The following is a 43,925-nucleotide window of genomic DNA, read 5'->3' as shown; positions in this document are numbered from 1 at the left end:
CCCTAAAGTCTTTGAGAGTTTCCCATCCATGAAATCATCCACTGACTTCCGCCATTCATGATTTGGCTCATAACTTGGCTCGAACTTTGGAATAAGATCAAGGACCACTAGGGCGTTTACTATTCCATGTTCTAAGACCTGCCCCCAGTAGAAAGCCAAGCCGAACCGGGCATACACCTCTTTTACATGATTGTTTGGATCTTCTGTGGCTGTCTCTTTGTCCAACGTAGAATGCTCTTCAGTTCCGCTGAGTGGTGCTTATTTTGTTAAGCCCCAGTCTTTTTCTAGCCTAGCTAGCATCCGGCTCACGGCTTGTTTTTTTATGTCCTCTTGGCTGATTTGCGCTCCATCATCTCTTTGAACCACTAGGGTTCTTACGGGCATGGCTTTAGCTTTTTCTTCTTCCGTTAGGTTTTCCTCAATAAACCCCCAAAGTGAAGACTTTTTTACCTCGGACATTGTTTGTGATCTGTCGATAACTTTTCGTGTTTCTTTAATTAACTCAGCCTTATATTCGGATGATTTCTTTCGTCTTTCGATAAAGTAGTGAACCCACGGCGCTATTAATGAGGCGATAGTTCCGGAGATCAGGCCAAAGAGTGCCGCTATGGTGGCGGACCAGAAGTCGAAGGGGATGGATAAAAGTGAGGTGCTTGGTTCGGTGTCCACTGTTCGTCCTTGCTATTGGCCAGTTTGCCTTGCCCTGCTGTTAAAGTGCCGGGCAGTCAGCATGTTTTTGAAATTTTCAAGTCATCAATTTGTTTGGGTCTTGTCGCCTAACCAGGCCGTAATGTCGTCCAATTCTTCCGCCGAGATGCCATGCTCGACCGGATAGTGCCTCTCTGTGACATTCGTAAGTCCACAGTCGGTCAGAAACGCATTCAGCTTGCCGGCGGCGCGCACCGGGATCAGGGGGTCGTGCTCGCCGTGACCGATGAACACCGCCGGGTCGCGGCCGTCGGTGGGTTTGGCGATCTGCTCGGGGGCGGGCAGCCAGGTGGAGAGCAGGATCGCGGCCAGCGGCGGGCGCGGCAGGGTCAGGGCCAGCCGGGTGGCGAGCACGCCGCCCTGCGAGAAGCCGCCGAGGATGTAGGGGTCGTCGCCGACCTCGTCCTGTATCTGTTGCTGCAGGTCGGCGGTGATGCCGGCGAGGCTGTCGCGGTCGACGTCGATGCTGCCATTGTCGGCGATCAGGTCGAACCAGCTGGGCATGGGCATGCCGCCGTTGAGCGAGACCGGCGCGACCGGCGCATCGGGGCGGTGCACGGCCCAGTGGTGGTCGGTCAGCGCCACGCGCTCGGTGATCAGGTCGCTGATCGGGGCGAGGTCGTCGCCGTCGGCGCCAAGGCCGTGAAAGAGGATCAGGTGCAGCGGTCGGGTCATCGTCCGTGGTCCTTTCTGGAAACGGGTGGCTTGCCAAAGGGCACCTCTCTGCGCCTCGCCTTGTATTTGCAGGCCTTGACGACCCGCAGAGCCGTTGGCGAACCGTGCAGAGGTTCCCTATAGTCTCGCACGGCAAACCCCTTGAATCAGGAGCACCCATGGCGGGCGAATTCGACCACCGTGCCGACCGGCGCGACTACCTCCACGGCGAACTGCATCGCCGCGACCTGGCCACCGATCCGGTCGAGCAGCTGGCCGGCTGGCTGATCGCCGCGCGCGAGGCGGACAACTTCGACCCCACCGCGATGTGCGTCTCCACCGTCGACGCCGATGGCTGGCCGTCGGCGCGCTACGTGCTCTTGAAGCACTTCGATGCCCGTGGCCTGTGCTTCTACACCGATACCCGCAGCCGCAAAGGCCGGGAACTCGACGCCAACCCGCGTGCCGCGATCACCTTCTTCTGGCCGGAAATCGACCGGCAGGTACGCGTGGCAGGCTTGGTCGAGCGACTATCGGACGAGGAAAACGAGGCCTACTTCCGCCAACGCCCGCGCGGTTCGCGGCTGGCGGCGATCACCTCCACCCAGAGCGCGGCGATCGAATCCCGCGAGGCACTGGTGGCGCGCTTCGAGGAGATGGCCGAGCGCTACCCGGAAGGCGAGGTGCCGCGTAATCCCGCCTGGGGCGGCTACCGCGTGGTGCCGCGCGAGTGGGAGTTCTGGCAGGGCCGTGCTTCGCGGTTGCACGATCGCTTCGCCTATGTGCGTGACGGCGACGGCTGGAAGATCGACCGGCTGATGCCATGACGGATGCCGCACTTCAACGCGTCCAGATGGAACCCGCCTGGCGCGAGGCGCTCGCCCCGGTACTGCTCGATACGCCCATGCAGCAGCTGCGTGAGCGACTGGTCGAGCAGGGCAAGAACGGCACCGTCATCCACCCGAAACCGGATGAGTGGTTCCGCGCCTTCAACCACACCCCGCTCGACGACGTGCGCGTGGTCATTCTCGGGCAGGACCCCTATCCCACGCCGGGTCATGCCAACGGGCTGTGCTTTTCCGTGCGCCCGGACGTGCGGCCGATCCCGAAGTCGTTGGGCAATATCTTCAAGGAACTGGCCGCGGATCTCGGCATCCAGAACAGCAACGGCGATCTCACCCACTGGGCCGACCAGGGCGTGCTGCTGCTGAATGCCGTGCTGACCGTCGCCTCGGGCCAGCCGGCCTCGCACCAGGGCATGGGCTGGGAGGCGCTGACCGACCGGGCCATCCGCGTGCTCGCCGAGCAGCCGCGCCCGATCGTGTTCGTCTTCTGGGGCGCGCAGGCACAGAAAAAGGCCGCGCACGTGCATCGCCCCGAGCATCTCGTCATCAAGAGCCCCCACCCCTCGCCGCTGTCCGCCTACCGCGGCTTTTTCGGCTCCAAGCCCTTCTCGCGCATCAATGCCTTCCTCGAAGCCCACAACCTGGCGCCGATCGACTGGCGGACCGGGGTCGAGTCTCGCTCGGAGTCGCGCGCCAACTGACCCAGGCCAAAGTGGCCCCACTGTGGGAGCGACCCTCGGTCGCGAATCGCGCGGCACGCGCGAGTCCCGATCTCGGTGTGGTGCCGGGGTTAGAGTCGGGCGGCCGCTGCTGCGGCCTTCGCGGGCGGGGTCCGCTCCCACAGTGGGGCTCTGGTGTGAACGGGCCTCGTCCGCTATCGCGCCGGCGGAGTGGATACCGGCCTGGGGCGGAAGCTAACTCGTCGAGGTGGTGTCGTTCGTTCAGACGGCCGGCTGCGGCAGTTGCCCGTCGACGCGGAAGGTGTCGGCGGGAAAGCGTTCGATGCGTCCGCCGGTCAGATGGAGGAAGGTGACAAGTTCGCCGGTCACCTCGCATAGCCACCCTTCCGATTCGGTCGGCGATCGTGAGGTCAGGGCCGGCGGTTCGAACAGGCCGACATTGATGTCGCCGCGTGGATCGCGGGCGGAGGGGAATTCGAAGCCCAGTATCCCGGCCTCGCGCATGGCTCGGCCGAGTTGCTGGGTGGAGGTGTAGTCGGCCGGATCGGTCAGCACGGGCCGTTTGCGATCGCAAGGTGGGCGGTGCAGCCGCAGCCCGCTATCCGTGCCGTACCTTGCGCGAAACAGGGTGTGACGGCTGCGAAGCGCGGACGAGGGCGGCGTCTGCATGCCGGACCAGAACACCAGCCGATAGTAGGCGGCTTCCGCCAGCGCGGTGTCGGTGGCCAGCGATCCGTAGAGCAGGGACGGCTCGAATCGGCCGCCGAAGCGCGACCCGTGTCTCAGCGGTGGATAGCGGAAGGGCGTGAGCAGCAGGTAGTGCAGACCCTCGCTGCCGGGGCGTGGCGGGGGCTTGGTCGCATCGAGCATTTCCTCGAGCACGCTCTGCTCCTCGAGGGTGTCGACCAGCCCGGTCGTCGCCACTTGCTCCTGGCTCTCGACGATGCGAGTCAGCACGCCGCCGATCGGCTCGATTCGCTCGGCGAGTTCGCACTCCTGCCACAGGTCCGGCACGCCTCAGACCTTGCCGCGTATCGCGTCCAGGTAGTCGCAGACATGCACCAGCCCGGCCACGGAGAGCATCTGCTCCGCCGGGATGCCGCCGGTGTGCCGGTTGGGCGTGTGCATCCAGTGCTTCATCTGCTCCTCGTTGCCGTCCATCAGCGCATACAGGCTTCGGTAGCAGCGGACGAGCAGCAGTGCCAGCTGGCCGTTCTGGCTTTCCGGGTCCACGCCCGAGCGAGTGATGGTCGAGCGGTTCTTGCCGACAATCCGGCCGATCAGGGCCTGGCTCAGGCCGAGCCCGCGCCCGGCGTTGAACAGGGCCTTGGCCAGGACCATGGCCTTGTCTTTCGAGGCGTTGTTGGGGGCGACGGCGAGGGTCATGTCACGACTCCTGTGTTGCGTATCTCAACGATAGGTCCAAAAGTGTGCATATGCAACAACAGCGCATGGCGTGTTGCAGGCGCGCGGCGTTCAAGCGAAGCCCCTTGTGGGAGCGACCCCTGGTCGCGAATCGCGCGAGACGCGCGAGTTCCAGGTTGGGTAGTGTGCAACGTCCGGATCGGGGCGGCCGCTAGGGCGGCCTTCGCGAGCTAGGCTCGCTCCCACAATGGGGTGTCGTGGGAGCGCCTTCAGGCGCGATGGGATCGGGTGCCGCCTCGGTATTTCGCGGCTCAAGCCGCTCCTACAGCAATCCCCGCTCGGCCATCGAGATGCAGGGTCGTCCTACCACCACGTGATCGAGCAGGCGCACGTCGATGAGATTCAGGGCATCGCGCAGCCGTTCGGTGATGCGCCGGTCGGCGGCACTGGGTTCGGCGACGCCGGAGGGATGGTTGTGGGCAAGGATCACCGCCGCGGCGTTGTGGCGCATCACGGCGCGCACCACCTCGCGCGGGTGGACGGCAGCCTGGTCGATGGTGCCAAAGAACAGCCGCTCGAAGCCGAGCACGCGGTGGCGGTTGTCGAGATACAGCGCGCCGAAGACCTCCTGCGTCTCGCCGTCGAGCTCGGCCTGCAGGAAGCGAAAGACCGCCTGCGGACTGCCGATGTCCGGCCCGACGCGCAGTTCCTCGGCGAAGTGCCGCCGGGCGAGTTCCAGCACGGCCTGCAATTGGCAGAACTTGGCGTCCCCCAGTCCGCGGGCGCGGCCGAAATCCTGCCGCGAGGCGCTGAGCAATGCGCTGATTGAGCCGAAGTGCGACAAGAGGTCGCGCGCCAGATCGACCGCGGAGCGACCGGCGACGCCGGTGCGCAGGAAGATCGCCAGCAGTTCGGCATCGGAGAGGCTCGCCGGCCCTCGGGCCAGCAGGCGTTCACGGGGCCGCTCGGTGGTCGGCCAGTCGGTGATGGGCATGTAATTCCCTCCCTGGAATCGTCATGACAGTTAGGTTGTGGATTACTCCGGTGGACGAGCCCCCAGCAGGATGCCCTGTGCGCGCCATTCGGCCAATTGCTCGTCGGCAAAGCCGAGCAGCTCGTCGACCGGGCGGCCGAAGCCTTCGGCCAGTTGGGCGATGGTCGCGTGGCCGGTCTGGCCGTCGGCCTCGGCCAGTGCCAGGAACAGCTGCGCGCTGCCGGGCGTGAGGGCAAGGGCGAACGGCGCGCCGTTGGCATCGCGGTGCAACAGCAGGTGATGCATGCCGGCCGGCGGGATCTCGGGTGTCGCGGCGGCCTCCAGTGCCGCCGCGATGCGGTCGACCGGGTAGGCGGTCACCATCAGGCGGGCCAGCGAGGAGACCACCGGCTGGCCGGCAAGTAGGTCGCCGTCTGGGTCGAGATCGTCGGGCGCCGGGTCGGCGTCCTCGGCCATCAGATCGAAGCGCGCCAGCTCGTAGGCGGCCAGCTCGCGCTGCCAGTCGGCCAGCGTGGGGTTCTCTTGCAGGAAAGCGAGGAATTCGGCCGGCAGGTCGCGCAGGATCGGCGAGTGGGCCGGGTGGTCGCGGAAGAACGGCCGGGTCAGTGCCTGCCAGGCGTCAGCGTCGAGGCTGGCGCGCAGCGCCGGGAAGGCGTTTTCCAGCGTGCCGTCGATGTTGTTGAAGAACAGCTTCGCGTACCAGGCCATCCGCTCGGGCTTGCTGCCCGGCGGTGGCGGGTTGGCCTCTGGGTCGCGCACGTAGCGGGTGAAGGCCTCTTGGGTGGCGCGGAAGTCCTGGTTTGGATTGCCGGCCATCTCAGGCGGCCCGGCTGCCCAGCGCCCGCTCGCCGGCGCGGCGGATCTGGGCGACCTCGTCCATCAGCTCGTCGAGTGGCGGGATGTCGAAGTCGCGCTCCAGCAGTGTCGGCACCGGGCCGACGTGGCGGTAGGTGTGCTCGAGCAGATCCCAGACCGGGGCGCTGACCGGCGCGCCGTGGCTGTCGATAATCAGGTCCGGCTCGACCTGGTGGTGCCCGGCGACGTGCAGGTAGCGCACGCGTTCGGCCGGCATGGCGTCGATGAAGGCGGTCGGGTCGTAACCGTGGTTGACGCTGTTGACGAACACGTTGTTCACGTCGAGCAGCAGGTCGCAGCCCGAGCGCTCGAGGATCTCGAGGATGAACGTCTGCTCGTCCATGGTGGATGCCACCGGCGAGTAGTAGGAGACGTTCTCCAGTACCAGCCGGCGGCCGAGGCGTTGCTGCACGGTGTCGATGCGCGCAACGACGTGTTCGATCGCCCCTTCGGTGAAGGGGATCGGCATCAGGTCGTAGAGGTGCGCGTTGTCGGAGCAGAACGACAGGTGCTCGCTGTAGAGCGCCGGCTGGTACTCGTCGAGGAACGCGCCAACGTCATCGACGAAATCTAGATCCAGCGGCGCCGGGCCGCCGATCGAGAGCGACAGGCCGTGCGTGTAGAGCGGGTAGCCCTCGAGCAGGGCCTTGAAGCGTTCCTTGACCGGCCCGCCGAAGCGCAGCCAGTTTTCGGGCGCGACCTCGAGAAAATCGACGTCGGGGCGTTGCTCCTCGATCTCGCGCATGAGCGGGCCACGGCGCAGGCCGATACCGACGGGGACGTGTTGCCTGACGCTGGGGCTGGCGGAATGGGGGCTCATGGCAGGCCTCCCGGAGCGCTGAATGGCCGACGGCGTGGGGCCGCCGGCCGGGGGTGTTTGTGGGCCGACGGCAAGCTGCCGGCGGCCTTCACGCGGGGCGCCGACCCTAGTGGATCGGTGCCGTCAGGGTGCGGTTCAGGACTTGTCCTTGTCGCCGTCCTTGTCGTCGTCGGCCTTCTCCTCGTCCATGCTGCTGCCACACTGGCCGGCACCGCAGGCCATTTCGGCCGTCTGGAAGGTCCCCGCATGGGTGGACTCGGAGGCGAACGGGTTGCCGTTGCCCGCTGCCATGGCCGAGGAACCGGCGATGGCGGTGGCCAGGGCGGTCGAGCCGATCAGCAGGTGCTTCTTCGATTGCGCTTTCATCTCGTCAGAACCTCTCGTTAGGGGATTCACGCGGGTGAGCCGCGTTGAGTTTCGACAGCCATCGAGGCTGCCGGTTTCCTGATGATGCCCAAGGGTAGTCGGCAATACCAGAGTTAACTGCTGGGATTTGTTAGCCCAGTCAGCTAGTTGGTCAGTTCGTGCGCGTCAGGTCGCGCCGTGGCTGATCGATCCCGTCGGTGCAGACGTCGAGCGTCGGCTCCTGGATGCAGCGCTCGGCGGCGCGCAGGCGCTGGTCGAGGTACTGCGGGTAGAAGTCCGGCACGGTCACGCCCTTGAGTTCGTCGACCACCTGGCGGCCGTCGGGGGCGAAGTAGATTACCTCCGGCACCAGTTGCACGCCCTGCAGCCGGGCGAACTCGACCGGCGTGTACGACGTGCCCTGCCATTCGATCTCCGGCTCGGCGGAGTCGATTTCCACCCGACGGATGATCAGTCGACCCTCGTAGTCGGGGTCGGCGGCCATGGTCTGCAGAAACTCCTCGTCGACCGTCCGGCAATAGGAGCAATAGGTGGCATGGAAGAACATCAGCATGGGGATCTGCTGTTCTTGCATATGGTCGAGGTCCGCCCGAACGTTCTCCAGATCGCTCATCAGGGGCACGTCATCGCGCGCACTGCTGGCGACCGGTTCCTCGGCCTGCCCGGGCGGGGTTGCCATGCCCATCAACAGCAGGCTGGCCAGGGGTGCCAGTGCGGCGAGGGTCAATCGATGACGCAGACGGAGTGGGGTGATTGCAGGCAAGGTTTCTCTCCCGAATGGGGTGGCTGCCGGGCTGGCCCGGAGTCTGGCCAGTGCGGTGGCCGGATTGTATTCGGTTTGGACTATGTCGGGGTCGCCGGGTTCCTCGGGGAAGGCCCGCGCCTCGTGTCCCGATGCGGCATCCGGGTTACCATGATGACTGTTTCGCGACGGTCCGGCCCGGGGCTTGGGCCGTCCGGTTGCCAGAATGAGGATGACAGATGAGCAAGGCATTTTCCGAGGGCCGCGTACTGCGGATCGCCACCCGAGCCAGCCTGTTGGCGCTGTGGCAGGCGGAGTTCGTCGCCGCGGAGCTGAAAAAGCGCACTCCGGGCCTCGAGGTCGAGCTGGTCAAGATGACCACCCGGGGCGATCAGCTGCTCGACAGCCCGCTGTCGAAGATCGGCGGCAAGGCGCTGTTCGTCAAGGAACTTGAGGTCGCGATGCTAGAGGATCGGGCCGACATCGCGGTGCACTCGATGAAGGACGTGCCGATGCAGTTTCCGGATGGTTTGGAGCTGATCGCCATCCTCGAGGGTGATGACCCGCACGATGCCTTCGTCTCCAACAGCTACGGCAACCTCGACCAAATGCCGGCAGGCGCCGTGGTGGGCACCTCCAGCCTGCGCCGCGAGACGCAGGTGCGCGAGCGCTTCCCGGATCTCGAGGTCAAGACCCTGCGTGGCAATATCCACACCCGCCTGCGCAAGCTCGACGACGGCGAGTACGACGCCATCATCCTGGCCGCCTCGGGCCTCAAGCGCGCCGAACTGGCTGATCGCATCACCCACCAGTTGTCGGCCGAGGAATCCCTGCCCGCCATGGGCCAGGGGGCCCTCGGCATCGAGGCGCGCAGCGACGATGCCGCGGTGCACGCGTTGATCGATCCGCTGGTCGATCGCGACACCACCACCCGCGTGACTGCCGAGCGGGCCTTCAACACCCGTCTCAACGGCGGCTGCCAGGTGCCGATCGGCGGGCATGCCCTGCTGGTCGAGGACGATCAACTCTGGCTGCGTGGAATGGTCGGCCGCCCGGATGGCACGGCGACCCTGCGTGACGAGATTCGCGGGCCGCGTGATCAGGCCGAGGCGCTGGGCATCGAGCTGGCCGAGCGGGTGCTGCGCAACGGCGCCGACAAGATCCTCGCCGAGGTGGGCATCGAGACCGAGGCGCCCGGTCAGGGCTGATTCCGTGGTCGACCGTCACCTGCCGCCGATTAGCGAGGTCGTGCTGACGCGACCGGCCGGCAGCAATGCCGGCCTGCGCGAGGCGCTGGTGGCGGCCCGGCCCGCCGGGATGGTCGAGCCGACCCTGATCACACAGCCGTTGCTGGCCATCCAGCCGCTGCCCGATGGCGGCGAACTGCCCGGCGCGTTGGCCGCGATGACACCCACGGACCTGGTGGTCTTCGTCAGTCCACGAGCGGTGGAGGCGGCCCGGGCCGTTTGCCCGCTGGGCGACTGGCCGGCGCGCGAGTTCGCTGCGGTGGGCGCGGCCACCGGTGGGGCGCTGGCGGAGGCCGGGCGCCCCGCCGCCTTTCTGCCCGATGCCTCCGAGGACAGCGAGGGGCTGCTCGAGTCCCTGCGCGATGTGCCCGTGACCGGCCGGCGCGTGTGGATCATCCGGGGCGAGACCGGGCGTGAACTGCTGGCCGATGCCCTGGCTGCCCGGGGCGCCGAGCCGCGTTTCGTCGCCGTCTACCGGCGCGAATGCCCCGACCCGCACCCGCGGCCGCCCGCCCCGGCGGGACCCACCTGCCTATGGATCATCACTGCCCCGCAGGCCCTCGATTGTTTCGCCCGGCTGACCAGCGAGACGGATGCGAGCCAGTTCGGGCTGCTAGACTCCAACTTGCTGGTCATCAATGAGCGCGCGCGTGACCGGGCGCGGGCAGCGGGAATCCGCGGGCCGATTAGCCTGGCCGGCGGGCCGGGCGCCGACACACTGGCCCGCGCGGCGTGGCAGGTGATCGCCGACCGGCAATCACCGTCGCCATAGGGCACTGACCCGGCGGCGCGCACGACCGCTTTTATCCGATCGCATCCATACTGGGGATGAGCATGGACAAGAAAGACAACGACAAGCAGGCCGAGGAGACCAAGGCCGGGGCATCTGCCCAGACGGGCCAGTCCTCGGACTCCTCCGTCGCATCGACATCGACCGACAAGGCCCAGGCCGATCAGGCCCAAGCTCAAAACAGCCCCGCTGACAAGAGCCAGGCCAATAAGGGCGGTGCGCACAAGCCGGCCGCGAAGGCCGGGCAAAAGAGCGGTGGGAAGCCCGGCGGACAGCCCGGCACCTCGGCCTATGCGAACAAGAAGGCGTCGACGGCAAGCGGCGCCTCGGGCGCGAAGGCGGCTGACGGCAAACCATCGGGCGACCCGGATACCAAATCCGCCGGGTCGAGTCCTGCCAGTTCGACTGCCCAAGCTTCGTCCGGCCAGACTTCTTCCACCCAGGCTTCGTCCGGTCAGGGGGCGTCCTCCAAGGGTCCCAAGGATCGCAAGGATCCCAAGGATCGCAAGGGTCCGAACGCCCAAGGCGGCGGTGACCAGAATGCCGGTGCGAAGGCGGCCCCGGCCGCGCGTGCCCGCCCACCGCGCCGGTCGGCCACACCCTGGTTGGTCATCGGCATACTGATCCTGTTCGCCCTGGCCGCCGTGGGTGGCTGGCAGTTGTGGCAACTCCAGCAGGCCCAGCAGCAGGGCCTGCAATCGCAGGCCGACGAGCGCGAGACATTGGGCCAGGACTTGGCTCAGGAAATTGAGCGTCTCGACGAGCAACTGGGCTCGACGCGCTCGAACGTTTCGGCGCTGGAAGATCGCGGCGAGGCGATCCGTCAAGAGGTCGAGTCTGGCCTGCAGGCCCAGCAGGACGAACTGGCCGAACGGCAGGATAATCTCGATGCGCGCATTGCCAGCATCGACGACCGGCTGGCGCGCGGCGAGATTGCCTGGAAGACCGCGGAGATCGGCTTTTTGCTGACGCGCGCCCAGGAACGCCTGACGATTGCGCGAGATCCCGACGGGGCGATGCTTGCCCTGCGGTTGGCCGATCAGCGGGTCGCCGCCCTGTCTCGCCCGCACTGGTTGCCGCTGCGCTCGGCGATCAGCGACGCGATTGCCGAAATCGAGGCGGCCGCTGAGGGTGACCGCGTCGGCCAGGCGCTGGCGTTGCGGCGCCTGACCGACCGGGTCGAGGACTGGCCGTTGACCGACGAGGCCGGTGAGACGATGGCCACCGCCGAGCCGGGGGTAGAGCCCTCGAGCACGGCATCGCTGCCGGAAGATGCGGCCTGGTACGAGAAGGCCTGGGTGGCGACCACCGGCTGGGTCGCTCGACAGGTCACCGTGACCCGTTCGGACACGCCCACGCGGTTGCGCGAACGGGTGGCCACGGATCGCGAGATGCGCCTGTGGCTGACCGCCGTGCGTGAGTCTCTGCTCTCGCGGGACCATGACGCGCTTTCCACCACGCTCGACGAGGCACGTGGCTGGCTCGAATCGCACTACGCGACCGAGGCGGACGGCCCGGCCAAGGCCCTCAAGGCGCTCGAGCGCACACAAGAACGTTTCGCCAGTCGCGCATTCCCGTCGATCGACGCGGTGCTCGACGCCTGGGAGCGGGCCAACGCCCGCGAAAAGGCGCGCGCCGAGTCGACCGACGTGCCCGCTGAGACCGGCAAGGAGGACCCGTCATGAAGCGTCTGATCGTCTGGATCGTCGTGCTGGCGGCCGCGGTGGTCGCGGCCATCTATTTCCTGCCGGGGGCCGGCGTGGCGATGCTCGAGTTCGCCGGCTGGCGGATCGAGACCACCGCGGTCGGCCTGGTATTCATGGTGCTGATCGCGCTGATTGCGCTGCAATTGCTCTGGCGCCTGATCGCCGGGGTGGTGCATCTGCCGGCGCGCTTTAGCCATCGCTCGGCCGAGCAGCGACGTCGAGCGGCCGACGAAAAGCTCCTGCGTGCCTGGGCCGAGCGTCAGCGTCGTCAGACCGAGCTGGCGCAGCGCTACGCCCTGGCCGGGGTGGAGGACGGCAGCCTGCCGCCCATGCACTTCCAGGTGGCGATCGACGCCCTGCTGGATGGCCTCGATCCGTCACGCCAGGGCGCAGCCCCACGGGGCCGGAACGAGACCCGCGAGGAGATCGGGAATCTGTTCGAGACGGTTGGGCGCCGCTTTCCCAAGTTCGCCGAGTTCCTGCGGCTGCATATCGTCCAGCGGCTGATCGCGCTGAGGGAGATCGAGTGGGCGCAGGCCATGGTCGAGCCGTTGATCGAGACCCATCCGCGCGACGAGGTCATTCTGCTGATCCGGGCGCAATTGCTGGAATTGGCCGGTGATTTCGACGCGTTGGGGCGGCTGTTGCCGACCTTGCGTCGCATCAAGGACAAGCGCCTGACCGCCGATGAGCTGTTGCGCATCGAACGGGTGGTGCTGCTCGGCCGGATCGAGGCCGCCTCGCGGGTGCGTGATCTCGATGTCCTGTCGCGGTTGTGGTCCGAGGCCGGGCGCAACGTGGTCGACAGCTCGGCCGTGACGATTGCCTATGCCGAGGCACTGGCCCGTGGTGGCGCGGAAGCCGGCGCCGCCCGCGTGCTGGAAAAGCGCCTCGGCCGCTCGCTGGAGGCCCAAACGCTGCATGCCTGGGCCGAATTGCGCCACGAGGACCCGGCTGACGCGCGCAAGCGCCTGCTCAAGCTGGTGCCGGACGACTGGAGCGAGCCGGCCAATGCCCCCAACGTGGGGCGCGCCCGCGAGCGTGCCGCGTTCGCCTACGCCATGGCGCGCCTTGCGCTGGCCGAGTCCGATCCCACTGCGGCGCAGCTGTGGGTGGGTGGCCTGGGCCCGCTCGACCAGGACTTGCGGTATCTGGCCGTCGCGGCGCGCGTCCATGCCCGCTTGCGGGACAGCAGCGAGGCGGCCCTGCTGTATGAGCGTGCCTTGACACGGGCGGGCCTGGAGATGAGTGCGGCCCCGCAACCGGTGAAGCCTTTCACGGCCGACGATGGCCGCTGATCGAGCCAACCGTGCCGGCCTGAGCGATCTAAGACGCTTTCTCGAGCAGCTCGAGCGCCAGGGCGAGCTGGTGCGGGTGACCGAGCCGGTCGACCCCGACCAGGAGATGACGGTGCTGGCCGACCGCGTGCTGCGTGCGCGCGGACCGGCCCTGTTGATCGAGAACCCGGTCGGCTTCGATACCCCGGTGCTGCTCAACTTGTTCGGCACCCCCGAGCGCGTGGCCCAGGGCATGGGCGGGCAGACGCTCGCCGATCTGCGCGAGATCGGCCGGCTGCTCGCCTTCCTCAAGGAACCCGACCCGCCGGCCGGCCTCAAGGAGGCGTGGCGCAGCCTGCCGATCTTCAAGAAGGTGCTCGACATGGCCCCGCGCCGGGTCAAGAAGGCGCCGGTTCAGGAGGTGGTGCTCGAGGGCGATGACGTCGATCTGGCGCAATGGCCGATCCAGACCTGCTGGCCGGAGGATGCCGCCCCGCTGATCACCTGGGGCCTGACCACCACGCGTGGCCGACCGCGCAAGGGCGGGGGCATGGCGTCCGATCCCGAGGATGCCGCTGCCTCCGGGCGTGAACGCCTGAACATGGGCATCTATCGCCAGCAGGTGATCGGGCGCAACCGGGTGATCATGCGCTGGCTGGCGCATCGCGGCGGGGCGCTCGACTTTGCCCACTGGCAGGAGACGCATCCCGGCGAGCCGTTTCCCATCGCGGTGACGCTGGGCGCCGACCCCGCCACCATCCTGGGGGCGGTCACGCCCGTGCCGGATACCCTCTCCGAATACGCCTTTGCCGGCCTGCTGCGCGGCGAGCGCACCCGGCTGGTCGAGTGCCTGTCGCACGATCTGCTGGTGCCGGCGAACGCCGAGATGGTCATGGAGGGGTTCATTCACCCCGACGACATGGCGGTCGAGGGCCCGTACGGCGATCACACCGGTTATTACAACGAGACCGAATCCTTCCCGGTGATGACCATCGAGCGCATCACCCACCGCAAGAACCCCATCTATCACAGCACCCACACCGGCCGACCGCCGGACGAGCCTGCCATCCTCGGTGTGGCGCTCAATGAGGTGTTCGTGCCGCTGATCCAGAAGCCGTTCCCCGAGATCGTCGACTTCTACCTGCCGCCGGAGGGTTGCTCCTACCGCATGGCGGTAGTGTCGATGAAAAAGCAGTACCCGGGCCACGCCAAGCGCGTGATGATGGGCGTGTGGAGCTTCCTGCGCCAGTTCATGTACACCAAGTTCGTCATCGTGGTGGACGACGACGTCGACCCGCGTTCCTGGGAGGACGTGATCTGGGCCATGACCACGCGCATGGACCCGGTGCGCGACACGCACCTGGTGGAGAACACCCCGATCGACTACCTCGACTTTGCCTCGCCCGTCTCCGGGTTGGGCGGCAAGATGGGGCTGGATGCGACCAGCAAGTGGCCGGGGGAGACCGATCGCGAGTGGGGGCGGCCGATCCGTGCCGACCGCCAGGCGCAGGAGGCGATGGCGTCGGTCTTCGAGACGGTCATGGCCCGGGCCGAGGCCGCGCGCGACCGGTAGGGAATCTAAGCCAGCCCGGGCCGAGCGTGCGCGGGTCTTTATCCCTCGGCTTTCCCTGTCGAGAGCACGCTGCGATTGCGGCCCTGTTCCTTGGCCTGGTAGAGCGCATCGTCGGCGCGCGTGAACACCGTTTCCAATTCCTCCCCCGGGGCGAATTCGGCCAGTCCGCACGAGGCGGTGACGCCGATTTCCTTGCCGCGGTAGCGCAGCTTGGTGCGCGCCAGTTTCTCGCGGATGCGTTCGACCACCTTGAGGGCGTCCGGTCCCGAGGCCGCCGGCAACAACATGATGAATTCCTCGCCGCCAAAGCGCGCGATCAAGTCGACGTCGCGGATCAGGTTCATGAACGTCTTGGCGACGATGATCAGCGTCTTGTCGCCCGCCTGGTGACCCAGCTGATCGTTGATTTCCTTGAAGTGATCGAGATCCCAGATCGCCAGCGTCAGGGGTGACTGGTCGCGGCGCATGCGCGCCAGTTCCAGACGGACGCGGTGATCGAAGGCCAGCCGGTTGGGCAGCCCGGTGAGATTGTCGCGGAACAGTTTCGCCTCGCTCTGCTTGAGTTGCTCTTCGAGCATGCGGGTCTGGTCCTCGAGCTGCGCCAATCGACCACGCAACTGCTCGTTGTCGATTTCGACGTCTTCCTGACGGCGTTCCTCACCTTGCTGGAATGTTTGCACCTGCTGGCGGATGCGACTGATCCGCTCGCGCACCACGAGCTTGAGCCCATCGAGGTCGTCGGCGGATTCCATGTGCGCGTGGATGTCGTCGACCTGCTGGCGCAAGGAGGTGTCGAGTTTGAGCCGGGCTTCGCGCTGGACGACCAGGTCGTCGCTCTGCGACAGACTGAATTGGTCGATGTCGGCCAGTGCCTCGGTGACCTGCTCGAGAAAGCGGGTGAGCTCGCCCTTCTCCTTCTCGACCGTCTGGCGCATGTCGTTGATCAACGTGGCGCTGCGGTCGATCAGGATGCTGGGCAGGGTGCGGTCGTTGGGGTCGTCAATGGCGGCGATCAGTCGGGCGCGCCGGCCTTCCAGTGCATCGACGAAGGCGATGCGATCGAGCAGCAGGGGCAGGACTTCGCGGACATGCGAGGCCGAGCCGTTGTGCGTGCCATGGCTGGCCGGGGCGGCTTCCGGCCCCGGTGTTTCGTCGGGCTGGCTGGCCTCGAGTTTGCGTATCTGCCGCGCCAGGTCTTCCAGGTCGCCCTTGAGCTGGCCAACATCGAAGGCATGCTCGTCCTGCTTGCGGGCCTTGTCGCGAATGCCGGCGGCGGCGTCGGCCAGTTCCGGGTAGGCCTTGTCGACGGCAAATAGCACCCGCGAGAGGGTGAGCTTGAGCAGGCCACCCAGTTCCTGGTCGTGGTCCTCCAGTCGACCGAGCTCGCCGAGCAGCTGTTCGTACCGCTCCCGGTAGTCGTCGTTCTCCTTCGACGAGGTGGTCGCTGCCTCTGCCATCGTTGCCATCTCTCCGTCGGTGCTCTGCTGACGATTCAGGCGTCAAGCCTAGCGAGATTTCCGTGGGGATGGTAGCGCGATGCTCATCGCCACCGGGATATGGTCCGAGCCGCCGATCGGGCGGGCCTCGGTGCCGCGGATGTCGAGTGACTGGCTTACGACGATGTGATCGATCGATCGCTGCGGGTGCCAGCGCGGGTAGGTCAGCGGTGGGCGTTTGGGCAGCTTCAGGCCGTTCTCAATGCACCACTGCTGCATGCCGGGATCGTCGGGTTCGCAGTTGAAATCGGCCATCACCACCACGTAGCCCGGCACGTCGGCCAGTTCGCCCAGCTGGTCGAACTGCATCTGGCGGGCGCGCCGACTCAGGGCGAGATGGGTGTCGATCACGCGTAGCGGGTGGCCGTCCCAGAGGAAGTCCGCGACCAGCGCCCCGCGGCCGGGCATACGACCGGGCAGCGGGCACTGGTGGATTTCCCGTGGCTGGATGCGGCTGATCAGCCCGAGGGCGTGCTTGCCGAATTGGCCCAGATCGCGGTTGACGCGCACCGCCCAGTGCGAGAGTTCGGCCAGTTCGGCCAGGTGCTCGGCCTGATTGAGAAAGTGGCTGCGGATCGAGCCCGCATCCGCCTCCTGCAGGCCGATGATGTCGAAGTGCGACAGGGTCGGGGCGATGGCTGCCAGGCTGCGGGCGCGGTCGGCGCTCGGCAGCAGGTGTTTCCAGCCGCCGGTGAGGTAGTCGCGGTAACGGTGGGTGGCGATGCCCACCTGGATGTTGTGCGACAACAGCCTCAGCGGTTGGTGGCCCCGCACGGCGGTGAAATCGTCGGGCCCGCCGGTGGCCGTGCTGCAGCTCAGGCAGCGTTGGCTGGCTGGCCCGCGCGTCATCCGCCCACCAGGGCCTCGCCGAGCCGGCGGGTGAGCTGCTCGTTCTCGCGGTAGTCCACGGGCACGTCGATCACGCAGACGGCGTTGCTGGCCATCGCATCCTTGAGGATCGGCAGCAGCCCATCGCCCGACTCGACGCGGTAGCCCTTCGCGCCGAAGCTCTCGGCCAACTGGACGAAATCCGGGTTGCCGAAGTGCACGCCGGTCGATCGGCCGAAACCACGCCGCTGCTTCATGTCGATCAGGCCATAGCCGCCGTCGTTCCAGATCAGCACGATGATCGGCGTGTTGCAGCGCACCGCCGTCTCCAGTTCCTGCACGTTCATCAGGAAACCCGCATCGCCGGTGGCCGCGACGATGTGGCGCTCCGGGTAGAGCAGCTTGGCGGCAATCGCGCCGGGCAGGGCGATGCCCATGCTGGCAAAGCCGTTGGAGATGATGCAGCTGTTGGGCCGCTCGGAGCGGTACATGCGTGCCAGCCACATCTTGTGGGCGCCGACGTCGGAAATGACGATGTCGCGGCTGGACAGGGCGGTGCGCAGGTCCCAGATCAGTTTTTGCGGCTTGACCGGCAGGCAGTCGTCGTCGGCGTGACGATTCATGTCCTCGATCAATGCTTCGCGCAGATCGCGGAAGGCCGGCCCCTCGTGCGGCGTGGTCAGATCACCGAGGCGACGCATCGCCGTGTTGATGTCGCCGACGATGCTGGTGGCCACCGGATAGTGGGCATCGACCTCGGCGGCCTCGGTATCGACATGGATGATCTTGCGGTCGCGGGTGGGGTGCCACAGCTGCGGGTGGTACTCGACCAGGTCGTAGCCGATGCAGACGATCACGTCGGCTTGGTCGAAGCCGACATTGACGTAGTCCTTCGACTGCAGGCCCACAGATCCCAGCGCCATCGGGTGGCGGAACGGGATCACGCCCTTGGCCATGAAGGTGTTGGCGACCGGGACGTTAAGTCGCTCGGCCAGTTCGGCAAGCGCCTCGCTGGCCGCGGCGCGGACCACGCCGTGGCCGGCAAGGATGATCGGATGGCGAGCACCACTCAACAGGCCCGCTGCCTGCTCGAGGCTGGACTCGCGCGGCTCGCTCACCCCATACGAGGTCACCGGCAGCGGGACGTCGTAGCCCGATTCGACCGGCATGGCCGCGACGTCCTCGGGCAGTTCGATGAAGCTCGCCCCACCCTTGCCCGCCTCGGCAAACTTGGCGGCACGACGAATGGTCTCGGGAATCGCCGAGGGGGTGACGATCCGCGAGGCATAGCGGGTGATCGGCTCGAAGATCCGCACCAGGTCGAGCACCTGGTGCGATTCCTTGTGCAGCCGGTCGATGCCCGCCTGTCCGGCGATCGCGATCAGCGGGGCGTGGTCCATGTTGGCGTCGGCCACGCCGGTGACCAGATTCGTCGCGCCGGGGCCAAGGGTCGAGAAGCACACCCCGGGCTTGCCGGTCAGCCGGCCAACGATGTCGGCCATGAACGCCGCCCCCTGCTCGTGACGCGTGACGATCAGCTTGATCGGCGACTCGTTGAGCGCGTCGACGAAGTCGAGGTTTTCCTCGCCCGGGATGCCGAAGACGTACTCGACGCCCTCGTTTTCCAGGCAGCGCAGCAGCAGTTGGGCGCCGGAGGTCACGGGGCGATCAGTCGCGCTCGTCACGGATCTGTTCGATCAGGGCGTCAACGACCTCGAGCATTTCGACACTGCCGCCGGCCAGCCGGCCGGTGACGAGAAAACGGCCGTCGACCAGCAGCGACGGGACGCCGCGTACGCCGGCATCCTCGGCGATCTGCCCGGTCTGGCGGATGGCGTTCTGGGTGCCGAAGCCGTTGTAGGCCTCGAGAAATGCGTCGCGGTCGACACCCTGCTCGGCATAGAAGTCGGCGATCGACTCGGCATCCGTCAGGCGGGTGCCCTCTTCGTGAATGGCGTGGAACACGGCAGCGTGGGTGTCATCCGCCACGCCCAGCTGGTCGGCCGCATTGAAGGCGCGGGTCAGCGGGATCCAGTGCTCGCCCAGAGCCAGTGCGCGGCGTTCGAAGACCACGTCCTGGTCCAGTTCCTCGAGCCACGGATCGAGTTCGTCTTCCATGTAGTAGCAGTGCGGGCAGCCGTACCAGAAGAACTCCTGGACCAGCACCTTGCCCTCCGGTGAGCTGACATCGGTCTGCACCTCGCGATAGCCGGATTCTGCGGCCAGCGCGGGGGCGGCCAGGACCAGGGCGGTGGTGGCGAGCAGCGTGGTGAGGAAAGACTTGAGGCGATTGACGAGCATGGAGTGTCTCCGTGATTCGGTCATGAAGGGGCGTTCGGTACCGGATCGGGGCCGAGCAGGCCGGTGCCCCGGAACGAAGTATGGGGCAAGCCCGCTGCCCTTGCAGCCGGCCGCCCCATGCGTGCTCATTCGGTCTGGGCGGATCAGAGTTCGCCGTAGGAGTGCAGCCCCGAGAGGAACATGTTCACCCCGAGGAAGGCGAAGCTCGTGATGAACAGGCCGCCGATGCTCCACCAGGCCATGACCGGGCCGCGCCAGCCCTTGGTCAGGCGCATGTGCAGCCAAGCGGCGTAGTTCAGCCAGACGATCAGGGCCCAGGTCTCCTTCGGGTCCCAGCTCCAGTAACCGCCCCAGGCCTCGGCCGCCCACATGGCACCGAGGATGGTAGCGATGGTGAAGAAGGCGAAGCCCAGCGCGATGGCCTTGTACTGGATGTCGTCCATCACCGTCAGTGACGGCAGGCGGTCGTTGGGTCCGTCACCGCCCATCTTGTCCTTGATGATGTAGGCCACGCCCACCATCGCGGCGATCGCGAAGGTGCCGTAGCCGATGAAGTTCGCCGGTACGTGGATCTTCATCCACCAACTGTTCAGCGCCGGGACCAGCGGGGCGATCGCCTCGGCATCACGGGTGAACTGGTACCAGAGCAGAAAGCCCAGCGCGACGCCGACGATCAGCATCACGAAACCGCCCAGGCTGCGGTTGTTGTAGCGCTTCTCGTAGTAGAGATACAGCAGCGCGGTGAACACGGCAAAGACGATGAAGACCTCGTAGAGGTTGCTCACCGGGATGTGGCCGTAGTCTAGGTTGATCAGGTAGCCCTCGCGCCAGCGGGAGAAAAAGCCGATGAAGCCCATCGCCACCCCGCTCCAGACCAGGGAGCTGCCCACCTTGAGGCCGTACGCCGAACGCGCCAGCGTGCTGATGAAGTAGGTAGGGATGGAGAGGAAGAACAGCGCCACCATCCACATGGTGGCCGCCTGGCTGGAGAGCAGAAACTTGAACAGGAAGGTCGATTCCTGGAACTCGCCCAATGCGGCACGGCCTACCGCGCCGTCGGCGCCGAGGATGTTGTAACGCCACAGGGCGAACAGCGAGACCGCGGCGACCACGGCGGTGAGCCAGCGGGTCGCCGGCCAGATCCAGCCCAGGAAGCCCAGGCCGAGCGCAGCCCCGAACAGCGTACCGGTGGCGTAAAAATCGAGCGCAGCGCTGTACTGGGCGTAGCCGATGCCGGCGCCAATCAGCATGGCGACGGCCCAGAGGGCGTCGATCAGGCCGAAGCTCCGCCGCTGGGGGAGTTCGGAGCCGGGTTGATACCCGTTGATCATCTGTTCGTTGGGCACGGACATGGGCGATTTCTCCTGCGCGGATTGTATTGCCGTCATTATGCCGGCCGACCGGAACTCTCCGGGTCGGACGGTGGGTTTTTCTGCTCATTTGACCCGGTTTGCCGTTGAAGTTCATTGCTGAACTGGGCAAACGCCTGGTCGAAATCGATGTTCTTGCGGGCATCCGTGCCGGCGACCACCACGCGGTGGCGCGCTGACTCCCCATCATCGTTCACGCCGGCCGGTTTGATCAACACCCACAGCCGACGGTAGTGAATGTAGAACAGCATGAAGATGCCCAGGGTCAGCATCAGCGAGCCCAAATAGACCCAGAACATGCCCGGGGCGCGGGTGATCTCCAGCCCGGTCGACTGGATGTGATTAAACCCGGTGGGTGCGACGAAGATCGGCGAGCCGTAGTTGGGGATGACCGTGACCACGTCGAGCGCGTTCTCGAAGAACGCTTCGTCGCGCGGGGCGAATTCCTCGACGCCCTGTTCCTGCAGGGTCTCCATGTAGGCACGCATCAGCACTGACTGGACCACTCGGAACGAGGACTCGCGGGCCTGTTCGGCCATCTCGCCGCTCATTTCTCGTTCGGCGAGTTGCCTCTCGACCTGCTCACCCAGGGCGGAAAAACCCCGTTCGACGAAGGTCTCGACCATGTCGGCGATCGAACGGGCCGCCGAGCTCTGGGCGGCGCCGCCCTGCTGGCCCTGGGCCGTCTGCCCGACCAGGTCGGCGGCAATACGGGTGATCTCGTCCTGGTCCTTGAGCGTGGCGTAGAACGCCATGAAGGTTTCGATCGAGTTGTTACGATCGGCCGGGATGAACAGGAACTGCTGCCGGGCGCCCACCTCGGGGGTCACGCCGCTGAGGAAGAACCTGGTGCCGTCGAAATCGACCGGCTGGAAGTAATTCTCGTACTCGACGGCCTGACCGGTGGCATCTCGCACTCGGAAGGTGACCGACGGGCCAAAGTTGGTGTTCTCCTGGGTGCCGTCCGGCCCTTCGGTGGGATTGACGTTGTACAGCGAGAAGTCGCGGAACTCGAGTGTGTATTGCTCGCCGTTGAACTCGAAGCTGCGTTCCTGGTTGACCGTACCCTCGAGCGCCTGCTTGGTGCCGACCTTGCCGAACAGCTGCCAGGCGTCGAATTCCAGCTCCGTGCCGCCGTCACCGAAGCTCGACTGGAAGATGTTGTAGCCCTTGTAGTGCAGGGGGTGGTTGACCCGAATCGTGTCCTCGACCACCTCGCCGGTTTTCTTGTCGGTCAGCGTGATATCCGAGTTGAAGGACTTGGGCATGCCGGTGTCGTAGAACTCGACGAAGAAATCCCTGATCTCGATCTTGAACGGCAGGTTCTGCACCACGTAGCCGTCCTTCAGGCCGATGAAGGCCACGTCGCCCCACTTGCCTTCGGGAATGTTGACCGAGCCACGAAAGCCGGCCAGCGAGCCCGGCGGCAGGTGCGACTCCTGGGGTACCTGGCTGACCGGCAGGTCGCGGGTCTCCACCTCGACCACGCCCAGCGTGTTGAGCGTCTTGAGGTACATCTTGCTGTCGATCAGCCCGCCGACCAGGATCACCACCATGCCCAGGTGGGTGAGGATGTAGCCGATGCGGTTGAGGCCGCCCTTGCGCGCGGCCACCAGGATCTCGCCTTCCCGCTCCTTGACTCGTGACTTGTAGCCCAATTGCTGGAACAGCCCCTGGGTGCGCTCAATGATGGTGGCGGTAGGCAGGTCGCTCTCGTACTGGCGGGAATGGGCGAAGGCTCGCAGCGACTTTTCCTGCGCATTGAGGCGGAAGCTGCGAATGTCGCGCAGGAAATTGGGCGTGTTGCGAGTCAGGCAGGCGCTGGTCGAGGCGAGCAGGAACAGCAGGATGGCGACGAACCAGCTCATCGAGTAGACGTCGTAGAGCCCCAGGGTGTTGAACACCTCGAACCAGAACGGACCGAACTCGATCAGATAGTCGTTGAACGGCTGGTTCTGCTGCAGCACGGTGCCGATCACCGAGGCGATCGCCAGGATCGAGAGCAGCGCGATCGCCAGGTTCATCGAGGTCAGCCACGTGAACAGGCGCGAGCTCAAGCGGCGGCGTTTGCGGGCGGTTTGGGCCTGGGGGGTCATCGGCTAGCCTTCGCGGGGATCGGATAGGTGCATGGCGACTGTCGACATCGGGAGCCGTTCGTCAGCGGATTGAGACGCTGCTGCGCCGCTCGGTTTCCCCGACAAGCGCAGCAGGCCCGAGCGGCGCGGTGGCAAACGGGTGCTCAGTCGAGGCTGGCGATGTGTGCGGCCAGTGCGTCGATTTCTTCGTCGGAGAGTTCGGCGGCCAGCGGGATCATCAGCACGGCCTGACCGTGGGCGCGAGCGCCGCTGCGGTAGTCCTTGAGCGACTGGGCTGCGTACCCGGCGGTCAAGCCGCGCAGGGCCGGGAACCCGGCCGGCTGGTTGCCGTAGCCGTCGCTGTGGTGGCAGGCCGCGCAGGCGGCGACGCCTTCGCGGCCCTGATGGTACAGGTCCGCGCCCAACTCCGAGCCTTCGTCGGCTGGGCTGGCGACCTTGCGCCCCTGGGCGGCGTAGTAGACGGCGATGTCGCGGATCTGCTGGTCGCTCAGGCCGGCGGCCTGACCGTTCATGATGGCGTTCTCGCGCTTGCCGTCTCGATAGGCGGTCAGTTGCGAGGCGACGTACTTCGCCGGCTGGCCGGCAATCGACGGGAAGGCCGGGTTGTTGCTGTTGCCCTTGTCGCCGTGACAGGCGGCGCAGGACTGGGCCGCCTCGCGGCCGGCCTTGATCGAGCCGCCTTCGCTGGCCTGTACCGCGCCGGCGAAAAAGAAGAGTCCCAGAAGCATGCCGGCGGTGAAACGGCCGCGACGCGGCATCGGGTGAACTGCTGTCATCATCGCTAACAATCTCGTTGTGGTTCGCGTTCGGCCGGCCCTGGCCTCAAAGAAGATGTTTCGGAGCGCTCCGAGTATAGGGATCCAGCCGAGCAATTCACTGCGGCATTCCCAAATCGAGTCAGAGTGCCGCCAAAACGGCCCGTAATCAAACCGCATAAGTCACTCGCTTGCAACCTCGCGGCGTGGCAGGATGCCTGCGGAAAACACGGACTTGGGTCCGTGGCATTCTCCTCCCCCTTTACTAACGCCTGGTTGAACCGCATGACCGACGACGCCACTCGACACCAACGCCGCCTGTTCGACGCCGCCTCCTTCATCAAGAGCGCCCCGCGCCTGGCCGATATCGGCGAGGACATCGGCGCCGAGGTCGCCTTCGCCGGGCGCTCGAATGCCGGCAAGTCCACTGCGCTCAATGCCCTGGTCGGGCAGAAGGCGCTGGCGCGCACCTCGCGCACGCCGGGGCGCACCCAGATGATCAACCTGTTCGGCCTGGGCGGCGAGACGGAGGGTGCCCGCCGCCGGCTGGTCGACCTGCCCGGCTACGGTTATGCCAAGGTGCCCGAGCGGGTGCGCCGCACCTGGGGCGAGGCGATGGCGCAGTACTTCGCCGAGCGCCGGTCGCTGGTCGGGGTGGTGGTGATCATGGACATTCGCCACCCGCTTAAGGCGCTCGACCAGCAGATGCTCGATTACGCGATGGCGCGTGGCCTGCCGATACTCGCCCTCCTGACCAAGGCCGACAAGCTCAGCTTCGGCCAGGTCAAGCAGACCGTCGCGCGGCTGGCGCGCGAGCACCCCTTGCCTGACGGGGAGTGGATGGCCTTCTCCGGCACCAAGGGCACCCATGTGCGCGAGGTCCGCGACGTGATCAGCGAGTGGTTGGACCGAGCTCCCGATTGAATCAGACCGCGACGGATCAGCGCGTCTCGAGCGTGAGATCGGCGACCAGCGGCAGGTGATCGGAGATACGCGGCACGATCGGATCGCGGATCGCCTTGAGTGCGTGGGCGTGCAATGGCCCGCGGATCCATATCTGATCGAGTGGCAGCAGGGGCCGCCCGGCGGGAAAGGTACGACGTACCGGCAGGCGGGTCAGCTCACGGTGGAGCACCCGCAGGCTCCTCGCCCGCGGCAGCCACTCATTGAAATCGCCGGCCAGCACCAGCGGCGCGTCGGTCGGCAGGTCGGTCAATGCCTCGGCCAGTCGTCGCCCCTGCTCGCGACGCTCGACCAGGCCCAGCCCGAGGTGCACCACCCAGCAGTGCAGCGTCCTTCCGGGTAGATCGATGCGCGCCCTCAGCGCCTGGCGAGGCTCGCGGTTGACGTGCGAGAGCTCCAGCGGGGTCTCGGGATGAATCGGCCAGCGCGAGGCGATCAGGTTGCCAAACCCGGTCACTTCGCCGGGGCGGTGCAGGCAGCCGCGCTCGTGGGCCGGGGCGAACAGCCAGTGCGGCAGGAACGGTTGGAGCGCCCGCAGCAGGCGGTCGTCGGCCGGGTCGGCGGCGAGGTTGGCCTCCTGTAACGCGACCACGTCGGGCGCGAGCAGGCGCAACACCCGCGCGGTGCGCTCCGGGGTATAGCGGCCGCGGTGGTCGATGCAGCTGTGGATGTTCCAGGTCACGACACGCAGCCGACGCCCACCGGCAGTCATGACGCCCCCGATGCCTGCTCGCGCAGTGCCAGCCAGCGCGACAGCCCCCAGCCGATGCCGATGAATACTGCCGTGATCAGCGCCAGCAGACCGATCGCGGCCAGTGACGGCTCGAGCAGTGTGCGCAGGAGTTGGTCGGAAAACATCGTCAGTGCGATGGCGGCCGGTGCGAGCCCGGCCAGGCTGCCGATCAGGAAATCGCGAAAACCGATTCGGGTGGCGCCAGCGACCAGGTTGACCACCGCGAACGGGGCCAGCGGCACCAGGCGCAACGAAAAAACGGTCAGGATCCCGCGGCGGGCCAGCCGGCGCGACAACTCGTCGAGGCGCTTGCCCGCCAGCCGACGCAGCGCCTCGGCACCCAGGAACTGTCCGGCGGAAAAGCCGACCATCGCGGCGATCACCAGCGCACTATAGGCCAGACCAAACCCCGCCCAGGCGCCGAAGAGCAGCCCGGCGGCGATCACCATCGGCGTGGCCGGCACACCCAGCAGCAATCCCACCACCGCCAGGCCGAGAAACGCCCAGTTGCCGCCGGGCGTGTTACGGAGATCAACCAGCCCGTCGAGTAACTCGCGCGGGGCGATCGCCTCGCCCAGCGGGGTGAACTTGAGCAGGCCGGCGATCACCACGAACAGCGCGATCAGCAGGGCAAAGGCGGCCGCCTTGCGTCGCACGGGCCGGCGCGACTTTTTCTCGATGAACATGTCGATCAATTCCTCCGGCGGGCGGGCGCGTTCGGGGTCGATCACGGCCGCGTCGGGCACCTGGCGGTCGATCGCCGGATCGAGGGTGACGGTCAGCGGTTCGAGCCAGCGGTCCTCGCCCGGACGGTTGAGCGCGTCGATCGCCCCGGCGACCGAGCCCTGTTCGTCCTCGGCCGCTGCGATGGCCGCCGGCGTGGTGCCGAGGTGCTCGGCCAGCAGTTCGTGGCGCATGGCGGCGATCGCCGCGCGGCTCTCCTCGTGATCGCCGAGCAGCGAGAGATTGAGCTCGCTGTCGAAGCCCATCGAGCGATTCGAGGTGTTGGCCGAACCGAGATTGATCTCCCGGTCGTCGCCGATGACGAGCTTGGAATGCAGGCTCACCATGCCGGGCTCCAGACCGGCCACGGCCGGGTAATAGATCCGCAGGCGGCCATGGCGGTCGGCGGCGCGCAGTCGCTCGACCAGCCGGGCGCGCAGCACGTCCATGGTCAGGCGCTCGAGCCAGCCATCCTTTTCCCGCGGCAGCAGCAGGATCACCTCGGGGCCGTGCTCATGCGCGAGCCGGTCGATCAGGGCCTCGCCGACCCGGTGACTGGTGAAGTACTGGTTCTCGATGTAGATGCAGTCGCGCGCGACGCCGATCAATCGGCACAGCCGGGTCTCGATCTCGCGCACTTCCGATTGGTCGTGCCAGGCCGGCAGCGTGCGCGTGATGCCCACTAGGGCGTCATCGAGGGCAACGGCGACGTGCTGGGCCGGCCATGGCGCGGGGTGGTCGGTCTCGCCGGGCGGGTCGAGGCGCTCGCCGGTGGCGCGTTGCCAGCGCTCGCGCGCCAGTTCGCCCAGATCGTGTGCGATCGGTCCGCTCAGTGCGAAGGCCAGGTCGTGAAACGGTGGGTACGGGTGGCCATCCGGGTCGCGGCGCAACGGCTCGTCGGCGGCGTGAGCACGTCGATCCCAGCGCCATTTCGAGGGGTCGAAACCGCCGACTAGGGCCGCTCGGTCGTCGACGACCAGCATCTTCTGGTGCTGCGAGGCCCCCATTGGGTGCTCGCCGTCGAACTGCACCTTGAGACGCGGGTGACGGGCCATCGGGCGACTGAACAGCGGCAGCCATTCGCGCTCGAAGGCGTAGATCATGGCGAAGTCCCAGGGGAGCAGGTGGATCGTCAGTTCCGGGTTGTTCGTCAATGCCTGATTCAGCACGGCGGTCAGGTGACAGGGCGCCTGTTTCGCGTCGCAGGGGCGATGCATCTCGACGCGGCTGTCGATGTCCCAGCAGAGGATGATGGCCTGGCGTCGGGCCTGCCCGAGCATCTCGGCGAACGCCGGGAACCAGTGCTCGCCATCGATCACCAGGCCAAGACGATCGGCCCGGCCGGTGCGCCAGAAACCCTCGCCTGTTGGGGCAGCCTCATCGTTGGTGTGCGTTGTCGTCATGCGCGCGGTCGCGTCTCCGGTGCAGGGTGTCGGGGTCAAGAGCGTAGTTCACGCGGCTCGATTCGCCCGGCGGCAGCCGTGATCCTCAGGCGGTCAGCAACGCCCACCAGGTCAGTGCCGAAATCAAGAGCCAGGTTGCCGGCAGGACGAGCAGTATGCCCCGAATCGGCAGCCGGCCTCGCCGGGGCAGGTCGGCCATCAGCAGCAGACCGAGGGTGGCGATGGCCGTGGGGTCGGGCGCGACGGCAAACAGTTCCGTTCCCGCCAGCGGACGCCCGGCCGCCCACCAGGCGAGCGGGTGAAGCGCCAGCCCCCAGGTGGCCAGACCCAGCCCCAGCCAGTGACGGACTCGCCGCGGGCGGCCGAGGGCGAGCCCCGGCCCGATGGCGGTTAGGGTCAGCAGGGCGACGGCCTGGCCCGCGAACAGGGCGGCAAACCAGGGCGCGGCCAGGTTGATTTCCGCGTAGAGCCCGAAAAAGCGCCACGCCACCCAGATCCAGGCTGCGGCCAGCAGCACGGCAGCCAGCCGGTGAGCGCTGCCAGCCCGCAAAGCGGCCAGCCCCAGCATCGCCGCGGTCAGGCCAGCCAACAGCACGTGGCCCGGCCACAGGGCATCGTTCAGTCGTTCGAACACCCGGGCATAGATGGCCGGCGAGAACATCAGTAGATCGGCCAGGCGGTAGCTGAGCCAGGTGTCCATTGGCTGTCTTAAAGACCCCGGACGTGCTCGACCATGCGCTGGCGCAGGGCCTTGTCAGGCAGCGGCCCGCGCAGCGCGGTCATGTTTTCCCGCATATGGTCGACCCGGCTGGTGGCGGGAATCGCGCAGGTGACCGCCGGGTGGGCGATCAGGAACTTGAGCAGGTAGTCGGCCCAGTTCGCCAGCCCCGCCTCGCGCGCCCAGTCGGGGAACGGGTGGCGTTTGACCCGATCGATCAGGCGCCCGCCCTGGAAGGGCCGATTGGCGATAAAGGCGATGCCGCGCTCTTCGGCCAGCGGCAGCAGGCGACGTTCGGCCTCGCGGTTGCCCAGGCTGTAGCTGGCCTGAACGAAATCGATCGGCCAGTCGCGCATGATCGATTCGATCTCGGCGTGCCGACGGCCATGCGAGGTGGTGATGCCGACAAACCGCAGGCGACCCTCCTCGCGCATCTCGAGCAGGTGTGCCAGGTGCGCCTCCCAGGCGACCAGGTTGTGCACCTGCATCAGGTCCATCCGTTCGAGGCCCCAGCGACGCTCCGACTGGGCGACCTGCTCGGCGGTCGCATCTTCGTCCGGGGTCCAGACCTTGGAGGCGGCGAACAGCGGCGGGTCGCCGCCGATCTCGCTCAGGGCGTGGCCGAGCACCGCCTCGGACGAGCCGTACATGGGTGAGGAGTCCACCAGCGCCCCGCCGGCCTCGAAGAAGGCCCGCAGCACCGCCGTGCGCCCGGCCCGGGCCTCGGGATCCGAGCCGACGTTGAAGGTGATCCATGTACCCATGCCGATGGCCGGCAGCTCGCTGCCATCCGGCAGGCGACGGGTGATGAGGGCGTTCGTTTCGTGCGTGTCCTGGCCAAACGCGCCCGGCAGCCAGCCGGCGCCCAGGCCGGCGGCGGCCAGTTGCAGCAGTCGTCGTCGAGACAGATCGGGGTCTGGCATGGCAGGACCTCCGGTGGGCATCGAGGTTCCCCGCTGGCGGCTGGGGAGGGCTGGTTTGACCATAGTCGTCACGGTCGCGGCTGGCCAGTCGTTTTCTGCCGATTTTGGTGACGACAAACCCCCGTTAGAGAGGGGTGTTTGCGGTAATGATTGAGTATATTGAAAACAGAATATTCAAATATGTGATAATGCTTTTTTTAATTCTGATTTCAGCCGGCGCGGCGGCGACGTTATGCTAATCGGCCAATAATGACCACACGGTCTTTGTGGTCTTGTCGCGGCGGGCTACGGAGAGCGCTTGATTAACAGCCGAGCAGGTTGGCGGTTTTCTCGACCAAGGATGGGTAAAGGCCGATGGGGAACAACGGGCAATCGTCGGGGAGGAAGGCGGTAGGCCTTCTCTCCCATGTGATCGGTTGGTTCCGGTCATTGCGCGCGCTGATGCTGGTCGTCGCGCTGGTCGTCTCGGTGGCGGTCACCGCGGCGGTGTATCTGGCCACCGAGGCGGTCTTCACCCAAGCGGTGCAGCGCGCCAGCGTGCAGAACGCCCGGGTGTTGGCCGATGGCACCTTTAATGCCATGTACCAGATCATGCGTCAGGGCTGGACGCGGGATCAGCTCAACGAGTTCCTCGATTCCCTCAACCAGCGGGCCGACCCCGGTGCGGTGATCAACGTCTATCGTGGCTCCCGGGTCAACGAGCTGTTCGGGCGCCTCGAGCAGCCCGCCCCGGACAAGGCCGCCATGGCCGCCTTCGAGACGCGCCGGACCCACGTCGAGGCCGGTGCACAGATGGTGAGCTACGACCGCCCGCTGATCGCCAGCGCCGAATGCCTGCAATGCCACGTCAACGCCAGTGCCGGCGATGTCCTCGGCGTGCTCTCGATCCGTCAGCCGATCGGTCCGATGATCAACCAGGCGCACGAGGATCTGGTCGAGCGGCTGATGCTGATCGTGCCGGCCCCGGTGCTGGCGGCCTTGTTGATCGCCGGGCTGCTTAGCTGGCGGCTGGGGCGGTCGGTCAAGCGGCTCAACCGCTCGATCGAACAGGTCAATCGGGTCGAGGACCTGGCCGACCTGCGCTTCGCGGGCGCCTCGACCGGCTTTACCGAGTTCGACGAGGTCCTCTCCCGCGTCGATGCGCTGACCGACAAGGTCCGCGACGTGGCGATCGACCGCAACCTGCTGGAGTTCGAGATCGGACTGCTGGAGCATTTCGTCATCACCTCGGACGTCGTGCGCGACTGGCGTCGGTACGTGCGCGACCTGCTCGAAGAGATCAACCGGCAGTTCACGGTGCATGGCGTGTTCACGGCCTTCTCGATCGCCGATCGGCCGATCGGCGTGGACGTGTTCTGGCACGGCGAGGTCGACGAGGTGGTCGCCGCCCGACTTGACCGCGAGATCAGCCGGCGGGTGGGCGAGGGTTTCGGTAACCAGACCTATGACATCACGCCGCGCCAGCACCCCGGCCGGCAGGGCCCGCCGGTGACCGATGCCGGCCGCATCGACCTGCATACCAAGACCCTCTCGATGGACCTGCCGCCGATGCGGGGGATGGTGGGGTTGGTCGTGCCGATGGGCGAGGCGCGTGTGCCGGTGAAGAAGCTGGTGATCGAGTCGATCCTCTCGACCCTGATCAACGTGGTCGGCTCGGTCCGCGCGATCGAGCGTCACACCGAGGATCTCGAGTACTTCGCCACCCGCGACCCGCTCACCCGCCTGTACAACCAGCGCATGTTCTGGTCGCTGCTCGAGTACGAGATCGGCCGCGCCCAGCGTCACGAGTACCGCTTCGGCCTGATGGTGATCGACCTGGATGACTTCAAGCGGGTCAACGATCGCTATGGCCACGGGTTCGGTGACGACTACCTGCGTCGCGTCGGCGATCTGTTGACCACCAGCCTGCGCGATGGGGACATCGTCGCCCGGTACGGCGGCGACGAGTTCGTCGCCATCCTGCCCGATGCCGACGATGCGACCGCCGAGCAGGTGGCCGAGCGGTTGCTCGCCCGGGGTCAGCAGGCGGTGGTCGCCGCCCCCGATGGCGAGTCCCTGGTGTTGTCGCTGTCGATCGGTCTGGCGGTCGGGCCCGTGGATGCGGTGGACCCGGCCTCGGCGCAGGCGCTGTTCTCGCTGGCCGACCAGGCGATGTACCGCGCCAAGGCCGCCGGCAAGAACCGACTGGCGGTGGCCAATCGCGACGAGGTCCGGGCCGTCGAGCAGGCCGACGGTGCGACGCACGAGTCGATTACCGCGATCGACCCGGCGACGGTGTCGGTGGTCTACCAGTCGATTCGCCGGGCCGACGGTGCCGAGGTGGGTGCCGAGGTGTTCGCCCGCAGCCGGGTGGGTGATCGGCTGGTGCCGGCGGCCGAATTCGTGCGCGCCCTGGGGCGTGATCAATTGATCGACGGGGTCGACCGGCAGGTGGTCGAGCGGGCGCTGGGTGATCCGTTGATGGAGGGATTCGCCGGGCGGCTGTTTTTCAATATCGCGCCCACCAGCCTGATGGAAACACGTTTCATCGACTTCCTGCTCGCGGCCATCGAGCGCTCGCCGCTCGCGGCCTCACAGGTAGTGATCGAGATCAGCGAAAGCCCGCTGGCTGGCGAGATCGGGCCTTTGGTCGGGCCGCTGGCCGATCTGCGGGCCGCCGGGGTGCGCCTGGCGATCGATCATGCCGGCTCGGGCCGCGAAACTCTGAGTTACCTGCGCCGATTCGACGTCGACTACGTCAAGATCGAGGCCGACTGGTTGTGCGACCGCAAGGTCAGCCGCCGCGACCGGGCCTTTATCGATGGCCTGCTGACCATTGCCGAGACCCTCGGCGTGACCGTGATCGCGCACAATGTCGAGACCGACGCCCAGGTCGACCTCATCCGCGGGTTGGCGATCGACCTGATGCAGGGCTACCGCTTCGCCCGCGAGAGCCCGGTCCCGCCCGTGGTGCGTGTGTCACCGTCCGAGGCGATCAGCGGTCGGGGCGGGCCAGCGTGATGTCGCCCAGCCGTTCGCCGGCCTGCTCGCGGGCCAGGCGCAGGAAGGCATCCATGTAGGCCAGTCGATGCTCGTCGCGGCGCACCGCCAGGTGCATGGTCGCCGACAGGCCATCGCCCAGCGGCCGGGCGATGACGATCCCCCGGGTAAGCTCGTCGCTGATGGCCCATTTCGGCAGGGCCGCCACGCCGTGACCGCTGGCAACCCACTGGGCGATCATCGCGGTAAGTTCCGAGCGCCGCGACCCGGCCGGCTCGACCCCCGCCGGGTCGAGAAAGCGGCGGTAGATGTCGAGCCGTTCGCGCTCGACCGGGTAGCTGATGACTGTCTGGTCGGCCAGCATTTCGGGCGTGATGTGCGTCTCGGCGACCAGCGGGTGGTCGGGGGCGAGCACGAGCACGACCGGGTAGTGGAACAGCGGCTCGAAGCGCAATTCCGGGTCATCGACCGGATCGGAGCTGATCACCCCGTCGAGTTGACCGCGGCGCAGTGCGTCGATGGCATCGAAGCTGAATGACATCGACAGGTCGGTCTCGATCGAGGGCCACTGCGCGCGGTAGCGCTCGAGGGTGGGAATCAGCCAGGTAAAGCAGGAGTGGCACTCCAGCGCCAGGAACAACCGCCCGGTCGCCCCGCCGGCGATCTGGCGCAGGTCGCGGTCGAGCCGATCCACCTCCGGCAGCACGGTATCCGCGGCCGCGAGCAGGCGCCGTCCGGCCTCGGTCAGTCGCATGGGACGCGAGCTGCGCGAGAACAGCGGCGTCTCGTAATAGGACTCCAGCGCGCGGATCTGGTGCGACAGCGCCGACTGCGTCAGGTGCAGACGCTCGGCCGCCGCGGCCAGCGAGCCGGTCTGCTCGATGGCGCGGATGGTCTTCAGGTGGCGCAGTTCCAGGAACATGGATGAACCTCAAAAAAAACCGGCCGGGTCGCCCCGTGCCGGCCGTTTTGGTTTCGGACGAATGCCTCTTGCGGTCAGTCGCGCGGGCTCTTCAATGTCACCAGTTCCTCGGCCGAGGTCGGGTGGAGGGCGACGGTGTCGTCGAACTGGCCCTTGGTCAGGCCGGCCTTCACCGCCACCGCAAAGCCCTGCAGCATCTCGTCGGCGCCATCACCGACCAGGTGCAGCCCGGCGACGCGTTCCTCCTTGCCGATGCAGACCAGCTTCATCGCCGTCTTGAAGCCGTGGGCCGAGAGGGCGTAGCGCATTGGCGTGAAGGTGGTCTCGTAGACGGTCACCTGCTTCTTGCCGAATCGTTCGATTGCCTGTGGCTCGGTCAGGCCCACGGTGCCCAGCGCCGGGTGGGCGAAGACCACCGTCGGGATGGTGTCGTACTCGAGGTGCGCGTCGTTCTGGCCGTCGAACAGGCGATCGGATAGCCGCCGTCCGGCGGCGATGGCCACCGGGGTGAGCGGGTACTTGCCGATGATGTCGCCGATGGCGTAGATGCCCTCGACATTGGTGTTCTGATAGGCATCCACCGGGATCATGCCGTTCTTTTCCACCTCGACGCCGGCCTGGTCAAGACCGATGTCATCGGTGTTCGGCTTGCGGCCGACCGCCCAGATGACCTGGTCGAACGGGCCGAGTTTCTCGCCGTCCGCGCCGCGGATGATCGTGCCCTTGTCGGTCTTTTCCAGCTTGGAGACCTTATACGGCAGGTGGGTCTCGATGCCCATCTGGTGCAGGTTCTCGGTGGCCGTCTCGCGGATCAGCGGGTCGAACGGCGCGAGCACGGTGTCGAGCATGTCGAGCAGGGTCACCTCGCTGCCCAGCGAGCGCAGCACGCCGGCTAGTTCCACGCCGATGTAGCCACCGCCGATCACGGCGGTCTTCTTCGGCAACGCGTCGAGCTCGAAGAAGCCGTCCGAGGTGATGCCGTGCTCGGCGCCCGGCACCGGCGGCACCAGCGGGCGGCCGCCGGTGGAGATCACGATGTGATCGGCGGTGTAGGTGGTGCCGTCGACATCGACCTTCTTGTCACCGGCCAGGCGACCGTAGCCGTCGATGACCTCGAGCTTGAGGTCCTTGGCGTAGCCGTCCCAGAAACGGGTGATGCCGGCGATGAACTCGCGGCGCTTTTTCGCCAGCGTGCCGAAGTCCACCGCGCCCGGCGCCTCGGGGAAGCCCCAGTCGGCGGCATCCACCCGGTCGTGGGCGAGGTTGGCGGCGTACCACATGACCTTCTTCGGCACGCAACCGACGTTGACGCAGGTGCCGCCGAGCGCGGTCGGCTCGACCACGGCGACCCGCTTGCCGTGCTGGGACGCCCGCTCGGCGACCGCCAGACCGCCGGAGCCGCCGCCAAGGACGATCATGTCGAAATGCTTGCCACTCATGGATGTCTCCCGAAAGGGGTGTCAGAAAATGCGGTGGGGTGCCAAGACCGGTCTGGTCGGCAGGTCCACGCACGATTGAAGCTGAGTGAGGCTTTCGTCTGCCTTGCCCTGCGTGGCAGGCGAAAGCCGGCCCGGGGATCCCGGGCCGGTGCTGGCATCAGATCAGACGGTGATCAGTAGCCCTTCTGCTTGAGCCAGGTCTCGACTTCCTCGCTGCCACCGACGCGCTGACCGTCGATGTAGACCTGCGGGACCGTTTCGGTCTGGGCCACGGCGCGCAGGGCGCGCAGGTCGACATCTTCACCGACGATGATCTCGTCGAACTCCAGTCCCGCGTCGTGCAGCATGCCCTTGGCGCGGGCGCAGAACGGGCAGCCCTTGCGCGAGAACATCATGATCGAGTGCGGCTTCTTGGCGTTCGGTGCGAGCCAGTCGAGCATGGTGTCGGCGTCGGAGACCTCGTAGGGGTCGCCCGGCTTCTCCGGCTCGATGAACATCTTCTCGATGGTGCCGTCCTTGACCAGCATCGAATAGCGCCAGGAGCGCTTGCCGAAACCGAGGTCGTCCTTGTCGACCAGCAGGCCCATGCCATCGGTGAAGTCGCCGTTGCCGTCCGGGATGAAGCGGATCCGGTTGGCGTCCTGATCGATGGCCCACTCGTTCATGACGAAGGCATCGTTGACCGAGATGCAGACGATCTCGTCGACGCCGTGCTTCTTGAACACCGGCGCCAGCTCGTTGAAGCGCGGCACGTGGCTCGAGGAGCAGGTCGGCGTGAAGGCGCCCGGCAACGAGAAGACGGCGACGGTCTTGCCCTTGAAGATCTCGTCGGTGGTCACGTCGACCCAGTCGTGGTTCTGACGGGTGCGGAAGGTGACGTTGGGTACCTTCTGGCCTTCGCGATTTTCCAGCATGGAAAGTCTCCTATATCAGTTTGAGAGTAAAAATGACGTAAAACCGGGGCGGGCGGCAGCGAATCGCGCTGACATACCCGTTGCCCCGAGAAATTGGGGTCGAAATCGACAAATGCAATGCTCGCAGAAGTGGGCGGGCAACATCCCCACGGGATGCTCCCTACACATGGCTGCGAATGCCATAGAGCTTAGTCGAGGGATTTGATCGAAAGAAATTGTATTTATCGATCTTTTCTATAGAGATTGGCTATTAAAAAGCCGTCGGGGGGCGATGGCGGGGTGGCCGACTGGGTCAGTCGGCGACAGGGAGTTGTTCGAGGGCCCAGAGGGAGTCGAGCGGTTCGCGCCGGCGGATTTCATGGACGGTGTGACCGTCGACCAGCACCTCCGCGGTGCGGGGGCGGGTGTTGTAGTTCGAGGCCATGGAAAAGCCGTAGGCACCGGCGCCCAGTACCGCGAGCAGGTCACCCTGGGCCAGTTCCAAGGCACGGCCATGGCCAAGAAAATCGCCGGTCTCGCAGATGGGGCCGACGATCTCCCAGGTGTCCATGTCGCGGTCGCCCGGCGCTTGGCCAGCGAGGACGATCGCCATGTCGCTGCCGTAGAGGGCCGGGCGCATCAGGTCGTTCATGGCGGCGTCGACGATGGCAAACGACTTGTGCTCACCGGGCTTGAGGTATTCGACCCGGGTGAGCAGCGCCCCAGCCGGGCCGGCGATAAAGCGACCCGGCTCGATCCAGATCGGCAGCTCGCGGGCCAGCGGGTCCGCGTCGACCACCGAGCGGATCGCCTCGATCCAGTCGGCAGCCGCCGGCGGGGTCTCGTCGGTGTACCGGATGCCGAGCCCGCCGCCGAGATCGAGGTGCTGGAGGGTGATGCCCCGCTCGGCCAGGCGGTGCGCAAGATTCATCACTCGCTCGGCGGCATCGCGGAAGGGGCTGACGTCGGTCAGTTGCGAGCCGATGTGGCAATCGATGCCCGTGACCTCGAGTGCCGGATGCGCGTGCGCCCACTCGTACAGCGGCAGCGCTTCGTCGATCGCGATGCCGAACTTGTTGTCCTTGAGCCCGGTGGAGATGTAGGGGTGCGTGCGGGCATCGACGTCCGGGTTGACGCGCAGCGAAATCGGCGCGATTTGCTGCATTGCGGCGGCAATGTCGGCAATGCGCTGCAATTCCGCCTCGGATTCGACGTTCAGGCAGCCGATGCCCGCCTCGAGCGCGCCGCGGATCTCGTCGGCCGACTTGCCCACCCCGGAGAACACGCATCGGCCGGGGTCGCCGCCGGCGGCCATCACGCGGGCCAGCTCGCCGTAGGAGACGATGTCGAAGCCGGCCCCCAGGCGTGCGAGCACGTTGAGGATGCCGATGTTGCTGTTGGCCTTGACCGCGTAGCAAATGCGGTGGGCCCGCTCGCCGAAGGCGGCGGTCAGGGCATTGAAGGCCGATTCGATCGCCGCCCGTGAGTAGACATAGGTGGGCGAGTCGAAATGCTCGACGATTTCGCCGGCGCTGACCTGCTCGATCTGAAGATCACCGACGTCATTGCGGGAGAAGAAGGGGGGCAGTTCGCTCTGGGGCACGGCGAGGCTCCGGGGTCAGTCCTGGTTGGTGGTGGCTGCGGCTGATGCGGTGTCGTCGGTCGAGGTGATCGGTTCGTCCGCGGGGAGGTAGAGGGGGCCTTTCTGGCCACAGCCGGCCAACAGCAGGGTGGCCAGCAGCATCCCGGCACCGAGGCGGCGGGACAGCATTGGGGTCGGCGAAGGGCGTTGCATGCGGACTCCGGGGCCCGGCGGGCCGTTGGTACAGCGGTGTTCGGATTCGATTGGTGGCCCCGATTATGCCTCAAGCGACCGATCGGTTGGGCGAAGGGTCGGTCGGCGCTTGCAGGCAGGCAATGAAAAAGCCATCGCAGCCATGCTGGTCGGGGCGCAGGCGGATCCAGCCGGCGGCGGTAATGGTGTCATCGGGCAGATCGTCGAGCGACGGGCGAATCGTATTCCAGTCGGGGTGCCGGGCGAGAAAGGCCGCGACGATGGCCTCGTTCTCCGCCGGCCACAGGCTGCAGGTAGCGTAGACCAGCCGCCCGCCGGGACGCGTGGCGCTCGCCCCCTGTTCGAGCAGCTGGCGCTGCGTCTGGGCGAGGCCATCCCAGTCGATGTCGGCCCAACGCAGTTCCGGGTGGCGTCGCCAGGTGCCTGAGCCGCTGCAGGGGGCGTCGATCAGCACGCGATCGAATTCGGCGAGATCCACGGGCAGTGGCTGGGTGGCATCCACCGTGCGCAACTCGAGTTCGGTGTCGCCATGACGCTGGGCGCGCGTGCGCAACCGATCGAGACGGTCGGGGTGAAGGTCGCAGGCGGTCAGGTGCAATTGCCCGCGGGCCTCGTCGAGTAGCCCGAGGGTCTTGCCACCGGCCCCGGCACAAAGGTCCAGCACCCGCTCGCCCGGCTGGGCTTCAAGCGTGCGTACCACCCACTGGCTGCCGGCATCCTGGATCTCGAAACCACCGGCCTCGAAGCTGGGCAGGCGGGTCAGGCGTGTGGGGTGCTCGAGCCGGATGCCCAGCGGCAGTCCCGCGATGGTCTTGGCCTCGATGTCCGCCTCGGCCAGCTCGTCGATCAGGGCGTTGCGCTCGCCGTGGCGTGGATTGGCATGCAGATCCACGGGGGCGCGGCCATCCAGTGCCCGGGCCAGCGACTCCGGGTGATCGGGCTGCCAGGCCTGCCATTGCTCCGCGGCGGCGGGTGGCAGATTGAAGCGAACGCTCCAGGGCAGGGAGTCGAACGGCTGGGCGCGCCGCCGTGCCAGGGTGGCGGTGGTTTCCGGTGTCAGCCCCGCCGCCTCGGCGAGCACCGGGTCGAGTGCCTCGGCCAGCGAGAGGGTCGCGGCGACCCGCGCGGCCATGCTTGGCGCGTGCTCGTCGAGCAGCCAATCGAGCGCTCGGCGCTGTCGCAACACGAACAGGGTCAGTTCGCGCACCCGCTCACGATCCCGCCGCCCCATCTTGCGTCGCGTGGCCAACTCCCGTTGCAGGCTGCGGTCGGCGGGCAGGCCCTGCTCGGTGATGCGTTCGAGCAGTTCGGCGGTCAGCAGCAACTGGGCCGGGAAGGTGCGCCCGCGGGGCAGGTCGGGGCGGGGCCAGTCGTCGAGGGGCGGGCGTTCGGGTTCGATCGGGTCGGTCATGAGGGCTCGGCGGTCGTTGGGGCTGGCGTTTGGTAGTATCTCACGATCTCGCATGCCCCCGATTGGGGCGCCCGATTCCACCAAGGAAGGTCTGCACGAATCCGATACCGCTCTGCGTGCCTTGAGTCGGGCAGATGCAAGGCGATCGTCCGCTGTGTAAGAGTTGTTCTCTTTCCAAGGGCGACAACGCAGCAGGTGCCCGACTCAAGGCTCACCCTGCGGGGCTCGGCGAGTCGCCCGTGCTCGGCGTTGCGTCGTCTTGGCGTGGCCAACGCACGCCAAGACGACGCGCCTTGATCACGAACGACTCGCCGGGCCAGAGTGGCATCGGATTCATGCAGGCCTTCCTCAACAGAGACATGTCATTTCAATGAGCACGCAAGCAAACGGCGGGGCAAACACGGCGGTCGACCTGCACTTCGAGGAGCGTGGCGGCGGTCTGCCGGTGATCATCATGCACGGATTGTTCGGCTCGCTGTCGAACTGGCGCGGCATCGCCCAATCGTTGAGCGCGAACTACCGGGTCATCAATCTCGATCTGCGCAACCACGGTCGTTCGCCCCATGCCCCCGGGCTTTCCTACGAGGCGATGGCCAAAGACGTCCTCGCGGTGATGGATCGGCTTGGAGTCGAGCGCGCCCACCTGATTGGCCATTCATTAGGCGGCAAGCTCGGCATGGTGCTGGCCGATCGTCACCCCGAGCGGATTGCCCGGTTGGCCGTGGTCGATATCGCGCCGAAGTGGTATCCGCCGTGGCACAAGGATGTCTTCGCGGCGCTGGATGCCGTCGACCTGGCAACGCTCGAGTCGCGTGACCAGGCGCGTCAGCAGATGGCCGCGCATGTGTTCGAGCCCGAGGTGCGAGCATTCCTCGCCGCGAACCTCGAGCAGGTCGACGGTCAGTGGCGCTGGCGGTTCAACCTGCCTGAGCTCAAGGCGGCCTACGAGCAGACGTCCGACATGCCGACGTTGTCGGGTTTCTACCTCGGGCCGGCGCTGTTCATCCGTGGCGCTCGGTCGGCGTATATCGAGGCGGGCGACGAGGAGCGCATCGGCCGCGACTTTCCGCAGAGTTGCATCGTCACCCTGGAACAGGCGCGCCATTGGCCGCACATCGAGGACACGGCCGGATTCCTCGATGCGGTCACCCGCTTTTTCGCCCACGGTTGCCACGATTTCCCGGCGCGGCCGATCGGGTAGTCGGCCCGTGTAGGAAAATTCCTACAAAAGAAATCGAAAATTCCTACGAAACTTTCGGCAATTTCGTCTATCCAGCCGGCGTCAGAGCGCGCATCATGCACCCGTGCTTGGATGCACAGGGCAGGAAGCCCAACCGGCCAGGGAGGCCGAGGGATCGTACGGCGGACAGGATGTCCGCGCAGGATGCACCGGCAGAGGATCTGCCAGACCGGGTGGTCGGGTTCGCCCGACGCGCGCACGGCGCTCTTTTAAGGAAGCGCACCGTAAACAACCGGACTTCGGGATAGAGCCCAGGTTGTTTGTGGGCCGCCAGGAAGGCTGCGGCGCGTTCGGCAAGGAGGCCGGGCCCGGTAAACGGATCTAGCCAAGTGCCCAGGATGGGCGCTGCCACGGACGGCAAGGGACGATTCCGCGCAGGACGCGTGCTTGATGCAGGATGGCATCGCTGAAAAAAAACGGTGGTAGACGCCGGCAACAACAAGCAACCGCAGGAACGGTCAGCGGCGAGACAAGAATCAACAGGATCGGCAACGGATTTTGCCCTTGTCTTAAGGAAAAGCACTCGCCACACCGGACCCAGGGATCGGGACCCAAGACTCAGCACAGGGACAATGCGCCGGATCCATGCCGCAGGGCAGGATCATTTCCCGGCCAGGAAGGCCCTCCTTCTTTTTCGTAAACGATGACCCAAGACCACCCTCTGAGTGACTCAGATTCGGGTGTTTTTTGCGTGTGCGTTTTGGCATTCCCGGGCCGAGCAGGGTCGCGACCTGTTTTGGGGTGTCCCTCGTCGATTTCGGCAGCCGCGTTTGGCGTTTCACCTCGGACAGGGCGGCGAGTTGGGTCTTCTGGCGGGGGAAGGCCTGGGGCCGATATCGAGCGCAAGTGCCGCTTGCCCGTGCTCTTGGTTCCCTTGGTGGCCTGTCCCCGCGCGGCGGGGTAGACTGCGCCGGCCATGAAGCTCGACGCCTATGATTACCACCTGCCCCCCGAACGGATCGCCGCCCGCCCGGCCGAGCCGCGCGAAGCGGCGCGCCTGCTGGTGCTGCCGGCGACGGGTGAGTTCATCCATCGCCACATCGGTGATCTTCCCGACCTGATCGCACCGGGTGATCTCCTGCTCCTGAACGATACCCGCGTGATCCCGGCCCGAGCCTTCGGGCACAAGGCCTCTGGTGGCAAGGTGGAGTTCCTGCTCGAACGGCTGCTGGATACCGAGCGGGCGCTGTGCCATCTGCGCAGCAGCCGCTCGCCACGGATCGGCGCCGAGCTGATCATGGAGGGCGGCGCTCGACTCGAAGTGACCGGTCGTGACGGGGCGTTGTTCGAGGTGAGACTGCTCGGCACCCGTCCTTCGGCCGGCATGCTGGGCTGGCTGGAGGCGCATGGTCACATGCCCTTGCCCACCTACATCGAGCGCGCGGACGACGACCAGGATCGCCACGATTACCAGACGGTGTTTGCCCGTCGCGACGGCGCGGTGGCTGCCCCCACCGCCGGACTTCATCTGACCGAGGCGCTGCTCGAGCGCCTACGCGCCAAGGGTGTCGAGACGGCCTTCGTCACCCTGCACGTCGGCGCGGGCACCTTCCAGCCGGTGCGCAGCGAGACCATCGAGGCGCACGAGATGCATCGCGAATGGACCGAGGTGCCGCAGACCACGGTCGAGGCCGTCGCCGCGGCCCGTCGGCGCGGCAATCGCGTGATCGCGATCGGCACCACGGCGGTCCGGGCGATCGAAACGGCCGCCCGGGCGCACCCCGAGCCCGCCGCACGCGGCGAGATCGGCCCGTTCGTCGGCGACACCCAGTTGTTTCTCTACCCCGGCCAGCCGTTGCACGTCATCGACGCGATGCTGACCAACTTCCACCTGCCCCGCTCGACGTTGTTGATGCTGGTTTCGGCGTTCGCGGGGCGCCAGCGGGTGCTGGCCGCCTATCGCGAGGCCATCGAGCGCGGCTACCGCTTCTATTCCTTTGGTGATGCCATGTTCATCGAGACCACTGCCGGCGTCGAGGGCGCACAGACCGCATGAAATTCGAGCTGCATGACTGCACCCGCACCAAGACCGATGCCGACCGTCTGGCGGGGCCGCGCCGGGGCCAGGTCCGCTTCGCCCGCGGCGTGATCGACACGCCGGCATTCATGCCCGTGGGTACCTACGGCACGGTCAAGGCGCTCACCCCGGAGGAGTTGACCGACCTGGGCGCGCAGATCGTGCTGGGCAACACGTTTCACTTGATGCTGCGTCCGGGCACGGAGATCATTCGCCTGCACGGTGACCTGCACGACTTCATGCACTGGGAGCGTCCGATCCTGACCGACTCGGGCGGCTTTCAGGTGTTCTCGCTGGCCGAGATGCGCAAGATCACCGAGGAAGGCGTGCGTTTTGCCTCGCCCGTCAACGGCGATCGCGTGATGCTCACCCCCGAATCCTCGATGCAGGTTCAGCACGAACTGGGGTCGGACATCCAGATGATCTTCGACGAGTGCACGCCGTACCCGGCCACGCCGGAGGTGGCCGGTGCCTCGATGCGCCTGTCGCTGCGCTGGGCGGCGCGGTCGAAGACGGCATTCGAGTCGCTCCGCCCGGAAGGCTCGGATCGCGCCCTGTTCGGCATCGTCCAGGGCGGCATGCACGAGGCCCTGCGCCGCGAGTCGGCCGCCGGGCTGGTCGACCTGGGTTTCGATGGCTACGCCGTGGGTGGCCTTTCGGTGGGCGAGCCGCTTGCGGAGCGCAACGCGGTGCTCGAGTTCACCCTGCCCGAGTTGCCGGCCGATCGCCCCCGCTACCTGATGGGGGTGGGCAAGCCCGAAGACCTGGTCGAGTCGGTCGCCCGCGGGGTGGACATGTTCGATTGCGTCATGCCGACGCGCAACGCGCGCAATGGCCACCTGTTCACGCGTTACGGCGACGTACGCCTGAAAAATGCCCGCTACGCCACCGACGTCCGGCCGCTCGACGAGAACTGTGACTGCTATACCTGTCGGCACTACTCGCGCGCCTACCTCAAGCACCTGCACAAGGCGCGCGAGGTGCTGGGCGCGCGGCTGTGCACCATCCACAACCTGCACTACTACCAGGTGCTGATGGCCGAGATGCGCGCGGCGATCGAGGTCGATGCCTTCGAGGCATTCCGCAGCCGTTTCTACACCGAGCGCGAACGCGGCGTTTGATCGGGATAAGGGCGCGCCGCTTCCGGAGAAAGGGCGTGATCGCTCGGTAAGGCCAGTGGCCAGTGTGAACGCCCCGGGCGGTGCGGTCGCCCAGCCCTACTGAGATTTCTTCGGCTTGTGGCATACTCCGGGGCTGTTTTCAAAACCAACCAAACAACACGAAATCGGGAGCGACCACCACGATGTTCTTTATCAGCGATGCCATGGCCCAGGCGGAAGGGGCCGGTGAGCCGAGCCTGCTGGCAACCTTCCTGCCGCTGCTGCTTATCTTCGCCGTCATGTACTTCTTGTTGATCCGTCCGCAGATCAAGCGTCAGAAGGAGCACAAGAAGCTGATCGAGGCGATCGAGAAGGGCGACGAGGTGGCGACCACTGGTGGCGTGCTCGGTCGTGTCGTCGATCTCGGTGACACGCTCCTGGTGCTGGAAATCGCCGAAGGCACCACGATCGTGGTGCAGCGGTTCGCCGTGAGCACGGTCATGCCCAAGGGCACCATCAAGGACGCACGCGAGGCCTGATCCTCGCTATTTCCCAGGGCTCGCATGGCGGGCCCTCTTGTTTTTGTCGCCCGCCGGCCAGGGATGCGTGTCGGCGGGTCGCGTCCCGGTCCCGGGGCGCCTTTCCACGCGAAGGCCTAGAAGATGAACCGCTATCCCCTGTGGAAGAATCTGATCGTCGTCGTTGTCGTGCTGGTGGGGTTGTTCTACGCCCTGCCGAACTTCTTCGGTGAAGAGCCGGCCCTGCAGATATCCAAGCGCGACGGCAGCATGGAACAGGCCGCCCTGTCCGAGGCGCAAAGCGCTCTGCGAGCCGCCGGCATCGATTACATCCGTGCCGAGATGCAGGACGACTCCGGTCTGATCCGTTTCAACTCCACGGACGATCAGCTCGAGGCGGTCGACGTGGTGCGCGCCGCCCTCGGCGGTGATTACCCCGTTGCCCTCAACCTTGCTCCGGCCGCGCCGACCTGGCTGACCGATCTCGGCGCCCTGCCGATGTATCTGGGCCTGGACCTGCGCGGGGGCGTCCATTTCCTGATGCAGGTGGACATGGGCGCGGCGGTCAACACCGCGCTGGACCGTCGTGTTGATGGCATGCGTGCCGACCTGCGCGGCGAGCGCCTGCGTTATGTCTCCGCCGAGGTCACCGACGAGCAGCGCATCCAGGTGCGTTTCCG

Annotated in this window: 41 protein-coding genes (1 of these 41 only partly in view); 14 read left to right on the top strand and 27 right to left on the bottom strand. The window is 66.6% G+C overall.

Going from position 1 to position 43,925, the window contains the following annotated elements:
- From ABGV18_RS00985 to ABGV18_RS00975, 3 genes are all read right to left on the bottom strand, one after another.
- The coding region (locus ABGV18_RS00985; RefSeq protein ID WP_396584431.1) for a hypothetical protein at positions 1–225 on the bottom strand (225 nt) is incomplete at its 3' end.
- Positions 226–258: 33 nt separating this feature from the next.
- On the bottom strand, positions 259–669 hold the full coding sequence (locus ABGV18_RS00980; protein ID WP_396584430.1) for a hypothetical protein: 411 nt from the start codon (positions 667–669) through the stop codon (positions 259–261).
- An 84-nt stretch (positions 670–753) separates the two neighbouring features.
- On the bottom strand, positions 754–1,383 hold the full coding sequence (locus tag ABGV18_RS00975) for an alpha/beta fold hydrolase (RefSeq protein WP_396584429.1): 630 nt from the start codon (positions 1,381–1,383) through the stop codon (positions 754–756).
- 158 nt (positions 1,384–1,541) lie between these two features.
- Here ABGV18_RS00975 and pdxH point away from each other — a divergent pair, with 158 nt between their 5' ends.
- Both pdxH and ABGV18_RS00965 read left to right on the top strand, forming a co-directional pair.
- Positions 1,542–2,189 (top strand): pyridoxamine 5'-phosphate oxidase, encoded by a 648-nt coding sequence (pdxH, locus tag ABGV18_RS00970; RefSeq protein ID WP_396584428.1) that lies wholly within the window; start codon positions 1,542–1,544, stop codon positions 2,187–2,189.
- Positions 2,186–2,908, top strand: a complete 723-nt coding sequence (locus ABGV18_RS00965; protein WP_396584427.1) for a uracil-DNA glycosylase — start codon at positions 2,186–2,188, stop codon at positions 2,906–2,908. Before pdxH ends, ABGV18_RS00965 begins: the two co-directional genes overlap by 4 nt.
- Before the next feature lie 240 nt (positions 2,909–3,148).
- Here ABGV18_RS00965 and ABGV18_RS00960 read toward each other — a convergent pair whose 3' ends face one another.
- The 7 genes from ABGV18_RS00960 to ABGV18_RS00930 all read right to left on the bottom strand — a co-directional run bounded on the left by ABGV18_RS00960 (position 3,149) and on the right by ABGV18_RS00930 (position 8,050).
- Entirely contained in the window at positions 3,149–3,901 is a 753-nt protein-coding gene (locus tag ABGV18_RS00960; protein ID WP_396584426.1) for an RES family NAD+ phosphorylase, read from the bottom strand.
- A 3-nt stretch (positions 3,902–3,904) separates the two neighbouring features.
- Positions 3,905–4,273, bottom strand: a complete 369-nt coding sequence (locus tag ABGV18_RS00955; protein ID WP_396584425.1) for an antitoxin Xre/MbcA/ParS toxin-binding domain-containing protein — start codon at positions 4,271–4,273, stop codon at positions 3,905–3,907.
- A gap of 301 nt (positions 4,274–4,574) precedes the next feature.
- Positions 4,575–5,246, bottom strand: coding sequence for a RadC family protein (gene radC, locus ABGV18_RS00950; RefSeq protein ID WP_396584424.1), 672 nt, complete (start codon positions 5,244–5,246; stop codon positions 4,575–4,577).
- Positions 5,247–5,288: 42 nt separating this feature from the next.
- The gene (locus ABGV18_RS00945) at positions 5,289–6,062 is read right to left on the bottom strand and encodes an HvfC family RiPP maturation protein (protein WP_396584423.1); all 774 of its coding nucleotides are present in this window, start codon (positions 6,060–6,062) and stop codon (positions 5,289–5,291) included.
- Between the two features lies 1 nt (position 6,063).
- Positions 6,064–6,921 (bottom strand): HvfB family MNIO-type RiPP peptide maturase, encoded by an 858-nt coding sequence (locus tag ABGV18_RS00940; RefSeq protein WP_396584422.1) that lies wholly within the window; start codon positions 6,919–6,921, stop codon positions 6,064–6,066.
- 135 nt (positions 6,922–7,056) lie between these two features.
- Positions 7,057–7,287 (bottom strand): hypothetical protein, encoded by a 231-nt coding sequence (locus ABGV18_RS00935; RefSeq protein ID WP_396584421.1) that lies wholly within the window; start codon positions 7,285–7,287, stop codon positions 7,057–7,059.
- A gap of 151 nt (positions 7,288–7,438) precedes the next feature.
- On the bottom strand, positions 7,439–8,050 hold the full coding sequence (locus ABGV18_RS00930; RefSeq protein ID WP_396584420.1) for a thioredoxin family protein: 612 nt from the start codon (positions 8,048–8,050) through the stop codon (positions 7,439–7,441).
- A gap of 218 nt (positions 8,051–8,268) precedes the next feature.
- Between ABGV18_RS00930 and hemC the strand changes: the two genes are divergently transcribed.
- The 5 genes from hemC to ubiD all read left to right on the top strand — a co-directional run bounded on the left by hemC (position 8,269) and on the right by ubiD (position 14,622).
- Positions 8,269–9,237: a hydroxymethylbilane synthase gene (gene hemC, locus ABGV18_RS00925; protein WP_396584419.1), complete on the top strand. Its 969-nt coding sequence runs from the start codon at positions 8,269–8,271 to the stop codon at positions 9,235–9,237.
- 4 nt (positions 9,238–9,241) lie between these two features.
- Positions 9,242–10,048, top strand: a complete 807-nt coding sequence (locus ABGV18_RS00920) for a uroporphyrinogen-III synthase (RefSeq protein ID WP_396584418.1) — start codon at positions 9,242–9,244, stop codon at positions 10,046–10,048.
- 62 nt (positions 10,049–10,110) lie between these two features.
- The gene (locus ABGV18_RS00915) at positions 10,111–11,751 is read left to right on the top strand and encodes a uroporphyrinogen-III C-methyltransferase (protein WP_396584417.1); all 1,641 of its coding nucleotides are present in this window, start codon (positions 10,111–10,113) and stop codon (positions 11,749–11,751) included.
- On the top strand, positions 11,748–13,070 hold the full coding sequence (locus ABGV18_RS00910) for a heme biosynthesis HemY N-terminal domain-containing protein (RefSeq protein WP_396584416.1): 1,323 nt from the start codon (positions 11,748–11,750) through the stop codon (positions 13,068–13,070). The genes ABGV18_RS00915 and ABGV18_RS00910 overlap by 4 nt, the downstream gene beginning before the upstream one ends.
- Positions 13,060–14,622 carry a 4-hydroxy-3-polyprenylbenzoate decarboxylase gene (ubiD, locus tag ABGV18_RS00905; RefSeq protein ID WP_396584415.1) on the top strand — a complete coding sequence of 521 codons (1,563 nt, stop codon included), beginning with the start codon at positions 13,060–13,062 and terminating at the stop codon, positions 14,620–14,622. Before ABGV18_RS00910 ends, ubiD begins: the two co-directional genes overlap by 11 nt.
- A 38-nt stretch (positions 14,623–14,660) precedes the next feature.
- Here ubiD and ABGV18_RS00900 read toward each other — a convergent pair whose 3' ends face one another.
- The 7 genes from ABGV18_RS00900 to ABGV18_RS00870 form a co-directional block, all read right to left on the bottom strand.
- On the bottom strand, positions 14,661–16,088 hold the full coding sequence (locus ABGV18_RS00900) for a diguanylate cyclase (RefSeq protein ID WP_396584414.1): 1,428 nt from the start codon (positions 16,086–16,088) through the stop codon (positions 14,661–14,663).
- A 39-nt stretch (positions 16,089–16,127) separates the two neighbouring features.
- Entirely contained in the window at positions 16,128–16,967 is an 840-nt protein-coding gene (locus tag ABGV18_RS00895) for an endonuclease/exonuclease/phosphatase family protein (protein WP_396580609.1), read from the bottom strand.
- Positions 16,964–18,631 carry an acetolactate synthase large subunit gene (locus ABGV18_RS00890; RefSeq protein WP_396584413.1) on the bottom strand — a complete coding sequence of 556 codons (1,668 nt, stop codon included), beginning with the start codon at positions 18,629–18,631 and terminating at the stop codon, positions 16,964–16,966. Before ABGV18_RS00890 ends, ABGV18_RS00895 begins: the two co-directional genes overlap by 4 nt.
- Positions 18,615–19,247 (bottom strand): DsbA family protein, encoded by a 633-nt coding sequence (locus tag ABGV18_RS00885; protein ID WP_396584412.1) that lies wholly within the window; start codon positions 19,245–19,247, stop codon positions 18,615–18,617. The genes ABGV18_RS00890 and ABGV18_RS00885 overlap by 17 nt, the downstream gene beginning before the upstream one ends.
- 143 nt (positions 19,248–19,390) lie before the next feature.
- Positions 19,391–20,599, bottom strand: coding sequence for a c-type cytochrome biogenesis protein CcsB (gene ccsB / locus ABGV18_RS00880; protein WP_396584411.1), 1,209 nt, complete (start codon positions 20,597–20,599; stop codon positions 19,391–19,393).
- 35 nt (positions 20,600–20,634) lie between these two features.
- Positions 20,635–22,713 carry a cytochrome c biogenesis protein ResB gene (locus tag ABGV18_RS00875; RefSeq protein WP_396584410.1) on the bottom strand — a complete coding sequence of 693 codons (2,079 nt, stop codon included), beginning with the start codon at positions 22,711–22,713 and terminating at the stop codon, positions 20,635–20,637.
- Between the two features lie 143 nt (positions 22,714–22,856).
- Positions 22,857–23,492, bottom strand: coding sequence for a c-type cytochrome (locus ABGV18_RS00870; protein ID WP_396584409.1), 636 nt, complete (start codon positions 23,490–23,492; stop codon positions 22,857–22,859).
- Between the two features lie 219 nt (positions 23,493–23,711).
- On the opposite strand from ABGV18_RS00870, the gene yihA reads away from it, so the two are divergent.
- Positions 23,712–24,392, top strand: a complete 681-nt coding sequence (gene yihA / locus ABGV18_RS00865; RefSeq protein ID WP_449728364.1) for a ribosome biogenesis GTP-binding protein YihA/YsxC — start codon at positions 23,712–23,714, stop codon at positions 24,390–24,392.
- A gap of 16 nt (positions 24,393–24,408) precedes the next feature.
- On the opposite strand, the gene ABGV18_RS00860 is transcribed toward yihA, so the two are convergent.
- From ABGV18_RS00860 to ABGV18_RS00845, 4 genes are all read right to left on the bottom strand, one after another.
- Positions 24,409–25,143 (bottom strand): endonuclease/exonuclease/phosphatase family protein, encoded by a 735-nt coding sequence (locus tag ABGV18_RS00860; protein WP_396584408.1) that lies wholly within the window; start codon positions 25,141–25,143, stop codon positions 24,409–24,411.
- Positions 25,140–27,290 carry a VTT domain-containing protein gene (locus ABGV18_RS00855; protein ID WP_396584407.1) on the bottom strand — a complete coding sequence of 717 codons (2,151 nt, stop codon included), beginning with the start codon at positions 27,288–27,290 and terminating at the stop codon, positions 25,140–25,142. Before ABGV18_RS00855 ends, ABGV18_RS00860 begins: the two co-directional genes overlap by 4 nt.
- An 85-nt stretch (positions 27,291–27,375) precedes the next feature.
- The gene (locus ABGV18_RS00850) at positions 27,376–27,990 is read right to left on the bottom strand and encodes a DUF6064 family protein (protein WP_396584406.1); all 615 of its coding nucleotides are present in this window, start codon (positions 27,988–27,990) and stop codon (positions 27,376–27,378) included.
- Positions 27,991–27,998: 8 nt separating this feature from the next.
- A complete protein-coding gene (locus tag ABGV18_RS00845; RefSeq protein WP_396584405.1) occupies positions 27,999–28,931 on the bottom strand; it encodes an aldo/keto reductase in 933 nt (310 codons plus the stop codon).
- A gap of 354 nt (positions 28,932–29,285) precedes the next feature.
- Here ABGV18_RS00845 and ABGV18_RS00840 point away from each other — a divergent pair, with 354 nt between their 5' ends.
- The gene (locus ABGV18_RS00840; RefSeq protein WP_396584404.1) at positions 29,286–31,931 is read left to right on the top strand and encodes a diguanylate cyclase; all 2,646 of its coding nucleotides are present in this window, start codon (positions 29,286–29,288) and stop codon (positions 31,929–31,931) included.
- Here the strand turns inward: ABGV18_RS00840 and ABGV18_RS00835 are convergent.
- From ABGV18_RS00835 to ABGV18_RS00810, 6 genes are all read right to left on the bottom strand, one after another.
- Entirely contained in the window at positions 31,906–32,832 is a 927-nt protein-coding gene (locus tag ABGV18_RS00835; RefSeq protein WP_396584403.1) for a LysR substrate-binding domain-containing protein, read from the bottom strand. The genes ABGV18_RS00840 and ABGV18_RS00835 overlap by 26 nt on opposite strands.
- Before the next feature lie 74 nt (positions 32,833–32,906).
- A complete protein-coding gene (gene gorA / locus ABGV18_RS00830) occupies positions 32,907–34,271 on the bottom strand; it encodes a glutathione-disulfide reductase (protein WP_396584402.1) in 1,365 nt (454 codons plus the stop codon).
- 173 nt (positions 34,272–34,444) lie between these two features.
- A complete protein-coding gene (locus ABGV18_RS00825) occupies positions 34,445–35,185 on the bottom strand; it encodes a glutathione peroxidase (protein WP_396584401.1) in 741 nt (246 codons plus the stop codon).
- A 292-nt stretch (positions 35,186–35,477) separates the two neighbouring features.
- Positions 35,478–36,767, bottom strand: coding sequence for a diaminopimelate decarboxylase (lysA, locus tag ABGV18_RS00820; RefSeq protein WP_396584400.1), 1,290 nt, complete (start codon positions 36,765–36,767; stop codon positions 35,478–35,480).
- A gap of 15 nt (positions 36,768–36,782) precedes the next feature.
- Positions 36,783–36,959 carry an LPS translocon maturation chaperone LptM gene (lptM, locus tag ABGV18_RS00815; RefSeq protein WP_396584399.1) on the bottom strand — a complete coding sequence of 59 codons (177 nt, stop codon included), beginning with the start codon at positions 36,957–36,959 and terminating at the stop codon, positions 36,783–36,785.
- Positions 36,960–37,029: 70 nt separating this feature from the next.
- A complete protein-coding gene (locus tag ABGV18_RS00810; RefSeq protein ID WP_396584398.1) occupies positions 37,030–38,370 on the bottom strand; it encodes a methyltransferase domain-containing protein in 1,341 nt (446 codons plus the stop codon).
- A 370-nt stretch (positions 38,371–38,740) separates the two neighbouring features.
- Here ABGV18_RS00810 and ABGV18_RS00805 point away from each other — a divergent pair, with 370 nt between their 5' ends.
- From ABGV18_RS00805 to secD, 5 genes are all read left to right on the top strand, one after another.
- Positions 38,741–39,571, top strand: a complete 831-nt coding sequence (locus ABGV18_RS00805) for an alpha/beta fold hydrolase (protein WP_396584397.1) — start codon at positions 38,741–38,743, stop codon at positions 39,569–39,571.
- Positions 39,572–40,526: 955 nt separating this feature from the next.
- The gene (gene queA / locus ABGV18_RS00800; RefSeq protein WP_396584396.1) at positions 40,527–41,606 is read left to right on the top strand and encodes a tRNA preQ1(34) S-adenosylmethionine ribosyltransferase-isomerase QueA; all 1,080 of its coding nucleotides are present in this window, start codon (positions 40,527–40,529) and stop codon (positions 41,604–41,606) included.
- Complete coding sequence (gene tgt, locus ABGV18_RS00795) at positions 41,603–42,748, top strand: tRNA guanosine(34) transglycosylase Tgt (protein WP_396584395.1); 1,146 nt, start codon at positions 41,603–41,605, stop codon at positions 42,746–42,748. Before queA ends, tgt begins: the two co-directional genes overlap by 4 nt.
- 182 nt (positions 42,749–42,930) lie before the next feature.
- Positions 42,931–43,266, top strand: a complete 336-nt coding sequence (gene yajC / locus ABGV18_RS00790) for a preprotein translocase subunit YajC (RefSeq protein WP_396584394.1) — start codon at positions 42,931–42,933, stop codon at positions 43,264–43,266.
- A gap of 123 nt (positions 43,267–43,389) precedes the next feature.
- A protein-coding gene (gene secD, locus ABGV18_RS00785; RefSeq protein ID WP_396584393.1) for a protein translocase subunit SecD crosses the window boundary here: on the top strand, positions 43,390–43,925 show its start. It continues 1,330 nt past the right edge of the window; the window shows 536 of its 1,866 coding nt (coding positions 1–536); its start codon is at positions 43,390–43,392; the stop codon falls past the right edge of the window.

The organism is Guyparkeria halopsychrophila, from assembly GCF_044582135.1.
Classification (GTDB): Bacteria; Pseudomonadota; Gammaproteobacteria; order Halothiobacillales; family Halothiobacillaceae; genus Guyparkeria.
The sequence above is the reverse complement of the archived record's forward strand: the minus strand, read 5'-3'. Positions and strand labels throughout refer to the sequence as shown.

What these genes read in the sequence shown, in the direction of transcription:
- ABGV18_RS00835 (WP_396584403.1), bottom strand. Translation starts at nt 32,832, where the DNA reads ATGTTCCTGGAACTGCGCCACCTGAAGACCATCCGCGCCATCGAGCAG.
- ubiD (WP_396584415.1), top strand. Translation starts at nt 13,060, where the DNA reads ATGGCCGCTGATCGAGCCAACCGTGCCGGCCTGAGCGATCTAAGACGC.
- pdxH (WP_396584428.1), top strand. Translation starts at nt 1,542, where the DNA reads ATGGCGGGCGAATTCGACCACCGTGCCGACCGGCGCGACTACCTCCAC.
- yajC (WP_396584394.1), top strand. Translation starts at nt 42,931, where the DNA reads ATGTTCTTTATCAGCGATGCCATGGCCCAGGCGGAAGGGGCCGGTGAG.
- ABGV18_RS00805 (WP_396584397.1), top strand. Translation starts at nt 38,741, where the DNA reads ATGAGCACGCAAGCAAACGGCGGGGCAAACACGGCGGTCGACCTGCAC.
- ABGV18_RS00850 (WP_396584406.1), bottom strand. Translation starts at nt 27,990, where the DNA reads ATGGACACCTGGCTCAGCTACCGCCTGGCCGATCTACTGATGTTCTCG.
- hemC (WP_396584419.1), top strand. Translation starts at nt 8,269, where the DNA reads ATGAGCAAGGCATTTTCCGAGGGCCGCGTACTGCGGATCGCCACCCGA.
- ABGV18_RS00810 (WP_396584398.1), bottom strand. Translation starts at nt 38,370, where the DNA reads ATGACCGACCCGATCGAACCCGAACGCCCGCCCCTCGACGACTGGCCC.
- ABGV18_RS00840 (WP_396584404.1), top strand. Translation starts at nt 29,286, where the DNA reads ATGGGGAACAACGGGCAATCGTCGGGGAGGAAGGCGGTAGGCCTTCTC.
- ABGV18_RS00915 (WP_396584417.1), top strand. Translation starts at nt 10,111, where the DNA reads ATGGACAAGAAAGACAACGACAAGCAGGCCGAGGAGACCAAGGCCGGG.
- radC (WP_396584424.1), bottom strand. Translation starts at nt 5,246, where the DNA reads ATGCCCATCACCGACTGGCCGACCACCGAGCGGCCCCGTGAACGCCTG.
- gorA (WP_396584402.1), bottom strand. Translation starts at nt 34,271, where the DNA reads ATGAGTGGCAAGCATTTCGACATGATCGTCCTTGGCGGCGGCTCCGGC.
- ABGV18_RS00895 (WP_396580609.1), bottom strand. Translation starts at nt 16,967, where the DNA reads ATGACGCGCGGGCCAGCCAGCCAACGCTGCCTGAGCTGCAGCACGGCC.
- ABGV18_RS00955 (WP_396584425.1), bottom strand. Translation starts at nt 4,273, where the DNA reads ATGACCCTCGCCGTCGCCCCCAACAACGCCTCGAAAGACAAGGCCATG.
- ABGV18_RS00825 (WP_396584401.1), bottom strand. Translation starts at nt 35,185, where the DNA reads ATGCTGGAAAATCGCGAAGGCCAGAAGGTACCCAACGTCACCTTCCGC.
- ABGV18_RS00935 (WP_396584421.1), bottom strand. Translation starts at nt 7,287, where the DNA reads ATGAAAGCGCAATCGAAGAAGCACCTGCTGATCGGCTCGACCGCCCTG.
- ABGV18_RS00940 (WP_396584422.1), bottom strand. Translation starts at nt 6,921, where the DNA reads ATGAGCCCCCATTCCGCCAGCCCCAGCGTCAGGCAACACGTCCCCGTC.
- ABGV18_RS00845 (WP_396584405.1), bottom strand. Translation starts at nt 28,931, where the DNA reads ATGCCAGACCCCGATCTGTCTCGACGACGACTGCTGCAACTGGCCGCC.
- ABGV18_RS00875 (WP_396584410.1), bottom strand. Translation starts at nt 22,713, where the DNA reads ATGACCCCCCAGGCCCAAACCGCCCGCAAACGCCGCCGCTTGAGCTCG.
- ABGV18_RS00885 (WP_396584412.1), bottom strand. Translation starts at nt 19,247, where the DNA reads ATGCTCGTCAATCGCCTCAAGTCTTTCCTCACCACGCTGCTCGCCACC.
- ABGV18_RS00910 (WP_396584416.1), top strand. Translation starts at nt 11,748, where the DNA reads ATGAAGCGTCTGATCGTCTGGATCGTCGTGCTGGCGGCCGCGGTGGTC.
- ABGV18_RS00860 (WP_396584408.1), bottom strand. Translation starts at nt 25,143, where the DNA reads ATGACTGCCGGTGGGCGTCGGCTGCGTGTCGTGACCTGGAACATCCAC.
- ABGV18_RS00945 (WP_396584423.1), bottom strand. Translation starts at nt 6,062, where the DNA reads ATGGCCGGCAATCCAAACCAGGACTTCCGCGCCACCCAAGAGGCCTTC.
- ABGV18_RS00900 (WP_396584414.1), bottom strand. Translation starts at nt 16,088, where the DNA reads ATGGCAACGATGGCAGAGGCAGCGACCACCTCGTCGAAGGAGAACGAC.
- lptM (WP_396584399.1), bottom strand. Translation starts at nt 36,959, where the DNA reads ATGCAACGCCCTTCGCCGACCCCAATGCTGTCCCGCCGCCTCGGTGCC.
- tgt (WP_396584395.1), top strand. Translation starts at nt 41,603, where the DNA reads ATGAAATTCGAGCTGCATGACTGCACCCGCACCAAGACCGATGCCGAC.
- ccsB (WP_396584411.1), bottom strand. Translation starts at nt 20,599, where the DNA reads ATGTCCGTGCCCAACGAACAGATGATCAACGGGTATCAACCCGGCTCC.
- ABGV18_RS00870 (WP_396584409.1), bottom strand. Translation starts at nt 23,492, where the DNA reads ATGATGACAGCAGTTCACCCGATGCCGCGTCGCGGCCGTTTCACCGCC.
- ABGV18_RS00855 (WP_396584407.1), bottom strand. Translation starts at nt 27,290, where the DNA reads ATGACGACAACGCACACCAACGATGAGGCTGCCCCAACAGGCGAGGGT.
- queA (WP_396584396.1), top strand. Translation starts at nt 40,527, where the DNA reads ATGAAGCTCGACGCCTATGATTACCACCTGCCCCCCGAACGGATCGCC.
- ABGV18_RS00965 (WP_396584427.1), top strand. Translation starts at nt 2,186, where the DNA reads ATGACGGATGCCGCACTTCAACGCGTCCAGATGGAACCCGCCTGGCGC.
- ABGV18_RS00975 (WP_396584429.1), bottom strand. Translation starts at nt 1,383, where the DNA reads ATGACCCGACCGCTGCACCTGATCCTCTTTCACGGCCTTGGCGCCGAC.